49 protein-coding genes and 1 rRNA gene (1 of these 50 running past the window's edge) are annotated in these 57,671 nt (G+C 41.1%); 29 read left to right on the top strand and 21 right to left on the bottom strand.

Annotated features, from left to right (window positions below; translation table 11 throughout):
- Positions 1 to 179: 179 nt before the first annotated feature.
- A 5S ribosomal RNA gene (gene rrf, locus PMAN_RS15400) occupies positions 180 to 294 on the top strand.
- Between the two features lie 494 nt (positions 295 to 788).
- Here rrf and PMAN_RS15405 read toward each other — a convergent pair.
- Positions 789 to 1,316 carry a sugar O-acetyltransferase gene (locus PMAN_RS15405; protein WP_010557867.1) on the bottom strand — a complete coding sequence of 176 codons (528 nt, stop codon included), beginning with the start codon at positions 1,314 to 1,316 and terminating at the stop codon, positions 789 to 791.
- Between the two features lie 154 nt (positions 1,317 to 1,470).
- On the opposite strand from PMAN_RS15405, the gene PMAN_RS15410 reads away from it, so the two are divergent.
- The 5 genes from PMAN_RS15410 (at position 1,471) to PMAN_RS15430 (ending at position 7,826) form a co-directional block, all read left to right on the top strand.
- The gene (locus PMAN_RS15410) at positions 1,471 to 2,235 is read left to right on the top strand and encodes a DeoR/GlpR family DNA-binding transcription regulator (RefSeq protein ID WP_006792562.1); all 765 of its coding nucleotides are present in this window, start codon (positions 1,471 to 1,473) and stop codon (positions 2,233 to 2,235) included.
- Between the two features lie 46 nt (positions 2,236 to 2,281).
- Positions 2,282 to 4,102 (top strand): glutamine--fructose-6-phosphate transaminase (isomerizing), encoded by a 1,821-nt coding sequence (gene glmS, locus PMAN_RS15415; RefSeq protein ID WP_010557868.1) that lies wholly within the window; start codon positions 2,282 to 2,284, stop codon positions 4,100 to 4,102.
- Positions 4,103 to 4,212: 110 nt separating this feature from the next.
- Entirely contained in the window at positions 4,213 to 5,403 is a 1,191-nt protein-coding gene (locus PMAN_RS15420) for an alpha/beta hydrolase-fold protein (RefSeq protein ID WP_010557869.1), read from the top strand.
- Between the two features lie 159 nt (positions 5,404 to 5,562).
- Complete coding sequence (locus PMAN_RS15425; RefSeq protein ID WP_010557870.1) at positions 5,563 to 6,870, top strand: DEAD/DEAH box helicase; 1,308 nt, start codon at positions 5,563 to 5,565, stop codon at positions 6,868 to 6,870.
- 104 nt (positions 6,871 to 6,974) lie between these two features.
- Positions 6,975 to 7,826, top strand: coding sequence for an alpha/beta hydrolase (locus PMAN_RS15430; protein WP_010557871.1), 852 nt, complete (start codon positions 6,975 to 6,977; stop codon positions 7,824 to 7,826).
- 168 nt (positions 7,827 to 7,994) lie between these two features.
- Here the strand turns inward: PMAN_RS15430 and PMAN_RS15435 are convergent, their stop codons facing one another.
- The 8 genes from PMAN_RS15435 to PMAN_RS15470 all read right to left on the bottom strand — a co-directional run bounded on the left by PMAN_RS15435 (position 7,995) and on the right by PMAN_RS15470 (position 14,281).
- Positions 7,995 to 8,897 carry a homocysteine S-methyltransferase family protein gene (locus tag PMAN_RS15435; RefSeq protein WP_010557872.1) on the bottom strand — a complete coding sequence of 301 codons (903 nt, stop codon included), beginning with the start codon at positions 8,895 to 8,897 and terminating at the stop codon, positions 7,995 to 7,997.
- Between the two features lie 166 nt (positions 8,898 to 9,063).
- Positions 9,064 to 9,309, bottom strand: a complete 246-nt coding sequence (locus tag PMAN_RS15440; protein WP_006792550.1) for a DUF3297 family protein — start codon at positions 9,307 to 9,309, stop codon at positions 9,064 to 9,066.
- 161 nt (positions 9,310 to 9,470) lie between these two features.
- A complete protein-coding gene (locus tag PMAN_RS15445; protein ID WP_006792549.1) occupies positions 9,471 to 9,680 on the bottom strand; it encodes a cold-shock protein in 210 nt (69 codons plus the stop codon).
- Between the two features lie 187 nt (positions 9,681 to 9,867).
- The gene (locus PMAN_RS15450) at positions 9,868 to 10,077 is read right to left on the bottom strand and encodes a cold-shock protein (protein ID WP_006792548.1); all 210 of its coding nucleotides are present in this window, start codon (positions 10,075 to 10,077) and stop codon (positions 9,868 to 9,870) included.
- A 292-nt stretch (positions 10,078 to 10,369) separates the two neighbouring features.
- Positions 10,370 to 11,374, bottom strand: coding sequence for a YeiH family protein (locus PMAN_RS15455; protein ID WP_010557874.1), 1,005 nt, complete (start codon positions 11,372 to 11,374; stop codon positions 10,370 to 10,372).
- Positions 11,374 to 12,369, bottom strand: a complete 996-nt coding sequence (locus tag PMAN_RS15460) for a TauD/TfdA family dioxygenase (protein WP_010557875.1) — start codon at positions 12,367 to 12,369, stop codon at positions 11,374 to 11,376. Before PMAN_RS15460 ends, PMAN_RS15455 begins: the two co-directional genes overlap by 1 nt.
- A gap of 9 nt (positions 12,370 to 12,378) precedes the next feature.
- Entirely contained in the window at positions 12,379 to 13,341 is a 963-nt protein-coding gene (locus tag PMAN_RS15465) for an aldo/keto reductase (RefSeq protein ID WP_010557876.1), read from the bottom strand.
- Positions 13,342 to 13,531: 190 nt separating this feature from the next.
- Positions 13,532 to 14,281 carry a GntR family transcriptional regulator gene (locus PMAN_RS15470; protein WP_010557877.1) on the bottom strand — a complete coding sequence of 250 codons (750 nt, stop codon included), beginning with the start codon at positions 14,279 to 14,281 and terminating at the stop codon, positions 13,532 to 13,534.
- A gap of 170 nt (positions 14,282 to 14,451) precedes the next feature.
- Between PMAN_RS15470 and PMAN_RS15475 the strand changes: the two genes are divergently transcribed.
- From PMAN_RS15475 to PMAN_RS15530, 12 genes are all read left to right on the top strand, one after another.
- Positions 14,452 to 15,219 (top strand): sulfite exporter TauE/SafE family protein, encoded by a 768-nt coding sequence (locus PMAN_RS15475; RefSeq protein ID WP_010557878.1) that lies wholly within the window; start codon positions 14,452 to 14,454, stop codon positions 15,217 to 15,219.
- Positions 15,220 to 15,325: 106 nt separating this feature from the next.
- Positions 15,326 to 17,386, top strand: coding sequence for a glycoside hydrolase family 31 protein (locus PMAN_RS15480; RefSeq protein WP_010557879.1), 2,061 nt, complete (start codon positions 15,326 to 15,328; stop codon positions 17,384 to 17,386).
- A gap of 89 nt (positions 17,387 to 17,475) precedes the next feature.
- Positions 17,476 to 19,215 carry a solute:sodium symporter family transporter gene (locus tag PMAN_RS15485; protein ID WP_010557880.1) on the top strand — a complete coding sequence of 580 codons (1,740 nt, stop codon included), beginning with the start codon at positions 17,476 to 17,478 and terminating at the stop codon, positions 19,213 to 19,215.
- A 213-nt stretch (positions 19,216 to 19,428) separates the two neighbouring features.
- Positions 19,429 to 21,870, top strand: a complete 2,442-nt coding sequence (locus PMAN_RS15490) for a TonB-dependent receptor (RefSeq protein WP_010557881.1) — start codon at positions 19,429 to 19,431, stop codon at positions 21,868 to 21,870.
- A gap of 207 nt (positions 21,871 to 22,077) precedes the next feature.
- The gene (locus tag PMAN_RS15495; protein ID WP_010557882.1) at positions 22,078 to 23,661 is read left to right on the top strand and encodes an alkaline phosphatase; all 1,584 of its coding nucleotides are present in this window, start codon (positions 22,078 to 22,080) and stop codon (positions 23,659 to 23,661) included.
- Positions 23,662 to 23,672: 11 nt separating this feature from the next.
- On the top strand, positions 23,673 to 25,463 hold the full coding sequence (locus PMAN_RS15500; protein WP_010557883.1) for an alkaline phosphatase: 1,791 nt from the start codon (positions 23,673 to 23,675) through the stop codon (positions 25,461 to 25,463).
- A gap of 112 nt (positions 25,464 to 25,575) precedes the next feature.
- Positions 25,576 to 26,304 carry a hypothetical protein gene (locus tag PMAN_RS15505; RefSeq protein ID WP_010557884.1) on the top strand — a complete coding sequence of 243 codons (729 nt, stop codon included), beginning with the start codon at positions 25,576 to 25,578 and terminating at the stop codon, positions 26,302 to 26,304.
- 293 nt (positions 26,305 to 26,597) lie between these two features.
- Entirely contained in the window at positions 26,598 to 27,029 is a 432-nt protein-coding gene (locus PMAN_RS15510) for a hypothetical protein (RefSeq protein ID WP_010557885.1), read from the top strand.
- A gap of 112 nt (positions 27,030 to 27,141) precedes the next feature.
- Positions 27,142 to 27,492, top strand: a complete 351-nt coding sequence (locus tag PMAN_RS15515) for a hypothetical protein (protein WP_008131883.1) — start codon at positions 27,142 to 27,144, stop codon at positions 27,490 to 27,492.
- Positions 27,477 to 28,217, top strand: a complete 741-nt coding sequence (locus tag PMAN_RS15520; protein ID WP_010557886.1) for a hypothetical protein — start codon at positions 27,477 to 27,479, stop codon at positions 28,215 to 28,217. Before PMAN_RS15515 ends, PMAN_RS15520 begins: the two co-directional genes overlap by 16 nt.
- 58 nt (positions 28,218 to 28,275) lie before the next feature.
- On the top strand, positions 28,276 to 28,803 hold the full coding sequence (locus PMAN_RS15525) for a YcxB family protein (protein WP_010557887.1): 528 nt from the start codon (positions 28,276 to 28,278) through the stop codon (positions 28,801 to 28,803).
- A gap of 14 nt (positions 28,804 to 28,817) precedes the next feature.
- Complete coding sequence (locus tag PMAN_RS15530) at positions 28,818 to 29,189, top strand: hypothetical protein (protein ID WP_010557888.1); 372 nt, start codon at positions 28,818 to 28,820, stop codon at positions 29,187 to 29,189.
- A 97-nt stretch (positions 29,190 to 29,286) separates the two neighbouring features.
- On the opposite strand, the gene PMAN_RS15535 is transcribed toward PMAN_RS15530, so the two are convergent.
- Positions 29,287 to 31,176 (bottom strand): monovalent cation:proton antiporter-2 (CPA2) family protein, encoded by a 1,890-nt coding sequence (locus PMAN_RS15535; RefSeq protein ID WP_010557889.1) that lies wholly within the window; start codon positions 31,174 to 31,176, stop codon positions 29,287 to 29,289.
- Between the two features lie 200 nt (positions 31,177 to 31,376).
- Here PMAN_RS15535 and PMAN_RS15540 point away from each other — a divergent pair, with 200 nt between their 5' ends.
- Genes PMAN_RS15540 through PMAN_RS15550 form a run of 3 tightly spaced genes read left to right on the top strand, consistent with a single transcriptional unit; the run spans position 31,377 to position 35,572 of the window.
- Positions 31,377 to 32,033 (top strand): ABC transporter ATP-binding protein, encoded by a 657-nt coding sequence (locus PMAN_RS15540; protein WP_010557890.1) that lies wholly within the window; start codon positions 31,377 to 31,379, stop codon positions 32,031 to 32,033.
- A complete protein-coding gene (locus PMAN_RS15545) occupies positions 32,026 to 34,455 on the top strand; it encodes an FtsX-like permease family protein (RefSeq protein WP_010557891.1) in 2,430 nt (809 codons plus the stop codon). Before PMAN_RS15540 ends, PMAN_RS15545 begins: the two co-directional genes overlap by 8 nt.
- 7 nt (positions 34,456 to 34,462) lie before the next feature.
- Entirely contained in the window at positions 34,463 to 35,572 is a 1,110-nt protein-coding gene (locus PMAN_RS15550) for a lipocalin-like domain-containing protein (protein WP_010557892.1), read from the top strand.
- 86 nt (positions 35,573 to 35,658) lie between these two features.
- On the opposite strand, the gene PMAN_RS15555 is transcribed toward PMAN_RS15550, so the two are convergent.
- The 8 genes from PMAN_RS15555 to PMAN_RS15590 all read right to left on the bottom strand — a co-directional run bounded on the left by PMAN_RS15555 (position 35,659) and on the right by PMAN_RS15590 (position 44,181).
- On the bottom strand, positions 35,659 to 36,552 hold the full coding sequence (locus tag PMAN_RS15555) for a DUF4097 family beta strand repeat-containing protein (protein WP_010557893.1): 894 nt from the start codon (positions 36,550 to 36,552) through the stop codon (positions 35,659 to 35,661).
- Positions 36,553 to 36,757: 205 nt separating this feature from the next.
- Positions 36,758 to 39,289 (bottom strand): TonB-dependent receptor plug domain-containing protein, encoded by a 2,532-nt coding sequence (locus tag PMAN_RS15560; RefSeq protein WP_010557894.1) that lies wholly within the window; start codon positions 39,287 to 39,289, stop codon positions 36,758 to 36,760.
- A gap of 291 nt (positions 39,290 to 39,580) precedes the next feature.
- Positions 39,581 to 40,426, bottom strand: coding sequence for a DUF4198 domain-containing protein (locus PMAN_RS15565; protein ID WP_010557895.1), 846 nt, complete (start codon positions 40,424 to 40,426; stop codon positions 39,581 to 39,583).
- A 35-nt stretch (positions 40,427 to 40,461) separates the two neighbouring features.
- Positions 40,462 to 40,971, bottom strand: coding sequence for a DUF2271 domain-containing protein (locus PMAN_RS15570; protein ID WP_006792520.1), 510 nt, complete (start codon positions 40,969 to 40,971; stop codon positions 40,462 to 40,464).
- Entirely contained in the window at positions 40,971 to 41,603 is a 633-nt protein-coding gene (locus PMAN_RS15575; protein WP_010557896.1) for a PepSY-associated TM helix domain-containing protein, read from the bottom strand. The genes PMAN_RS15570 and PMAN_RS15575 overlap by 1 nt, the downstream gene beginning before the upstream one ends.
- A 147-nt stretch (positions 41,604 to 41,750) precedes the next feature.
- Positions 41,751 to 42,146 (bottom strand): YbaN family protein, encoded by a 396-nt coding sequence (locus PMAN_RS15580; RefSeq protein ID WP_010557897.1) that lies wholly within the window; start codon positions 42,144 to 42,146, stop codon positions 41,751 to 41,753.
- Positions 42,147 to 42,278: 132 nt separating this feature from the next.
- The gene (locus tag PMAN_RS15585; protein WP_010557898.1) at positions 42,279 to 43,592 is read right to left on the bottom strand and encodes a porin; all 1,314 of its coding nucleotides are present in this window, start codon (positions 43,590 to 43,592) and stop codon (positions 42,279 to 42,281) included.
- 106 nt (positions 43,593 to 43,698) lie between these two features.
- The gene (locus tag PMAN_RS15590; RefSeq protein ID WP_008131907.1) at positions 43,699 to 44,181 is read right to left on the bottom strand and encodes a MarR family winged helix-turn-helix transcriptional regulator; all 483 of its coding nucleotides are present in this window, start codon (positions 44,179 to 44,181) and stop codon (positions 43,699 to 43,701) included.
- Between the two features lie 427 nt (positions 44,182 to 44,608).
- On the opposite strand from PMAN_RS15590, the gene PMAN_RS15595 reads away from it, so the two are divergent.
- The 4 genes from PMAN_RS15595 to PMAN_RS15610 all read left to right on the top strand — a co-directional run bounded on the left by PMAN_RS15595 (position 44,609) and on the right by PMAN_RS15610 (position 50,560).
- Complete coding sequence (locus tag PMAN_RS15595) at positions 44,609 to 45,460, top strand: D-hexose-6-phosphate mutarotase (RefSeq protein WP_033035579.1); 852 nt, start codon at positions 44,609 to 44,611, stop codon at positions 45,458 to 45,460.
- Between the two features lie 62 nt (positions 45,461 to 45,522).
- A complete protein-coding gene (locus tag PMAN_RS15600) occupies positions 45,523 to 46,056 on the top strand; it encodes a PH domain-containing protein (protein WP_010557900.1) in 534 nt (177 codons plus the stop codon).
- Positions 46,049 to 47,608, top strand: a complete 1,560-nt coding sequence (locus tag PMAN_RS15605) for a PH domain-containing protein (protein ID WP_010557901.1) — start codon at positions 46,049 to 46,051, stop codon at positions 47,606 to 47,608. Before PMAN_RS15600 ends, PMAN_RS15605 begins: the two co-directional genes overlap by 8 nt.
- Positions 47,609 to 47,734: 126 nt before the next feature.
- Positions 47,735 to 50,560: a TolB family protein gene (locus PMAN_RS15610; protein WP_010557902.1), complete on the top strand. Its 2,826-nt coding sequence runs from the start codon at positions 47,735 to 47,737 to the stop codon at positions 50,558 to 50,560.
- Positions 50,561 to 50,623: 63 nt separating this feature from the next.
- Here the strand turns inward: PMAN_RS15610 and PMAN_RS15615 are convergent, their stop codons facing one another.
- Both PMAN_RS15615 and PMAN_RS15620 read right to left on the bottom strand, forming a co-directional pair.
- A complete protein-coding gene (locus PMAN_RS15615; RefSeq protein WP_010557903.1) occupies positions 50,624 to 51,778 on the bottom strand; it encodes a tetratricopeptide repeat protein in 1,155 nt (384 codons plus the stop codon).
- 48 nt (positions 51,779 to 51,826) lie between these two features.
- Positions 51,827 to 52,960 (bottom strand): PepSY-associated TM helix domain-containing protein, encoded by a 1,134-nt coding sequence (locus PMAN_RS15620; protein ID WP_010557904.1) that lies wholly within the window; start codon positions 52,958 to 52,960, stop codon positions 51,827 to 51,829.
- 284 nt (positions 52,961 to 53,244) lie between these two features.
- On the opposite strand from PMAN_RS15620, the gene PMAN_RS15625 reads away from it, so the two are divergent.
- The 4 genes from PMAN_RS15625 (at position 53,245) to PMAN_RS15640 (ending at position 56,020) form a co-directional block, all read left to right on the top strand.
- Positions 53,245 to 53,859: a SemiSWEET family transporter gene (locus PMAN_RS15625; RefSeq protein WP_006792508.1), complete on the top strand. Its 615-nt coding sequence runs from the start codon at positions 53,245 to 53,247 to the stop codon at positions 53,857 to 53,859.
- 64 nt (positions 53,860 to 53,923) lie between these two features.
- A complete protein-coding gene (locus PMAN_RS15630) occupies positions 53,924 to 54,745 on the top strand; it encodes a hypothetical protein (RefSeq protein ID WP_010557906.1) in 822 nt (273 codons plus the stop codon).
- The gene (locus tag PMAN_RS15635; RefSeq protein ID WP_006792506.1) at positions 54,742 to 55,215 is read left to right on the top strand and encodes a pilin; all 474 of its coding nucleotides are present in this window, start codon (positions 54,742 to 54,744) and stop codon (positions 55,213 to 55,215) included. The genes PMAN_RS15630 and PMAN_RS15635 overlap by 4 nt, the downstream gene beginning before the upstream one ends.
- Positions 55,216 to 55,231: 16 nt before the next feature.
- Entirely contained in the window at positions 55,232 to 56,020 is a 789-nt protein-coding gene (locus PMAN_RS15640) for a PhzF family phenazine biosynthesis protein (protein WP_010557907.1), read from the top strand.
- A 65-nt stretch (positions 56,021 to 56,085) separates the two neighbouring features.
- Here the strand turns inward: PMAN_RS15640 and PMAN_RS15645 are convergent, their stop codons facing one another.
- Positions 56,086 to 57,671, bottom strand: the 3' portion of a protein-coding gene (locus tag PMAN_RS15645) for a zinc-dependent metalloprotease (protein ID WP_010557908.1). Its footprint extends 922 nt past the window's final position; only the last 1,586 of its 2,508 coding nucleotides appear in the window; the start codon falls outside the window, past its right edge; its stop codon occupies positions 56,086 to 56,088.

Genomic DNA, 57,671 nt, shown 5'->3' on the forward strand with positions numbered 1-57,671 from the left:
ACTTGTACTAATTACCCGTGAGGCTTAACCATACAACGCCAAACGCGTTTTGTGTGACAGTTAAGCGACAGAAGTTAATGACTAAAGTAGACATTACTGAAAGAAAGACTTAAAAAATATTATCAGATATTTTCCAAATTAAGTTAGTGCGTAGAAATACGGATTAACGCCCAAATTTGCTTGGTGACAATAGCGTTTTGGACCCACCTGACTCCATGCCGAACTCAGTAGTGAAACGAAACAGCGCCGATGATAGTGTAGCATTTGCTATGTGAAAGTAGGACATTACCAGGCTTCAAATAAGAGAAACCCGTTACAGCAATGTGACGGGTTTTTTGCTTTCTGGAGTTTAGTAAAAGCCAAGACCCTATGCCGAGCTCAGTATTTGTATTCCTATACATCAAACAAGACAGCGCGAAGGCGAGCGCCGCACAAGGCAGACCGGCACAACGTAGTGTCCCATTTGCTATGTGACCCTCTACCGCTGTGGGCACCACGACATTAACAGGCTTCAAATTGTAGAAAGCCCGACTAGCAATAGTCGGGCTTTTTTACGTCTGCAGAAAAGTAATCTTCAGCATTCCCTTCTCTAAAGCGTAGCGTCTCCTAAGCGAAGCGCCTCTTTGTGAACAGTGTTTTGGTTATTAGTAGCACACCGACTTCAAATAAGAAAAACTCGTTAAATCAATGTGATGGTTTTTTGCTGTCTGGGGTTTAAAAAACCGAACCTTCAACATTCAGGTCGGGCGAGCAAAGCGACACCCGACGCTAAAAAACATCGATTATAATTATAGTGTTCTTATTTCACGAGCAGGGTTACCAGCAACAACAGTATCCGCCTCTACATTTTTAGTTACTACCGATCCCGCACCAATAACACTATTATCGCCAATAGACACGCCTGCTAAAATAATTGCACCTGCACCAATCCATACGTTGTTGCCTATTATAATCGGTGCTGCAAAGTTTTCTTTATTCAGTCGCTGTGTGGGGTTAACCGCATGGGATACAGCTAGTAATTGAACATTGGGGCCTATTAAGCAGTGATCACCAATTGTTATCGCCCCCTCACTAATTGGAGCATCTAATACCGTACAGTTAATGTTTATGAAGCTACGATCACCAATAGTAATTTGATTACCATAATCGCAATGAAAACCCGATTCTATAATTACCCCTTCACCGCATTGGGCGAACAGCTCTTTAATGCGTTTTAAATTACCTTTACTTGGGCTTTTATTAAAGAGTCGGCATATTTCGCCGGTTTGTTTACGTAGCGCTAATAGCGTTTTATCTAAGCTGTTAAATGACTGCATTAAGGCTTCTTTGATTGATTAACTGATCCTAGCGCTATTTTACCTTTATTATTCCTTGTTGAAAGCTGCTTTATTTTTGCTCGTTCACTTGCCATTTAACTAGTTTCGTTTAGAATTAAATATATTTCGAAACGAAACTTAATTTACGAGCTTTATGACTAAACGAAACACACAGCAACGCCGTCATTTAATACTTACTCAGGTAAATGAGCTAGGTGAAGTGGCTGTTGAAAAGCTCGCTGAGCAGTTTCAAACATCTGAAGTAACCATTCGTAAAGATTTAACTGCGCTTGAAAAAAGCGGCTTGTTACTGCGCCGTTATGGTGGAGCTATTGCACTGCCTAAAGAAATCGTTACCGACGAAATAGACTCTAAACGCAAAGTAGCAATAGCTAAGGCTGCAGCAGCACTTATAAAAGATCATAACCGCATTATTATTGATAGCGGGCGCACTACGGCCGCTATGATCCCAGAGCTTGCAAATAAGCGAGGGTTAGTTGTAATGACCAACGCGATTAAAGTGGCGAGCCGTTTACTATCACTTGAAAACGAGCCAACACTTTTAATGACCGGTGGTACATGGGATCCACATTCTGAGTCGTTTCAGGGGCAAGTTGCCGAAAACGTATTATGCTCTTATGACTTCGATCAATTATTTATTGGTGCAGATGGCATAGATGTAAAGCGCGGCACGACTACCTTTAATGAGTTAGTTGGCTTAAGCCAAGTAATGGCAAAAGCAGCTCGCGAAGTAATCGTTATGGTTGAATCAGATAAGATTGGCCGAAAAATACCAAATTTAGAATTACCGTGGAAAATAGTAACCACATTAATAACCGATACTGGCTTAGCAGATGATAAACGCAAAGCGATAGAGGCGTGTGGTGTAAAACTAATTTGTGCAGAGATTATTGATTAGTAACTACAAAGCGAGTTACTAGAATTAAAAAATTAATGGAGACACTATGTGTGGAATAGTTGGGGCAGTTGCAGAACGTCCAGTAAATAAAATTTTAGTTGAAGGCCTTAAACGTCTTGAATACCGTGGCTACGACTCTGCCGGTGTAGCACTTTTAGAAGGCTCTACACTAAATACTGTAAAAGCAGTCGGTAAAGTAGTTAACGTAGAGGCTGCACTTGAGAAAGCAGGCGTTAGCGGTCATACAGGTATTGCACACACACGCTGGGCAACACACGGCAGCGTTACTGAAGAAAACGCTCACCCGCATGTATCAAATAACCAGCTAGCACTCGTGCATAATGGTATTATTGAAAATCACGCAAGCCTACGCGCATCGCTTAAAGAAGAAGGCTACGAGTTCCTATCTGAAACCGATACCGAAGTAATGGTGCACTTAATTCATAAGCTTCGTAAGCAACACACTACGTTACTTGCATCTGTTCAAGCCGCAGTTAAGCAATTTGAAGGTGCGTTTGGTACCGTTGTATTTGATAAAGCAAACGACAACGAAATCATCGTAGCGCGCTCAGGTAGCCCACTTGTAATAGGTTTAGGCCTTGGCGAAAACTTTATTGCCTCTGATCAGTTAGCACTATTACCCGTTACACGTAGCTTCATCTTTTTAGAAGAAGGCGACGTAGCCCGCATTACACGTGACACTGTTGAAATTTTTGATGAAAATGGCGACGCTGTAGAGCGCGAAGTTATTGAATCAAATATCACGCAAGACGCTTCAGGCAAGGGCGACTACCGCCACTACATGCTAAAAGAAATTTACGAGCAACCACTTGCGGTACGCAATACCCTTGAAGGGCGTTTAAACGACGACCGCGTAGCAATTGACGCCTTTGGCGACAGCGCTCAGCAAATATTTAAAGATGTAAAACACGTACAAATTATTGCCTGTGGTACGTCATACCATTCAGGTATGGTTGCCCGTTACTGGCTTGAGCAATTTGCAGGCGTTAGCTGTAATGTTGAGATTGCCTCTGAGTTCCGTTACCGCCAATCGTATGTACACGAAAACAGCCTGCTTGTGACTATTTCTCAATCGGGTGAAACAGCCGATACGCTAGCGGCATTACGCTTAGCTAAAGAGCAAGGTTACATGGCATCAATGACCATTTGTAACGTACCGGGTTCATCGCTTGTACGCGAATCTGACCTTGCCTTTATGACCAAAGCCGGCGCTGAAATTGGTGTAGCTTCTACTAAAGCATTTACAACACAATTAGTTGGTTTGTTAATGCTTACTGCGTCTATAGCCCAAGAAAAACAGCTTGATCAAAGTGCCATTGTAAATGCTATAAAAGTACTTCCTGCTAAGCTTGAAGAAACATTACTGCTTGCTGATGGCATTGCAGATCTTGCAGAAGAATTTGCCGACAAGCATCACTCACTGTTTTTAGGTCGTGGCTCGCAATACCCAATTGCAATGGAAGGTGCGCTTAAACTTAAAGAAATTTCGTACATTCACGCAGAAGCCTACGCAGCGGGCGAGCTTAAACATGGGCCACTTGCACTTATTGATGCCGACATGCCAATTATTGTTGTAGCACCAAACAATGAGCTATTAGAAAAGCTTAAATCAAACGTAGAAGAAGTACGTGCACGTGGCGGCATTATTTACGTATTCGCAGATAAAGATTCACACTTTGAATCAGACGACACAATGCGTGTAATCAACGTAAACCACACTGACGACATTATTGCGCCAATTGTTTACACATTGCCATTACAGTTACTGTCGTACTACGTAGCGGTAATTAAAGGTACTGACGTTGACCAGCCACGTAACTTAGCTAAATCGGTTACTGTTGAGTAAAATCAAAAGGTTATAGGTTTTTATTTATGTTAAAAAAGCGCTTAAGGCGCTTTTTTTGTACCTAAAAGTCTGTTAGCTTAAGTAACTTATTATTCTCTAAGGGATTAGTCATGCGTTTATTTGCAGTCATTTGTTTTGTTAGCTTTTTTGCTTTTAGTTCACAAAGTGTCTTTGCCCAATCTGGCACTAAACAGCAAAGTACTGATTACTCTCAGTTCACGCACTCTATTAAATCGGCTGTTTTAAACGAAGAGCGTACTGTTGTAGTCCAGCTACCAAAGAGCTACCTAGCTGAGCCAAACAAAGTTTATCCGGTTATTTATCGTCTTGATGGCGCGGGTAACATACCGCTTATAAGTGCTGTGATGGAGCGCTTGCAAAATGATAATCGTGCGCCCGAGGTTATTATTGTCGCTATTGAAAACACCAATCGCTTAAGAGATTTATACCCCACAGTTAATAAAGAGCCACAAGGCCCGGTAGATGAAGGCGGTGGTGCAGCAAAGTTTTTAGCATTTATTGAGCAAGAACTTATGCCCTTAATTAATAAAAGTTATCGTACGCACAATTATAATGTGATTGCAGGGGCCTCTGCGGCAGGCGTGTTTGCACTTTATACAATGCAAGCTAACCCAGATCTTTTCCAAGCGCATATTGCCTATAGCCCAGCGGTTTGGTGGAACTATGGTGCATCGGTAAAAGCAACTAAGGCGTTTATTAATACATCAAAAGACCTAAATAACTATGTTTACATTAATATAGGCGAAGAAGCAGGCATAATGCGTGAGCGATACAATGAACTTCAGCAAGCTTTGCAATCTAATAGCTTGCCAAATTTACGCTTCTTTAGTGATGCGTTTGATGGTATCTCGCATAACCTGACTTCGGTTGCTGGTTCATTTAATGCCTATCACAACTTATTTTTGCCTAAACAAATGCCCATAAGTGCTTTAATTGACGATGTAACCTCTATTGATACTTATTATCAAAGCTTATCTCAACAATGGGGCGAGCAGATTGCGCCATCGGATCGCGCTGTTAGATCACTCGGTTATAACTTAACGGGCAGCAAGCAATTTACCCGTGCTATTGAAGTGTTTAAGTACAATATAAAAAACCACCCAAAATCAGTCGATGCGTTTTCAGCCTTATCTTATGGCTATGAAATGCAAGGCGATACTCGCCAAGCGCTTGAACAGATGGAATTTGCTTTAACGATAGTAGACGACTCATATCCTTATATACATTACTTAAAAGAAACAAAAGCTAGATTACAAACGCAGCTAAGTAAAACGCAATAATGTAAAAGGATAAAGCGCAGGGAGAGCCTGCGCTTACAGTTACCCTTACAACACGTAGCTGTTACCTATGAGAACATTTAAATCACTAATCCCTACTTAATAAGCGCTAAATACGCTAAAATTACAGGCTACATTTTTAGCAATGAGCCCGTAATATTCATGACCTCAGCAACAAGCCCTAGCACTTTTAACGAACTTGGCCTTATTCCAGAGCTACAAGCTCGTTTAACCGATTTGGAATATAGCCAACCTACGCCAATTCAAGCTAAGGCGATTCCAAGTGTACTGGCTGGTAGCGATTTAATTGCAGGTGCAAATACTGGCTCAGGTAAAACAGCAACGTTTGCTTTGCCTATGTTGCAAAAGTTATTTTTAGAGCAAGGCGCTAAAAAAACAGCGAGCAAAGGTAACTTTGTCACTGGGCTTATTTTGGTACCTACCCGTGAGCTTGCAACGCAGGTGGCTGATAGCGTTAAATCGTATTCTGCTAACTTTAATGGCGCCATTAAAACGGTGGCTGTATTTGGTGGTGTATCGGTTAATACACAAATGCAGGCTCTACGTGGCGGCGCCGATATTATCGTGGCAACACCTGGCCGTTTACTCGATTTAATCTCAAGCAATGCGATTAAGCTCGATAAAGTAACGACCTTAGTGCTTGATGAAGCCGACCGCATGCTAAGCCTTGGCTTTACCGAAGAACTTGCTGAGTTATTAGCGTTAATGCCTGCTAAAAAACAAACAATGTTGTTTTCAGCAACCTTCCCAGAGCAAGTCACTCTATTAACGCAAGAGCTGTTAACTAACCCTGTTGAAATACAAGTTCAAAGCAAAGACGAAAGCACCTTAGTACAGCGCGTATTTACGGTTAATAAAGGCGAAAAAACTACGGTTTTAGCGCATTTAATTAAAGAGCATCAATGGCGCCAAGCGCTTATTTTTGTAAACGCTAAAAAAGACTGTGAGCACTTAGTGGGTAAGCTTGAAAAGCGTGGTATTAACGCACAGGTATTTCATGGTGATAAAGGCCAAAGTGAGCGTACTCGCGTAATTGAAAAATTTAAAGCCGGTGAAATAGAAGTACTTATAGCCACTGATATAGCAGCCCGTGGTTTAGATATTGCCAAACTGCCTGTTGTTATTAACTTTAACTTACCGCGTAGCCCCGCCGATTACATGCACCGTATTGGCCGAAGCGGCCGTGCCGGTGAAGTGGGTTTAGCGTTATCGTTAATTGATTATGAAGACTTTCATCACTTTAAAATAATCGAAAAGAAAAACAAACTGCGCTTAGAGCGTGAAGAAGTAACCGGTTTTGCAGTTAACCAAGCAAACCTTGATGCAGCACAAGCACTTAAAAACGATAAGCCAATGGCAAAGCCTGCAGGCACAGGTAAGAAAAAGAAGAAAAACAAAGTTAACCCAGAAGATGATGCATGGAGTGGTTGGCGAAACCGTTCTAAGTAAGGTTTTATAGTCACTTTATATTAGGCAGTTACCTTTATGAGGCGCTGCCTTCTTTACTGTTTGGGCAAATATAAGTGTAGCTGTAGTTTATAAAGGGAAATTAAGTGAATTTACCAACCAAATGGCTATTGCTGCTTTGTGTATTAACTTGTTTTAAATTAAGTGCAAATACGCCATATGAAATTCCTAGAAGTAGCGTTATTCAGCTAACAGAACTTTCTAGTAAGCGTGTTTACCCTGTTTTTATTCAACTCCCTAAGTCATATAAAAATAAGCCAGATAAAACATATCCAGTTATTTATTTAACCGATGCGCCGTATACCTTTCCTATAGTGGCAGGGGCTACACGGTTTCCTATGAATAGCGGCAAAATGCAGCAAGCAATTATTGTTGCCATTGGTTATGAAAAAGAGTCTATTGGATCAGCTAGTCGAATTAGAGACTACACACCTACCTTTGCAAAGGATTGGAAAAAACAAACAGGTAATGCGCAAGGGCACATTAAGTTTATTAAAAACACCGTGTTCCCTTATATTGAGCAAAACTACCGAGCAAGTCACACACAAAAAACCTACATAGGTAACTCGCTAGGCGGCTTATTTGGTGCCACTGTTTTATTTACGATGCCCGACTTATTTAGCCATTATATTATTGGTAGCCCGTCTGTTTGGTTTAATAGCAACGCAATCTTATCGCTACAAGCAAATAAACCTAAAGTGCCTACAAAGGTTTATATATCGGTGGGAGCAAAGGAAACCCCTGCTTTTGGTGAAGGGCAAAATATGGTTGAGGGTACCAAGCTATTGGTACAAAAAATTAATGCACTTAGCAGTAACAACATACAATTAAAAAGCGTGATTATTGAAGGGGCGAGCCATGCAACCGCATTTCCTACTACTGCAATACAAGGGCTTGATTGGGTGTTGGGAATAACACCAATCGACTCAAATATTTAATCATTCTAGCGTGCTAAATAGATTGCTAACAGCGTTATAAATTTCTCATTTAGAACAACTACATGTCGATATTTATGCCTTGTTATCACGCTATTTATCTGTCGCTATAAATGCCTAATAACTTAACACGATTGGTGCAGCCAATAAGCCCTAAAGGGCAATAAAAGCTTAAGCGCTTTCAAGTTCCTGTTTCCAGTTTACCAGCACTTCAATAAACTCTGGGCCTATACCACAGCAACCCCCAATAACAGTTGCACCCAGAGCGTGCCACTTTTTTGCAAAGCCTAGGTATTCTGAAGGTGAAATATCACGATACGCTTGCGAGCCTTGATTAGCTTGATAGTCATGGGCAATAGGCGTAAAGCCGTTTGCAAAGGCGCCCAAAGCCACGGTTTTATTAAGCTTCGACAATACCTTATTAGTATCTATTAAGGCTTGTTCTATTACTTCAGGGATCGAGCAATTAAATAAAATACCTGCAATATTGTGATCAAGCAGTTCGGTTACGGCGTCAGTTACAAATTCGCCTGAGCGCAGGGTTGCTAGTTCGCTAACTTCATCATTTAAGGTAAATGCGTAATAGCACGGTTTGTTTGAATTTTTAAGTACGCTTGCCATTACTTGTGCTTCTTCAATGCTAGAAATAGTTTCGCCAATCCATAAATCTACATACTCGTTTTGTGCTTCGTAAAGTGTATTTAAAATAGTAAAACCACGCTTACGTTCAAATAGCTCCGGGCGGTAAGAGCCAAATACCGGAGGAAGCGAACCTGCTACCAGTATATTTTTATTTGCACTTTGAGCCGCTTTTTTTGCAATGATTGCAGCTTGGTTAGCAAGCTCGGCACCCTGTGCATCATAAAGCGCTTCGCCTAAATGAAACGGTACACAGGCGTAACTATTTACAGTAATTACTTCAGCGCCAGCATCTATAAACCCAGAGTGTGCTTGAGTAACAAAGTGTGGCGCTTCTATAAGTGCCTGCGCACTCCAAAGAGGTTGCGTAAACGGAGCGCCAATGCGTTTAAGTTCGCGGCCCATACCACCATCTAAAATAATTACTTTTTTCATAATAAGCTTCCACTGTTCTATACAATATGACGTCATTCAAGCATGTTTTGCTTAAAAATATAGTGAAACTTCATCAGGTTTAACATGAAAATAGCTCAATACTTTTTAATAGACACAAAAAAAGCGACTGCCTAAAGGCGTCGCTTACTTTTAAATAAGGATTAGCTTATTTGTAAAACGCTTCTACCTTGCCTTTTACTTTCATAAGCAATGGCTGACCGCGGCGATCTAACGCTTTAGGCGCTGCTACTTTAATCCAACCTTCGCTAATGCTGTATTCTTCAACGTCAAAACGTTCTTTGCCATTTAGAGTAATACCAATTTCATGTTCAAATACTTCTTCTACATAAAATTTGCTGCGTGGATTAATAGAAAGTTGATCTGGTAATTCAGGTTTGTTTGTATCAGTCATAATAGGGATCTGTATAGAGTATATTGTGCGCTATTGTAGGCAATACAGGAGTTATGCTCAAGCAAGACTGAAATAAATGTTTGAAGGGGTTTTACTAATACTTATAAGAGGTAATTAAGGGGGTAATAAATGCGTTAAAAAACGCATTTATTTAAAACATGTTAAATGCTAACAATGTTCTCAGCTTGTGGGCCTTTTTGACCTTGAGTAACAGTAAACTGTACACGTTGGCCTTCAGCAAGGGTTTTAAAACCGTCGCCAGAGATTGCGCTGAAGTGTGCAAACACATCAGGGCCAGACTCTTGCTCGATAAAACCAAAACCTTTTGCTTCGTTAAACCATTTTACTGAACCAGTAGTTGTAGTGGACATAATATGTATCCTAAAAAATTAATATAAGTGTGCCTGAAAAGAGGCGATTGAGCCGGAAAAAATAGTTAACTTGAGGATATCGCGCAGGATTATTACTAAAACAACGGGGTACTAACAAATAAAACAAAACTTCTTTCAAACTAGTATTCAAAATGGGTTATTGCTAACCCATTTAATTGTTTAGCAATTAGATGCTAACAATGTTCTCAGCCTGTGGGCCTTTTTGACCTTGAGTAACAGTAAACTGTACACGTTGGCCTTCAGCAAGGGTTTTAAAACCGTCGCCAGAGATTGCGCTGAAATGTGCAAACACATCAGGGCCAGACTCTTGCTCGATAAAACCAAAACCTTTTGCTTCATTAAAAAATTTAACTGTACCAGTTGTTGTATTAGACATAATAGATCCTAAAAATAAATAAAAGTGTGCCCTAAATAGGCAATTTAACAGGAAGAAAACGTGCATTTAACTGAGGATAACGCGAAGGATTATTACTAATATCAACGAGGTACTTACAAATAAACTGGGTTTTCATCAACCCGATGCCGAGCAGGATAACAGCATGTTTGATAATACACCAAGCTTTATTGTCATTTTATTTTTTAGCCTTAGAAAGAATTAAATTAAAAAGCCGTGTTTAACATGGTGTATATTGATCTTAAAATTCACGGCTTAAACCCTTTTTATTCAGTTAGTTAAAGAATATAAAGCCCAGTATTAATAACGCTATCCACACAGTTTCAGCCACAATTAAAATAATGGGTTTTATGCCCACTTCGGTAAGCTTTCCCAAGTTAGTTTTCATGCCAATGGCGGCAATAGCTGTAATTAAAAAGAACTTTGACAGTTCATTAGCGCTTTCGAGTAATACGCTTGGCAGCGAAAAACAGCTGTTAATTACCATTAAAATAACAAAACCAATTAAAAAGCTAGGTACCTTAGGTAAGTCGCTTTTATTGCTTTGATTGGAGCGATTAATTATAACCATCATTATAAGTACAACAGGCAGTAACATAGCTACACGTACAAGTTTAGTGAGTGTGGCAATGTCGCCGGTTTCTGGCGATACAGAATAGCCCGCGCCCACAACTTGGGCTACATCATGTATGGTACCACCTAAAAATACCCCTGCGTTATGGGCATCAAATTCTAGGTAATTAACAATGATTGGATAGAGAATCATTGCAATGGTCGACATAGCTGTTACGCCAATAACAGTAAGTAACGTATCGCGCTCTTTGTGTTCGCTGTTGGGCATAATCGACGAAATAGCCAATGCTGCCGATGCACCGCAAATAGCCACAGACCCGCCAGTTAAAGCTCCAAAGCGCTTTTGTAAGCCAAATACGCGCGCAAGTATTACCCCTAAAATAATGGTGGTGAATATAGCACCAGCAAGCATAAGTGCAGTTTGCCAGCCCAGTGTAATTAAGTCGCCTAAAGCAATGCGTGTACCCAAAAGTACAATGCCGACTCGCAAAATAGTGGAGCCGGTAAAGTCGATCCCTTTTGCGCAAGGGCTGTCACTTTGATACAAAAACGATACCGCCATACCGAGCAATAAAGCAAATAACATAGCGGGTGCGCCGTAATGTTCACTTAAAAATAAGGCTGCAAGCCCAGTCATTGCTGCAATACTTGCACCTTGCCAAAGTGGCGATACATACGCTTTTAATGCATTACTTACTCGCCTCATTAGGCGTTAGCTGCGGTTAATGCAACAAGTACTTGGCGTTTTCGCTCACCAGTAAATGGACGACGGCCGTGCATAGCCATTTCGTTATCAACCAGTGCTACATCGCCATCTTGCCAGGCTAAATCAAAGGTAAACTCTTTTGAAAGCTCAACAATTTTATCAAGTCCCGCTTTAGGAATAGCACTGCCATCGCCAAAAGTAATGGCAACCGATGGGTTTTCTCGTACGCCCTTCCAACCCATGTAAGCGGCAATAAGCTGGTTGTAAAAAACTTGTACACCGTTTTCAAGGGTAACTACCGCAGGCAAAACCGGGGTAATTGCTTTTAAAGAGCCATCGTCTAGCCACTCCCACTCATAACCTAGCTCGGTAAGTTTGCTGTGCGCTTCTTCTTTATTTTGTACGCTGAGCGTGCTTTTCCAACTGCGGCCTTGGCCCGATGTTGCATCGTCGGCTGCAGGCATGTAAGTGGTGTACTTTAAGCCTTTTTGTTCAAAGTCATCGGCTAATTGGCTATCAAATTGCTTTAAAGCGCTAAATAATTTATCTGAGCGGCAAAGCGGTGTTGCGCCGCCTTCCTCTGCTGCCGATTTACAAAAAAAGAATAATTTACTTGGCGAAATAGGCGTTTGAGCCATTTCGTGGTGTAAGTAAATTTCTACATCTTTTGGCGCTTCGTTAGCGGTAAATACACGCTCGGTAAAGTTAATACGTACCGCGTTAGATAGCGACTCTTGGTAAGTAAAGTTATCGTAATCAAACCCTGCTGAAAACGTATCAAAGGTTTCAGCGCTATTAATCGGAAAACCACGAAACAGTACAGCACCAGCGCTGCGCAGTTTGGTTTCTAGTTCGGGTTTATTTGCTCGAATGAAAGCCACCGCCTCTTCAACGGTGCTGGCGTTATTATTATTAACCACAATGCACGGAAAAACCGAGTCATCGAAGGTTAATTGAGTAGGCACTGCGGCGTAGTTAAGTTCGGTAGCTGACATTGTATTTTCCTAATCGTAAATAGGGTGAAAACGGTTAAACGCTGCTTCACAAAAGTGACCAGGGTCGTTAAAGCGGCGGTTAATATTAAGAGCAGAAATATCGGCCATTTCTTGCTCATTGAGTTCAAAATCAAACAGCGATAGATTTTCTGTCATGCGTTCAAGTTTTGATGTTTTAGGGATGATGGCTGTTCCGCGTTGCACGCCCCAGCGCAGCACAACTTGTGCTGGTGTTTTACCATGGTTTTGCGCCGCAGCTTTCACTACGCTTTGCTCAAGCACAGACTCTGTTTGATCGGCCATTTCAAGCTCTAGGTACGAAAGCGCGCCCAGTGGAGAAAATGCAGTAACCGGAATGTCGTATTGTTTTGCCAACCTTATAAGGCGCTCTTGCGTTAAATAAGGGTGCGATTCAATTTGCAGCATAGCGGGTTTAACGGTGGCGTAGGTCATTAAATCGTGGAGTAATGCGCTTGAGTAATTACACACACCAATGCGTTTTGCTTTGTTGTTATGTACTTGCTCTTCCATTGCTTGCCACGTTAAATGTAGTGGTACTTTTGCCAACTCCATGTGTGGGTTTTGGGCATTTGGGTCTACAAACCACTCTGGCGGATAGCGTGTTTCGATTGGTACAAAGGTTTGCGCAATCGGAAAGTGAATTAAGTATAGGTCGAGGTAGTCGAGCTTTAAATCGCTGAGTGTTTTATCAATCGCAAGCTCTACATGCTCGGGCGCATGAAAGGTATTCCAAAGTTTTGACGTTATCCATAGCTCTTCTCGGGTGCACAGGCCGTCATTAATTGCTTGGGCTATGCCATCGCCAACCTGTTCTTCATTACCGTAGTCTGCGGCACAATCAAGATGGCGGTAACCCGCTTTAATGGCTTGATACACCGTTTGCGCGCAATCTTCTTGTGCTACTTTCCATAAACCGAACCCGACTGGCGGGATGTTATTTAATGAACTCATTGGGAATTCCTGTTAAAATTGCATAATGACTTTGGTCTTGTATAAGACATAAGTTATTATACGAATCTAACAGTGTCAACACTGTGCGCACCGCTAGGTGTTAAAACAGCGAATTAAAAAAGCTGCAGATAGCAAAAAGCAGCGATTGCTGCCTTTAAAAAATTTTTATTTGTGAGTTGTTTTACATCTGTTAATCAAGCTCAATTTGGTAATGGTAATGATCGCTTCGGCACTTGCTTTGGCGGTATTCAATACGTTTACCTTCAATTGATTCGGTAATGCGTGACACTAATAACAGTGGATCGCCAGTTTTAATTGCGAGCATTTTTGCATCAGTTTCGTCGGCTAATACCGCTTTTATGCTGTCTTGGGTTTTGTGCACGGTTTGATTAAATTTGGTTTGGTAGTAGTGGTACAATGTATGCGGAATATCACTACTTTGATGTATATCAGGAAAGTAGCTTTGTGGAAGGTATATAGTTTCACTCATACAAAATTCGTTATCAAGAATACGCCTACGCACAAGCTTAGTTACTTTATCTTTTTTATTAAGTTGTAAGGCATCGATAACATCGTGTGGTGCGGGGCATAGCTCAACCGACAACAGCTCTGCCTTGGGTAAGTCTGCACCTTTACCATCGGCCTGAAGCGGGAAAAATCTAAACAGTGCGTCTTGCGCGGTATGCTCAGATACAAACGTACCTACACCTTGTCGGCGAGTGACTATTTTATCGTCGGTTAGTAAGTTAAGGGCTTTACGAACAGTGCCTTGGCTTACATTAAATTCTTCAGCAAGGCGAAACTCGCTAGGTAATGCTTCGCCAGGTACCCAGCGTCTTTCAACAATGAGCTGTTTAATATAATCAGCCACTTGTAAGTAAAGTGGTTGAAAAGCCAAGCTTGGGCCACTTAATTTGTGATCAAACATAGAGTTACTCATTGTTATTTACCGTTAAATTCAATCCACCTGTAGTTATAACATAGGTGGTACTTTTTGCGCATCTTTGCGTGCTATCAGTTAATTGTGAGCTATTGTATTACAGCTTGTTTTTACATTATGCCTAAAAACAAATCGTTACACTACAATAGCGCACCCCAAGGAAATTTAAAGTGTTCAGTATTTCATTCGAACTTATATTAGTTATGGCGCTTTGCTTAAGTGCAGCCACACTATTGCAAACACTCAGTGGGTTTGGTTTTGGGCTTTTAGTGGTAGCCAGTTTTACGCTATTAGATGTATTGCCATTAACGGCAACCACGTTTTTAGTAAGTTTGTTAGGGCTTGTTAACTCAACCACTGTGGTGGTTAAAAACCGCAATGCAGTAAAAATCCCCGAGCTAAAACTCATGCTGTATACAGGTATTCCGCTAATGTTGCTAGGGTTTGTTTTACTTGAATATATGTCGGCGCACTTAACTCAGTTTTTAAATTTTATATTGGGCATTAGCATTTTATTGTGCTGCGCTTTAATGCTAGTAAAACGAAAGCGAACCGACAGGCAAAGTCGTCCTAGCTCCTTTTTAATTGCAGGCGGGGTAAGTGGTTTACTGGGCGGGTTGTTTTCAACGTCGGGACCGCCGCTGGTGTTTCAGTGCTATAAACAAGCTTGGTCTATTGAAGCAATTCGTAGTACGTTACTTGCAGTGTTTACCATTGGTGGCATAGTGCGGGTGGGTATTGCTTTATTTGGTACCTTGCCCGATCTCGATATTATGTTTTTAATTGCGGCTGCAATTCCTTTAGTATTACTTGTGACTCATTTTTCAAGACGCTTAACCCCATACGTAGATGCAAAATGGATACGCATTATTGCCATCACGCTACTGGGTGTAAGTGGTGTATCGCTGGTGGTTACCTCGGCGCCTACCCTAGTTTAAAGTGAGTGGTGTTAATTAATTAAAGTTAAGTTTATTTACATTGACATAGGGATCACAATTATTTAACTTGTGTCTTATACAAGACTATAGTTGGTAAGGAACTCCCATGAATGCATTTGAATTACGTGAGCCAGACTGGAACGCAATAGAACCAGCGCGCTTAATTGCAGAGCCTAAATTGCAAGGCCATGTGCTAGTTTTACCGACTCAATTTGGTGAGGTCAGCGTTACCATAAGCGAGTTTGGTTTACGTTTAAATGCAGGCATAACGCAAGACCACGCGTTTAATATACTCAGCGCCACTCCTACTAATTTACCGCTATTACTTAATACATTAGGCCAAGGCTTTGAAGCAACAGCCGGTGAGTACCGTTTAGAGTTTTACAGCGACCCATTTCATTTTAAGCTTTATAAAAACGACAAATTAGTACAGCAATCAGCAACCGATGGCCACTTTGTACGCCAGCATCGTTTACCGCCACTGGCTAAAACTGATCACGGCTGGATTTTAAGTCTGGAGCTTAATTACGACGAAGCCGTATATGGCCTTGGTGAAAAATGGGGCAAGCTTGATAAACGCGGCCAACTTATTCGCTCATACAATCACGATGCACTGGGCGTAAATGCCGAAAAATCATATAAAAACACCCCATACGCTTGGAGCCCTGAGGGCTGGAACTTATTTGTACACACGCCAGCGCCTGTTACCCATGGCGTAGGTTACGCACTTTGGTCGCAACGTGCTTATGTGTGTTTAGTTGAAGATGACGCACTTGATGTATTTTTATACCAAGAGCAAACGCCTGCACAAAGTATTAATCGCTACTGCGAGCTAACTGGTTTTGCACCGGTACCACCGCAGTGGAGCTTTGGCGTTATTTTATCAAAAGCGTACTACAAAAATGCTGATGAGCTATTAAGTGTTGCCCGCGAAGTACGTGCTAAAAATATGCCGTGTGATGTAATTACCCTTGATGGCCGAGCATGGCAAGACACCGACACCCGCTTTGCTTTTGAATGGGACCCAACACGTTACGCCGACCCAAAACCTGTGCTTGATGAACTAAAAGCCATGGATTTTAAAATTTGTGTGTGGGAATACCCGATGATCTCGGTAAACAACCCATTATTTTCTAAAGCGGCCGAAAACGGTTGGTTAATAAAAGACAAACGCACAGGTAAAGCGTATCAATACGAGTGGGATTTAAGCCCCTTTGGCGAAGTGCTTACGCCATTGCCAGAGTCGGGTATTTTAGATTTTACTCACCCCGACGCTTACGAATACTGGCTCGAATCGCACAAGCCATTATTTGAGCTTGGCGTAGATATGATAAAAGCAGACTTTGGCGAACAGCTAGAAGACGAAAACATGGTATCGCACAGTGGCGACAGCGGCATTAGACTGCATAATGTTTATAGCATGCTGTACAACCGCTGCGTTTATGAAGCTGCCGAAAAGTACTGTAAAACAGGACCCTTTTTGTTTAGCCGCTCAGCGTGGACGGGTAGCCAACGATTCCCTGCACAATGGGGCGGCGATCCACAAGCCGATTGGCAAGGTTTAGCAGCAAGTATTCGCGGCAGCTTAGCGTGGGGCATGTCGGGCGGGCCATTTTTTGCAACCGATATTGGTGGTTTTTATAAAGATACGCGCGATGCCGAGCTTTATGTACGCTGGGCGCAAGCGTCGGTATTTAGTGCGCACATGCGTTTACATGGCATTGGCCCACGCGAACCGTGGTCTTACACCGAGCAAGCAAGTGACGCGGTATTTGCAGCGCTTAAATTGCGTTATCAGTTAATTCCATATTTACAAACATGTGCAGAGCAAGCGCAGCAAACAGGGTTGCCTATTCAGCGCGCTATGGCACTGGCATTTCCTGATGATGTATTAGCATATAGTTTTGATCAGCAATTTATGTGCGGCGAAAAACTCCTTGTTGTGCCATGCGTTGTACCAAACGGTAAAGTGAAGTTTTACTTACCGCAAGGGGAATGGTTGAGCTTTCCTGATAGGCAGGCATACCAAGGCGGCAAGTATTACGAAGAAACACTTGAGCTTACACAAATGGCCGTGTTCGTTCGTAAAGGCGATACGCTATTGCTAGGCCCAGATGTTCAACACACAGAGCAAGACATGAGCCAGTTAACTGCGTGGCCAAATTAAAAACTCGTTTTAAAACACACACAACACACATAATAATAAAGATATTAGCTTACTTTTTAACGAGTTAAGTAAGCTTAAAGGAACACAGTATGGAAGGTATGAACATTACCATGACACTGCTATCGTGCTTGGCGTTTATGGCGCTGGTGGGATATATCTCGTACCAAAAAACCAAAGGGGAAGTTAACACCCAAGACGGTTACTTTTTAGCGGGCCGTGGTTTAACAGGTACATTTATAGCAGGGTCGATGATCCTCACTAATTTATCGGCCGAGCAACTTATTGGCCTTAATGGCTCAGCGTATGGTTACAACCTTAGTTCAATGGCATGGGAAGTAACCGCAGGTATTTCTACCATTATTATGGCGCTGATCTTTTTACCGCGCTATTTAGCTGGGGCATTTTCTACCTTACCCGAGTTTTTACGAGATCGTTTTGACGATACCGTACGCCGCATGACCGTGATCTTATTCATGGTCGGATACTGCTTTATTACTATTCCTTCGGTTTTGTACTCAGGATCAATCGCCGTGCTTAGGCTATTTGATGTACCCGCCTTATTAGACATGAGTTATCAAGCAAGCCTTATTGTTACCATTATTATTGTCGGCTCCGTGGGCGCTATATACGCGGTATTTGGTGGTTTAAAGGCGGTTGCTGTATCCGATACTATTAACGGTGTTGGGTTACTTATTATTGGTATTTTAGTGCCAACGCTTGGGCTTATTGCGCTTGGCGATGGCAGCTTTGCTGATGGTTTAAGTACTTTAGTAAATACCGATACCGAAAAGCTTAATGCTATTGGTAGCGAGGATGATCCCGTGCCATTTGGCACTATTTTTACCGGTATGATCCTCGCTAATTTATTTTATTGGGGTACAAATCAGTACGTGATCCAGCGCACATTAGGTGCTAAAAACTTAGTTGAAGGGCAAAAAGGGGTGTTGTTTTCAGGGTACTTTAAAGTACTAGTCCCCTTTATGATGATGATCCCTGGGGTTATTGCGTACCATCTTTATAAGCACGAAAGCCTACAAACTATTGATTTAGCCTACCCACACTTAGTGAAAGATGTACTTCCTCAGTACTTATCAGGGTTCTTTTTAGCAGTATTGTTAGGTGCGGTATTTAGCTCGTTTAATTCACTACTAAATAGCGCCGCAACGCTGTTTTGTTTAGATGTTTATAAACCCATGAAAAAAGGCAAAGTAAGCGACGAAAAGCTCATTAAAGTGGCCAAAATAACCAGTATTGTTATTGCTGTTTTGTCGTTTATAACCGCGCCATTACTCATGTTTGCACCCGAAGGCTTATGGCACATTATTCGTGTATTTACCGGTTTTTATAACATTCCGGTCATCACAATTGTGTTAGTGGGTTTATTTACTCGTAAAGTGCCTGCATTGGGCGCTAAAGTGGCGATTATTTTTCATGTTATTGCCTACACGCTACTTAAATTTGTGTGGGATGTTGATATTAACTTTATCCATATTTACGCCATTTTATTCTTTATTGAATTGGCAATAATGCTAGGAATTGGTTACTACAAGCCACTTGCAAAACCGTGGCAATTTACCCGCAAAGCCGAAGTAAACTTAAGCCCTTGGAAGTACGCACTGCCGTGCGCCATTGTATTGGTTAGCTTAATAGTGAGCTTATATATTGTGTTTTCTCCTTTAGGCCTAGTTGGCGGTACCAGTGTTTATTTTGTGCCTAGCCTCATTACTGTTTGGACATTAGCTGCATTGTTTAGCTGGTGGAGTGTGCGTCGTTGGCATGTGCGATACGAAAACAGCCTTGCCCATATAGGTGTCACAAAGGCCGCATAAACACAGGTTATAACCACTATACGTGATTTTAAATCACATTTTATTCACATAATGTTTGCATTACGAAGTTTGATTGTTTAAATTTGTAGCTCTTATATAAGATATAAGAGCTAGTAAGGAAAATACTTAACACACACTGTCACCGTAATTTAGCAAACCACACAATTGCTAGCGCGGTACCACACAGCACACACGCACAATATGGAGAATGACATGAGAGCTAAAAAGTCTATCTTAAGCTTGGCTGTCTCGTTAGCAATGACAACTGGTTTAGCTGTTAGCGCGCAAGTTAATGCTGCGCAAGAACAAGTAAATCAAACGCAAGCGGAACAAGAACAGCAAAATAATAAAAACGATTCATTTGAAAAAATAGTGGTGACATCGCAAAAGCGTACACAAAGCTTAAACGAAGTGCCGGTTGCCGTATCGGTGCTAAATAGCGATCAAATTAATTCAGCGTTTGCTAATAATATGGAAGGTTTACAATCGCTTGTGCCGTCTGTGAGCTTTAGAAAAGGCACCACAACCCGTAACTCGGCGCTCACCGTGCGTGGTATTGGTACAATTTCATTTAGTATTGCTGCCGAGCCAAGTGTGGCAACGGTTGTTGATGGCGTAGTACTTGGTCGCTCTGGTCAAGCTTTTGCTGATTTATATGATGTAGACCGTATTGAAGTACTGCGCGGCCCACAAGGCACACTATTTGGTAAAAATGCCTCGGCTGGTGTGGTAAATATCACAACAAAAGATCCGTCTTACGACACTACCGGCAGTATAGAAACCTCGTTTTATCAAGACAACGAATATCGCTTTAAAGGCGTTGTAAGTGGCGGCCTAAGCGACGACTTAGCAGCAAGCTTAACCGTATTTAAAGGTAAGTTTGATGGTTACATAGATAACGTATATAACAACGAAAAAGTAAACGGCTACGACCGTGAAGGTGCGCGTGCTGTATTTAAATACGAACCAACCGACGACCTAAACGTTAAATTTATTACAGAATACTACAACGCCGATGACGACTGTTGTGCCGATTTAGAAGCCCTACCAAGTGGCCGTAATCCTGATTCAAAAGCGGCGCCAAACAGTAACGGTATTGTTGATGGCGTTGCTGACATAGACCTAGATCAACGTAAAGTTGACCACGACTATGAGTCGCGCACAATAGATAAACACAGCGCGTTTTCAGTACAAGTTGATAAAACCATTGGCGACCACACGTATACGTCAATTACTGCACAGCGCTCGTGGGATAACACCGAGTTTCGTGAAGGTGATTTTACCTCTATTGCCGGCGACAGCAATCAACCCGTATTTGGTGTGCCATTTCAGTTACATGATATTGGTGAGCAACAATGGGATCAGTTTTCACAAGAGTTTCGTGTAACGTCTAACCTAAGTGGGCCATTTAACTACGTGGCTGGTTTATTTTACTGGAACATGGACTCACAACGTAACTTTACTCGCGATGCCAGTTGCCAAAATAACGCAGGCCAGTTAGATAGCGCCATGGCGTTTTACGCGCAAAATAACTTGTCGGGTGCAGAGCTAGACGCAGCGCTTGCCGACTTAGATGGCTACGCACAGGGCTTAGGCGTTAGCTGTAATGCGAACGACATTGTGTCGGCTACTGCATACATGAGTACAGAGTTTAATAACTGGGCAGCTTTTGCAGACGGTACTTATGAGTTATCTGACGATTTAACCATGCTATTTGGCCTGCGTTATACCGATGACGAAGTATCGTACACGCACCGCCGTGTCAGCAACGATGTATATGGCCGTCGTGGTGTGGGTGTACGCCCTGCAACATTAAATACTGACGAACAGGGTAAAGCTGAAGAAACTAACGTATCGGGCCGTTTAGGTATGCAATACGATTTAGGCGATGGCCAAATGGTATACGGTACTTACTCGCAAGGTTACAAAGGGCCTGGCTTTAATATTTACTACAACTTTAACCCTGACAACGACGGCCGTGAAATAGCGCCGGAAGAGTCTGACGCGTTTGAACTTGGCTATAAGTATGCAAGCAGCGACTTTGTGTTTAACTTTGCAGTATTTAAAACCGAAATTGAAGGCTTCCAAGCAAACAACTTTGATTGTTCAGACGGCACCTGTATTACTCGCTTAACAAACGCAGGCGACGTAAGTACACAAGGTGCAGAAGTTGACTTTATGTGGGCCGCAACCGATGCACTTACGCTAACCGGTGGTATTGCTTATATTAAAGCCGAAATTGATGAATTTAATTGTCCGCCAGAAGTGGCCGCAGGCTCGTGTACTGACCGCTCAGGGCTAGATGTTCCATTTTCGCCAGACTTAAAGTACTCATTAAGTGCTGACTACTTTATTGAAACCGAACACGGCTTTAATGTGCACGTAAATGGCTCGTACATATACACTGACGAGCAATACTCTGACCTACCTAATAATGTAGGCGAGTTTAACCCAGCAGCCTTATTACCAGATTACGGTATTTTAAATGCAAGCGTAGGTTTATCGTTTAAAGACGATGCCTTTAGAGTATCGCTTATTGCTAAAAACCTAACAGACGAAAGCTATGCAACAACCTACAGTGGCGATAATTTCCGTTACCAAATACCGCGTGATGCAGAGCGCTACTTTGGTGTGTCGTTTAAGGCGCGCTTTTAATAGTTAAAAAATTTTCCCTTGTATAACAACAAGCGTAGCGTTAAACCGCTGCGCTTTTTTGTGTCTTATTTTTGTCAATCTTTGGTCACTTTTTCTTCATTAAAACGTCCTTTATTAGTCATATGTATTTTCTATAGTGCAGCGGTTACTTATTTGAGGTTTTAGCTTCAAGCAAAAATAACCACTACATAATGGGAATAATAAAGGATGAAAATTAAAAAAGTCGCTGCGGCGGTTGGGCTAACATTTATGTTAAGCGCTGCAAGTCATGCCAATGTATTACCACAAAGCCAAACAGACAATAACTGGTATACAAACGCACAAACTACGTTAGCTACTAAAAATACTCAGGCACAAAGTGCGCAAGTTACAAAAGCAAAAAACGTAATTTTATTTGTGGGTGATGGCATGGGTATTTCTACCCTAACGGCAGCACGTATTTTAAAAGGCCAACGAGCAGGCAACCCAGGTGAAGAAGGCTATTTGAGCTTTGAAGAGTTCCCGTATTCTGCGCAAGTTAAAACGTATAACGTAGATGCGCAAACGCCGGATTCTGCAGGCACAATGACCGCAATGATCTCAGGTGTTAAAACTGATGTAGGCGTAATTGGTGTAGACGAAGACATTGAGCGCGGTGTATGTTCAACTGTATCGGGTAACGAGCTTTTAACTGCAACAGAACTAGCTGAAATTAAAGGCCTTGCAACAGGGGTTATTTCTACAGCGCGTATTACACATGCAACGCCAGCGGCCACGTATGCTAAATCGGCAGACCGTAACTGGGAAGATATTTCAGATATGCCAGAAGGGTCAGAAGCCTGTGAAGATATTGCATCTCAACTGGTTAACTTTGAAAAAAACCTAGAAGCGCGCTTTTTAGGTACCGACGTAGACGGCCTTGATTTTGTAATGGGCGGCGGTCGTCGTCACTTTTTACCAAAAGATGCTGCGGCTAATTCAAGCGATGCGACAAGCGCCGTTGAAGGCGATCGTACCGATGAGCGTAACCTTGTCACTGAGTGGCAAACACAATATCCAAATGCAACGTACGTCATGGACCAAGCAGGGTTTGATGCTATTGCCGATGACGCTACGAAAGTATTTGGCTTATTTAACGAATCGCACATGCAATACGAAGCTGACCGAGTAAACGACGTAGCAGGCGAGCCATCACTGACCGAAATGACCACAAAAGCAATCGACGTGCTGGGTAAAAACGACAATGGCTTTTTCTTAACGGTTGAGTCGGGCCGTATTGACCATGCGCACCACGCAGGCAATGCTTACAACGCACTTAACGATACCATTGAATTTGCCAATGCAGTTCAAGCCGCAATCGATAATACCAACCCAGAAGAAACCCTTATTTTAGTGACTGCCGATCACAGCCACGTATTTACTATTGCTGGTTACCCTAAGCGCGGTAACCCAATTTTAGGCCAAGTAGTGGCTGTAGGCCAAACAGCGCCAAGCCTTGCTGCCGATGACATGCCATACACTACGGTAGGTTATGCAAATGGTTTAGGTTTTAGAGACCTAGGTGATGAAACAAACGCTGATGCAACCTACTTAAGCGGCCCAGTAGCTGGGCGCGTTGAGTTAAATGGTGTTGATACAACAACCCCAGGTTTTCACCAAGAAACAACCGTGCCACTCGGTTCTGAAACACATGCCGGTGAAGATATTTCACTGCATGCTAAAGGCCCAGGTGCACAACTTGCTCAAGGCGTTATTGAGCAAAACGTTGTATTTCATCTAATTAACCAAGCTCTTGAATTAACTCAGCAATAATGGCGGCGAACATGAAAAAATTAACAGTACTTTCTTTAGCAGTAATGGTCGCGCTAGCGGGTTGTTCAAGTGATGACGATAAAAGTGATAACAACATTATCGCAGTAGACAAGGCCATAGCCGTGGGCTCAGCGCAATGTATTAATGGCGGTGTAGAAACCCAAGTGGGCGTAGATACAAACGAAAATGGCGAACTCGATAGCGACGAAGTTAACTCAGCTAACCTAGTGTGTAATGCGCCGGCAACGTCGCTAACTACAGAGCAATTAGCTAACCTTACAGGTAATGCTTGGTATAGCGACGCGCAAACAAAGTTATCAGCAACGCAGCAAGCTAATACCGAAGCGGTTACAGAGTCGGGCAAGGCGAAAAATGTTATTTTATTTGTAGGCGACGGTATGGGTATTTCTACCGTTACGGCTGCACGTATTTTAGCGGGCCAGCTTGAAGGCGGCATGGGTGAAGACTACCAACTTAGTTTTGAAACCATGCCTTACTCAGGCTTTGTTAAAACGTACAACGTAGATGCACAAACACCTGATTCAGCAGGCACAATGACGGCGATGGTGTCAGGTGTTAAAACTGATGTTGGCGTAATCGGTGTAGATGAAGACATTGAGCGCGGTGTTTGTTCAACTGTTGCAGGTAATGAGCTGGTCACCTCGCTTGAGCTTGCTGAAATAGCAGGTAAAGCAACAGGCCTTATTTCAACGGCACGTATTACTCACGCAACACCCGCGGCAACGTATGCGAAGTCGGCTGATCGTAACTGGGAAGATAACTCTGATATGCCAGCAGGTTCAGACGCATGTGAAGACATTGCATCGCAACTTGTTAACTTTGAAGCTAACCTAGAAGCACGCTTTGCAGGCATTGATGTAGATGGTATTGACGTAGTAATGGGTGGCGGTCGTCGTCACTTTTTACCAAAAGATGCCGCAGCTAATTCAAGCGATGCAATCAGCGCAGTTGAAGGGGATCGTACCGATGGCCGTAACTTAGTAACCGAGTGGCAAGCTACTTACCCTAATGGCAACTACGTAATGGACCAAACAGGGTTTGATGCAATTAGCGACGATGCTACAAAGGTGTTTGGTTTATTTAACGAATCTCACATGCAATACGAAGCTGACCGTGCAAACGATGTAGCGGGCGAGCCTTCGCTTTCACAAATGACTGAAAAAGCAATCAACGTGCTTAACAATAACGAAAACGGCTTTTTCTTATCGGTAGAGGCCGGGCGAATAGATCACGCACACCACGCAGGCAATGCATACAACGCGCTTAACGACACCATTGAATTTGCTAAAGCCGTTAAAGCCGCTATGGACAGCACTAACCCAGAAGAAACGCTGATTGTGGTGACTGCCGATCACAGCCATGTATTTACTATTGCAGGCTACCCAAAACGTGGTAACCCAATATTAGGTAAAGTGGTTGCAGTTGGCCAAACCGAGCCAAGCCTTGCAGCCGACGACATGCCATATACTACAGTAGGTTACACCAATGGGTTAGGCTACAGAGACTTAGGCGATGAAACCAATGCCGACGCTTCTTACTTAGCTGCACCGGTTACAGGGCGTGTTGATTTAACAAATGTTGATACAACCACACCGGGCTTTCACCAAGAGTCGTTAGTACCACTTAGTTCAGAAACCCACGCGGGTGAAGATGTAGGTGTTTACGCAATGGGCCCAGGTGCACATTTAGTAACAGGCACAAACGAGCAAAGCTTTTTATTCCATGTAATGGACTTTGCCGCAGACCTAGTTAAAACAGCCGATGAAACAGTGGCTCAGTAAATAGAGCCTATTAAAAGCCCGCATTATTTTGCGGGCTTTTTTATGTCATAAAAATGCCATTGTTAGTGGTTATGTTATGGCAATAACAGTGACGTTAAATATAGAGAGCACCATGAAAACAGCATTATCATTACTCGCAACCATGTTGGTTGCCACACTAACAAGCGCCAGCGCAGTTGCCACTCAGTGCAACCTAAATAGCCAGTATTTAAAAGCCGACTACACAATTACCAACACCCACAAAAATAAGCAAAGTAGTCAGGTACTTACACTTTGGCGTAATAACCAGCAAGTCGCACATCAAAGCGATGTTACTACTGAGCTGTGGCAACATTTAGCTAATAAACAAATTCGTCCAATACGTTATTTTAATGCCCAACAACGCGGTATTGAGTATCAGCCATCGGAAGTGCGCGGCGTACAAAATTGGAGTGCTAAAAATCAGCTGGTGGATAATCTCTTAATTAAAAAAATGACCCTTACAAAAACGCAAGGCACAGGCTGTGATGAGGTAAAAAACTACACCTACCAAGAGGGAGAAAATACCTACACACTTGCTTTTTATAGCCAAACCCAGCTTGTTAAATCTTTTAGTGTAAACAACACAAAAAACCAAACAATCACGTTACTAAGCTTAAATAACGTAAGCTACAACAAGCAGCAAGTTACTTCGCAATTTGCACAGTGGGACCGCTTTCAAACGACAGATTACGCCGACATTGGCGATAACGAAAACGACCCGTTTTTAGCAAAAATGATAAACCTAGGTTTTATAGAGCACGGTGCAACAGGGTTTTACAACCAGCAAGGTGAAGCGATTCAAGGTGGGCACCACCACTAGGGTTTAGATGAGTTTTAATATGGTGTAAAACGAGCTTGCTGTGTTGGGGATAAATTTATACTTCAATCAGCAAGCTGTGGTGAGCTACCAATCACCCTGTAAAATAAAGTGCATTTAAAATACTCCAGCCCAAATAAGGCCTCGAATAATCGGCTCTTCTTATAAATAAGCAGCCACCTACAGCAAAATATTTTTAGTTGGCAATAACTTAAGCTATTTGATACTAATAGAAGTCCACTCAATAGGGACGTTTGCAAAAATGCCTCTTAACAAAGCTGTTATATTGGACTTAAATGCGAGCACTTTTAGTTATATGTTTTTTCTGGACTAACTCATTATTCGCCTGCGGTGATGATGAACTAGGTCAACTCGCATCTTTTGCAATAAATGAAGACTATAGCGTAGGTAACGTTACAGGCTATAATGTATATGTGCCTGAAATGTTTAATAATTATTATTTAACGTCATTCACTCTAGTGATAAAAGATACTTTTTTAGGAGACTTAAACTTTACTGAAGCTAATAGTTATAAAGGTTATTACAAAGTTTTTTTTCAAGTTAATCCTGAAGAATTAGATTTACTAAATATAGTACTCGGTTACTCAACAACACAGGACAAAAAAGGAATTGTGATGTGTGGTGAAAGAATACAGTTAAATTTAAAAGAGTTGTTCAGAGCAAATCGGCCAGAAGCGATCATAGCAATACCACCGCCGTTAAAATAAAAATTATGTTTTTTTTGACAATGTCGCTCAGAAAGTTTGAAGTAGCTTGGTTGAGTTTTTTACGGCGCTTTAATTGTTCGCAATGTTTAAACAAAGTTAGGAGTTACTTTTAATGAGAAAGTACGTATTTAGTCTTTTATTTATCTTATTACTAGCCGGGTGTGATTTTGAAGTACCTGGAGCTGATGAAAGGTTTGGTACGCAAAACTTTGTATCTGCTATTTCTCTCATTGAATTACATAAAACTCGCAATGGCGTATATCCAAACACTTTAGCCGAACTGGATTTTTTAGGTGATTGGGATGGTATTTGGTTGTCCGCTGTTAAATATGAAAAAAATGATGACGGCTACAATTTATACCTTGAGAGAGGATGGGCTGGTAAGCCCTCATTAGAGTTTCCTGAGAGATTCAAGCAAGGTTTAGGTATTAAAGAAACCAATATTAAATGGGTAAAAAACTAATTACCAAGGCTGTAACAGTTGTTTATAAGGAGTTTGCATCGAACATGCGCATTATGAATTTTATTGAAAAAGCTAATAAGGTATTACTATTTATTGCTGCGTTAGTTGTAATTTTTGCTATTGGTAAGAGCCTTATTAGTGATCTTTTTAAAAGTGGCTATTCTGCGCCTAAGGTTCAGGTGATTGAACATAGCGCGGCCCTTGATGAAGAACCAAAGTTACAAAAAAATTATATTGGTCAAATCAAAGATGTTCACATTTTAGAAATCACATCTGACAAAATAGTAAATCAAAAACCTTACAGCGCTAATGCTGAGATTATTGTTTCCTCAGCACTGAGTTTGAGTCGTAATGCAGTAAATTTAATGTTTACTAAAGCTGGCGAAAAAAACAAAGTGTTATTCAAAAATAACGTATTAATTGTAGGCTTTTCTCCGGTTCAATTAAAAGAAACCAGTTACCAAAGCGTTCTAAGTAAAAACATCTACTCCGTTGTACGAAACGACACGAATAAAAATGGCTTTTTAAATAGTGATGACCAAAAAGAGTTGTTAGTTTCTGAATACGACGGCTCTGGCTTGAAATCCATTATGGATAATATTGAGGGCTATCAGTTAATTAGTAATAATACGGCCTTAATTTATACCAAGCCGGAGAGTGAAACACTTTATTATATTTTTGATGTACTATCAGGTGAGTTAGTTAAGCTTGATACACGCTTGTAGTTAGTAATTAACTTAAACACAAAACCTAATTGTGCGCTGAAAGGCGTTTTATACGGACATGACAATGCTCAAATCTATTACTGTTACTAAAAAGAATTATACCGACTACGCTGATTTTATAATAAAAAAGTTGTGTGCGCCTAAAGATAATAAAGGTCTAGGGTTTATAAAAAATGTGATTGCATGGTTTGTGCTAACCGTTGTTTTTATGACTTTTTTTCAGGTTGAGTCTGTTCGCCTTTCTGACTTTCATTGGCCAAGTGGATTAATTGTAGCAGTGCCATTTTTAATATTGATTGTTGTATTTTTATACAATAATCATAAGATAAAAAAGCAATCAATCCCCAATGAAAATGGCGTAATGATTGGCAATAAAACAATTGAGTTTCAAGCTGATGGTATTTGCGAAACTAATCATCTAGGACGTTACTTTTATAAATGGCAAGCCGTTGAATCAATAGAAGAAAATAAAGGCGACTTATATATATTTGTAGACAAGCTATTGGCTTTAATAATTCCGGCTAGTGCTTTTACAAGCGAAGCCGAAAAAGAAGAACTAAAAGCTTTAATTAAAGCCTATATCTAGTAATGTATTACTTTATGAATATTTACAAAGCTTTAGCGCTTATTTTAATGCTTATACCTATTTCATCAATGGGAAGTGAAAAACAAGCTAACACTACCGATGAACAACACGATAAGTATCTTGAGCATAGAGCTGCTTGGGAGAAAATGCTAAAAGAGCGCTATGACAATGAGTTAAAGCACAACCCACCAAAACCGCCTTGGATTAAATTTCCAGATTACCACCCAAGCGAAATTTTTTGGAGAATGGGGGAAGGCGAAAGCTACATAAGTGACTACGTCTTTACTTATTTTAAGTACGCTTCTAAAGCTGAAATAAATGCTTATAAGATTAAATATCCAGAACCCGCAGATTGGGGAGGAACATATAAGCGTTTTGAACACTAGCTAAAGTTCGGCTATGTTTTTAGGTAACTTATGTGAGTGTGGTATTTATTAAAAGTGCTATTAACTCATGCTAATAGCACATATCAATTTTTAGACACTACTCTAAATGAGTATCATCAGGCTTTTTAGGTTTATCAGCGAGTTCTGTTAGGCCGTCTTCACAGTCGCCGCTATCGCAGGTATTTAAATCGCTTTGTGCTTGCCTGTCTTGTTGTAATACTTGCTTTAAATCTTCCATACGTTGGCGAACGGCTACGCCGTAGCTGGCATCGTCGCCCCATAGTTCGGCAAGTTGTACAACCGCAGCGCGATCGTGTTCTCTAAACAGCTTACCGGCGCGCTCGGCATCTTGTTTGTTGTTTCCAAGTAGCTCTAGTGCTTCTACGGCTAAATTAATAGCTGAGTCGACGGTTTCGCGGTTAAAGGCATCTACTTTTAAATTAAGCAATTTGTAAGCATGGCGACGGTCTATTGCGCGGGCAACAATTTTTAATTGTGGGTAGTTTTTGTGGGCAAGCTCAATTATTTCAATAGTTTTGTCAGGGTCATCAATGGCAACAACCAGCATTTGTGCGGTATGAGCGCCTGCGGCTTCAAGGAGTTCTTGGCGTGCGGCGTCACCATAAAATACGGTATTACCAAAGCGGCGTAGTAATTCTATTTGGCTGGGGCTGTGATCGAGTACTGTTATTTCGTAGCCTTGGGCGTGTAATAAACGGCCCATAATTTGTCCAAACCGTCCGTAGCCCGCAATAATAACGTGTTTAGCTGTGCTAATTTGCTCTGGCTTGTCGAACTCTGGCGCACTGGTATGGCTGCGCTTTTCGAGTTGTTCGTACATCATTAACAACAGCGGCGCTACTAACATAGATACGGCGACGACCAGGGTCACTAAGCTTGTTTGTTCTGGTGTTAAAATGGCCAGTGTTGTGGTTACGCTTAATAATACAAAGGCAAATTCGCCGCCTTGTGCAAGGGCTAATGCAAATAGTAAGCGCTGTTTTTTACTGATGTTAAAGGTAGTGGCAAGGGCATATAAAATACAGGCTTTTACCACAATAAGTAATGCAACAAGTGCGATAACAGTTGAAAACTCACTAGCCAATAACTCAAAGTTAATAGAGGCACCTACGGTTATAAAAAATAACCCTAAAAGTAGGCCTTTAAAGGGCTCTATATCGGCTTCGAGCTCGTGCCTAAATTCACTTTCGGCAAGGACTACCCCTGCTAAAAACGTTCCTAATGCTGGTGAAAGCCCAATACTTTGCATAACAAGAGCAATAGCCACCACTAAAAATAGCGCAAAAATAGTAAATATTTCACGCATGTGAGTTTTAGCTATGTATCTAAATAATGGGGCTGATACGTATTTACCACCGGCAATAATGGCTGCGATCACGCCTACCGATACAGCAACTTGTTGCCATACTGGCCAGTTGGCAATAATAGAATGGCTGATTTCTTTAGAGCTACTTGGTGGAGCAAAGGCAAGTAATGGCAGCAGTGCCAAAATAGGAATAATGGCTATGTCTTGAAATAATAAAACTGAGAATGCATTTTGGCCGGCTTCGCGCTTTAGCCAACCTTTTTCTTCAAGGCTTTGCAGTACAATAGCGGTTGACGATAACGCGAGCATTAAACCAATAGCGAGTGCGGTTTGCCAAGGCATAGTAAAAAACCAAAAACAAAACGCAAAAATAACGGCGGCGGTTAGCACTACTTGCAGGCCACCGAGTCCTAAAATTGAGTGGCGAAGCTTCCATAAGCGGGAAGGTTGCAGTTCAAGGCCAACTAAAAATAGCATCATCACTACGCCAAATTCGGCGAAATGCATTACATCTGTTTGATCGCCCACTACCCCTAATGCATAGGGGCCAATGAGTATGCCGGCAATTAAGTAACCCAGTACCGAGCCAAGGCCCACTCGCTTGGCGATAGGCACCGCCACAATAGCCGCAGCTAAGTATATTAACGCTATTTCTAACACATGCTTACCTTATTAAAGTTTAGATAATTAGCATGGCTTAGGTGCGTTTAAAATACAATGAGTTACTTAGTAAAATTGCTTTAACTGAATGATAAAATTTATTGCAATGGGCATAAATAAAGCACTTAAATGACCGAATTGCTGTTATTGTAACGTTTAAACAAAACTAAAAATTTTGCCCCTAGGACGAGCTACATTTTATGATTTCGCTAAATAATGTGTTTTTTACACGCCAAGATGGTGGCACAAAACGACAAATAATTAATGATTTATCGTTAACTATTTTACCCGCTGCACACATTGCTTTACTTGGTGATAGTGGCTCGGGCAAAACAACATTATTAAATTTATTAGCCGGTTTACTGTCTCCTGATGCAGGAACTATTACGGTTAATGAGCTAAAAGTTAGTGAATTGACTGCCAGTGAGCTTGCGCTTTATAGGCGTAAAATAGGGATTATTTTTCAGCATTATCAATTACTCAGCCCGTTAAATGTAAAAGACAACATGTGCTTTCAAGCAAGGCTTAATGGGTTATCGCCGAGCGACGATGAAGTAAATACAATCGCTAAAAAGCTAGGCTTAGAAAATAAGCTAACAGCGATGCCTGAACAGCTATCGGGTGGTGAGCAGCAACGAGTAGGAATAGGCCGTGCGCTATTAAATAAGCCCAAGCTACTATTGGCTGATGAACCGACCGGCAACCTTGATGCTGCCCGCTCACTCGATATCGTTACGCTATTAAAAAGCTTGTGTGAAGAAGAGCAAATAATACTAATTATGGTCACTCATAGTCAGCAATTGGCTAATCAATTTACTACGCAACTATTTTTAAAAGATGGCCAAATTAATGGCTGAGCTTAAACTTATATTAAAAACGTATATGCAGTTTTATCGCCGTCATGTAGGGCTGTTATTACTGTTTTTTATTGGTTTTAGTTTAGGTGCGGCGTTACTTACTGCAATACAAGGTTTAAACCTAGAGGCCGGTAAGCGCTATCAACAAACCACAGCACTAATTGCAAACCCCGTAACGCATTTTATACGCCCTGTATTAGGTGAAAACAGGTTGCCCAACAGTATGTGGTCGCGCATTAGGGCCGCTGGTTTTACGCAGGTTCAACCCGTTTTAGAAGGTGTAATGGAAACCGATAAGCAGCAAAAGCTCGCACTTAGAGGTGTCAATTTATTGCAGTGGCTTACACAAAATACCGACAGCTCAGCATCAACAGCAAACAATAGTTACTCCGGTTTTGAACAGCTACTAAATACTGTTTATATCGATCCTAAATTAATGCAGCGGCTAAATTTAAAAAACAGCCGTATTAATATAAAAATGGGCGATGCCACCCGCACTTTAACGGTAAGTGAACTGCAAGGTTTAGGCATGACCATGCTGGTGGACATTAGTCTTGCTGATAAATTACTGCGCGCAAATGGGGTGATAAGTTACTTTGAAGTAAGTGGCTTAAATAACAAACAAGCAGCTAAGTTAAACGCGTTGCTAGGCGAGCAAGCACGCCTTGAAGCTGCGCAAGAACAAGCTTTTGACGCGCTATCGGAGGCGTTTTTCTTTAATTTACAAGCGCTGGCATTGTTGGGTTATGTGGTAGGTGCGTTTTTAAGCTTTAACGCAATTAAACTGGCATACAATGCGCGTGCTCACTTGCAGCAGCAAATGTGGGTGCTGGGTTGTCAAAGGTCTGCGTTAATTAAGGCGTTGGTTATTGAATTAACATTGCTTAGTTTTTTTGCTGCGTTATTAGGTGCGTTATTAGGCGCGGCACTAGCAAACGCCTTGGTTATGGATGTATCGGCGACTCTTCGAGGGCTGTACCAACTAGATAGAAGCTTTGTAGTAAATCTTGATAGCAGCATGATTGCTAGCGGCTTTACACTTAATGTTGTTGTTTTGTTGGGGTTTTTGGCCAGCCAATCGGCTCGATTAAGTACTTTTCTTGCGCGTATTAAATGGCTAATGTTTGCGTTAGCTATTTTTGCAGCTAGCTACTTAGCATTAACTGCAAATACTAAAATAAGTGCCTTATTGCTGTGTGTTTGTGTGCTACTGCTCTTTTTTGTGGTTACGCCCCCGGTAGTTAAAGCCGTATTTAAGCTGCCATGGCCCACACAAAACCCGATTATTCAGTGGTTAAAAGCCGATAGCATAGTGCAATTACCTGCATTATTGAGCTCAGTACTCGCTATTTTAATGGCGATGGGGGCCGCTGTAGGTATGCAAATTATGGTTGGCAGTTTTAGCGACACCTTAGATACACACCTTGAAAAACGCCTAAGCGCCGATTTGTACGTAAGGCCCGATCAAAACATTCAAGCATTAGGAACCAAACTGACTGAACTCCCAGAAGTTGAAAAGGTGGGCGTATATTGGTCAGCTAACAGTGAGCTTAAAACACCTAAAACCACGGTTGCTGTTGATGTTATGGCATTTGGTGCAACGGCCAGTTACAACCAACATCTTACTTTGTTAAACAATAAAGCACCTACATCTACAGCATTTGAAAAAAACAAAAATGGAATTGTGGGTTGCTTAGTGAATGAACCCGCCTTGCTGCAGTACTCGCTTACAGTCGGTGACGTAATAACCCTAAGGCAGCATATTAATACACTAACGTGCCAAGTACGTGCTGCCTATTTTGATTACGGCGAGCAAGGGTTAAATGTGGTAGTCACTACAACAGCACTATTAAATAGCAGCTTAAGTTACACCGAGTATGGTTTATCGCTTTGGCTAAAGCCCAATAGTGACGTTGACGCCATAGCCGAATATATTCAAAAACAGCACCAATTAGATAGCCAACAAGTCATTGCTAATCAGCAGTTTAAGCACTTTGCTAAGCAGTTATTTGGTAAAACTTTTTATGTTACTCAGGCGCTTAATATATTTATTATGCTGATTGCATTATTTGGTATGTGGGTAAGCTTTTTAACCCTAGGGCGGGGGCAATTGCAGCCTATGGCAGTATTACAAACGTTGGGTGTGACTCAACTGCAATTATTGGGTGCAAAAATATTGCAAGCCGCACTTATTATTTTAGCCACCTTGTTATTGGCTATACCTTTGGGGCTTTGCCTTGGGTGGGTATTATTAACTTACGTAATGCCCATTGCCTTTGGTTGGACCATGGCCATGACCGTTAATTGGCTGCAATTAGGTGTTTTTACTGTGCTTATATTTATTTTAGCCTTATTTGTGAGTGCGTTACCGCTAATAAAATTAACGCGAAGCGCAGTTGCCGATAATGTCGCCAAGTTATAGGACTTACATGAATAGACTAAAAGCAGCCGTTATCTTTGTGTTTATTGGCACATTAAGCGCGTGCCAGCCAGAAGTAGAGCAAATAAGTAAAAATAAACCAATGCATAGCGGATTTGCACAGCAATTTGGTGAACCTGTAAATAAACACCAAGGGCTGAGCTTTCCACGCGACCATGGGGCGCATCATCAGCAAGGTATTGAATGGTGGTACGTTACTGCTAATTTAAAGGCAGATAATGGCGACACCTTTGGTGTGCAATGGACTTTATTTAGGCTCTCTGTTGATGATAAAAACACTGCAACTGAAACGTCGCCATGGTGGAACGGGCAGCTTTATTTTGCTCACTTTGCAATACAATCAGATACCCAGCACCATGCGTTTGAAAAGTACGGTCGATCGGGGCAAGTTAATATTACTGCGCAGCCATTTGAGGCTCGCTTAGATGATTGGCAGTTAGCAAGTAAAGAGGCAACATTTTTACCGCTTAACTTAAAGGCGCAGCAGGAAAATTACAGTGCTAATTTGGTGCTGGCTAATAGTCCGCTTGTAAAGCATGGCGAGCGAGGTTATAGCCAAAAAACTCACCAAGGGCATGCCTCTTATTATTACAGCTATCCGTTTTTACAAGCCAAAGGCAACATCACATTTGCAGGTGAAACGTATAAAGTAACCGGAGATGCTTGGTTAGACAGAGAGTGGTCTTCGGCGTTAATTGATCCGAGCCAAAATGGGTGGGACTGGTTTAGCATTCAGGCTGATGATAAAAAGCAGGGTGGCTTGATGGCATTTTGTATTCGTAATGGCCAGCAAAGTTATGATTACTGCAGTGCATCGCACATTACTTCCGATGGACAAGTGCGCGCTATTGCAAATAATGACGTTACCTTACAGGTATTAAAAACATCTGAGCTTACAACCCAAACGGCGCGAACAACGCCAAGTAATAAAACCTACCCTATTAAATGGCAGCTTAATGTTGAGGGATTTGAGCCTATAACCATTGAAGCGCGTAACCCCGATTCACGAAATCAATTGAGTATTCCCTACTGGGAGGGGCGAATTAAAACCCAAGGTGGTTTTAAAGGTAAAGGTTATGCAGAGTTAGTTGGCTATTAATGGGTTATAAAGTTTTAAAAAAGAAATGCACTTAAGCGCATGCTAAGTGCATTTTATTATTTAAAGCTGAGGTGATACACCTGATCTTATTGGTTGTATTTTACAGGGCCGTTCACATTATCAATGATTACATCGCCAGAACCTGCTTCAGTAATAGTCAATGATTTTGCATGATTAACACGAATACTGCCCGAACCATCTTCAATGGTAACGTTTGCATCAACATGCTCAATGGTTAAGTCGCCTGAGTTATCTTCAACGTCTACAGCGCCATTAATATGTTGTATTGCTATGCTGCCCGACCCGTCTTCAACGGTTAATGTACCGCGCACATTATTTACACTCATATCGCCTGATCCATCATCAATATTTGCATTGCCATTCACGTTATTAATAGTAATGCTACCTGAGCCATCGTTAAGCTCTAGGTTGCCGGCAATGCTTTGAAGCGAAATATCGCCCGAGCCATCGTCTATGTTTAGGTTTTTAGCGCCATTGATTGATAAGCTGCCAGAGCCATCTTTTACATCAATATTATTTTTCATGCCGTTAATAGTTATATCGCCCGAGCCATCATCAATATCTAGCTTAAGGTTGTTAGGGACGGTGACCACTAAATTAATGCTTGGCGATTGACCGCTGTAAAAGCTAATTCCATTATTACTTGTATTTTGGGCAACAAGCTTTGCTTTAGTTCCACTTTGATCGAGTGTGAGTTCGTATTCGTCGTCAATATCGGCTGTGTAAATAGTGGCGTCAACATTAATACTGGTTGCTGATGATGAGCCCATTATTTTAAGTGAACCTGCGCCGCTTAATACGTCTAGGTATTCAAGGTTATTGCTAGGTAATGTAAGTTGTTGTGTTTGTTTTACCGATGCAACGCTTGGCGAAATATGAAACACGCAGCCACTTAATAATAAAATACCGCTAATTAGCGAAAGTGGTTTAGCAATGGTAGATACAGTTGATGAGCTCATGGTTAGTCCTTTTAATGTGACGTTATTTGTTAATATAGCAAGACTAGAGCAATAATGGGGCCTAAATTTAAGTGTTTGTTTTATAATGAATTTAGTTTTTTACTAAAAATTAAAAGACTAATTAGTGGTTAAAATTACTAACTATTAATAAAAAGGATGCATAGCGCATCCTTTTTGTTTTAACGACTGGTTTTAATTATACAAATTAAAAGCTGTAAGTAATGTTACCGTATAAAAAGCGGCCATCTAAACTGTAGGGTGTATAGGGTGTGTACGGGAATATTTGGCTAAAGGTAGAGTAACCAATGTTATCGACCGTAGCTTGCGGGTATTGGTCAAATAAGTTATTGGCACCCAGTGCAAATTTCCATTCGTCATTAGGACGATATGCCACTTCTAAATCGGTTATCCATTTAGCGTCTAGGTATTCATCGCGATCGCTTGTTGTGGAAATATCAGCAACTTCACCGTAACGTGTTGCACGTAACGTTGTTTGCCATTCGTTAAAGTTCCACACGGCCGACAGATTCAGTTTGTTGTCTGGTGTGCCTTCTTCAAAACGACCTACTTCACGGCGTGCAAATACAACGTAGTCGTCTCCTAAAGAGTTTAGTTGTTCAGGATTATCGTCAACGTGTGTCACTTCGGTGTCGTTAAAGTTAGCCGCTGCGTTTAAGCGCACATCGCCAAAGTTATCTAACTGAAGTAGGTAAGTTGCAACAATGTCTACGCCTTGCGTGCGCGAGTCGATTGCGTTAGTAAAGTAGCGTACGCTTTCGGTATTTAACTCACCAGCATCCGCTAAAATTTGCTGTACTGCGGCACCGCTTAAATTTTCCGAGAGTACAATACGGTCATCAATATCAATACGGTAGGCATCAACCGTTAAGCTAAAGTTACCTTGGGTGTATACAAAGCCAGCAGTTAAATTAACTGAGTCTTCAGCGTCTAACTGTTTTGCGCCAAGGGCTTGCGCTGCGGGTGCATCTGTTGGGAATAGGCCTACTTCAAACGCTTGGTTGTTTTCAAGTACGGTTGAAATTTGGCGATACGAGCTTTGTGCAAGCGATGGTGCACGGAAACCTGTGCTAATAGCCCCACGTAGCGATAAATTTTCGTTTACGCTGTAACGTGTTGCAAGTTTTGAGGTAAAAGTGTTACCAAAGTCGCTGTAATCTTCGTAGCGGCTTGCTAAAACCATGTTCCAGTTTTCGGTTAGGTAGGTGTCAAACTCAACAAATAGTGCAACGTTATGGCGGCTTTCATCGGTTACGCTTTCTGGACCAAAACCCGAAAGTACCTGTGCGCCACCGGCAGCAATTGGGTTGCCATTGCTATCAAGTGCAGTAATGTAAGAGGCTTCTTCACCCTGTTCTATTTTATAGCTTTCGTGGCGGTATTCAGCACCTAGGGTAAAAAATACGTCGTCAGGTAATCCTAAATCAAGGGTTGTGCTTGCATCACCATTGACTATAAATTGGTCATAAACTAGTGCGCCGTTATCAAATTCGGTGGGGCTGGTGGCACCCAAAGACGTATTTAAGCTATTTACAACGCCCAATGCAAAGTCGTTGCGGCCATAGTTGGTACTTACATCCCATGTCCAGTCGCCCGTTTCACCTTCTAGACCTAGGGCAAATGAGTAGTCTTCAACATCGGTTTCAATTTGCGGTAAAAAGCCATCTGGGTAGAGTGCTAATACGTTACGGCTGTCTTGCGCACGGCGGTAAAAGCCACCTGAGTTACCTTCTCGTTTTGAGTAGCTACCAAATGAATACAGGTTTAGGCTGTTATCTAGCTCGTAACCCATATTGTAAAATAAAGCGTAATCTTCAAGGTCAGCTTTACCAAAACGATGGTTGTAACGGTCAATAGTAAATTCGCGCGGGTCTAGGCTGCCATCGTCAAGGCGGCTATATTGCTCGCGAGGGTCAAAACCAGAGCGTTGTGTTGGGCTGTTATCGCGGTATTCAATCGATACGTTTACAAAGCCGCTGTCTGATAATGCAAATCCAGAGTTAGCGCTAATTGTGCGTGTGGCGCCATCGCTAATTTCGCGGTCATCACCTAGGTTAAATGCAAGGTCGCCGTTTGCATCTGCGTAGGTGCTTTCTAAGTTCGGTGCGCCCGCCATTTGTGTATCGTATTCACCATAGGTTACGCTTACACTGCCGCCTTCAGAGGCATCCTTTAAAACAATATTAATCACCCCAGCAATGGCATCAGAGCCGTATTGCGCTGCAGCGCCATCGCGAAGTACTTCTACGCGCTTAATGGCTGATGTAGGGATCATGTTTAAATCTACCGCAGTAGATCCTCTGCCTACAACACCCGCTAAGTTTAAAAGCGCGCCAGAGTGACGGCGTTTACCATTGATAAGCACTAAAGTGTGATCGGGCGCTAGGCCTCGCAGTACAGCAGGTTTTGCGTGGTCTGTTCCATCACCTAAAGTGGCACTTGGAAAGTTAAAGCTAGGCACTTGGTTGGCAAGAACTTGGCTAATCTCAAGTTGGCCTGTGCTTGCCATGTCGCTGCTAGTAATAATATCTACTGGCACTGAGCTTTCAGCAATACTTCGCAAACTACGGCGAGTACCTGTTACTGAGATTACTTCGATATTCTCTTGTGCCTGAGTATCTTGCTCTGCTGCATTAGCTGTAACAAAAGAGCCGCCAAGAGCAGAGGTTACGGCCAGGCTAAGTGCTAATTTATTGGCTGATAAACGCTTAAAAGTCATTTATGTTCCTTAAGAACGTCGTTGTTTTGGTGAGTTTGAAAAAGGAGCGAATCATATAGAAGCGCTCAACTACGTGCAAAGATAAAAACCATCTATGTTATTCACGTTTTTAATAAGTAAGGCCACTGTTTACGTACGTTACAGACGGTTAGATCGTTACTGTTGTAATCTTGTGGCGAATGGTTGAGAAATCAATAAAAGTAAAAGAGAGATTGAAAAAAAGTGATAGGCATAAAAAAGCCAAGTTAAAAACTTGGCTTAAAAAATACGTTTAAATAAATGCCAAAATAATTACTCAGGCGCTACTTCAAGCGTTGTAAATAAAGCATAACGACCAGAATCTACGCCTTCTTCCTTTACATCAACTTCGGTGGCGGTTTCAATTAAATAGATACCCGGTGCGTTCCATGTTGTTGTAAAGAAGCCGTTTTTATCGGTGGTTACTTTTACTTCGCCACGTTCGTTACGGTAGCGAGTGTCGCCTCTTAAAATATTTACTTCAATACCTTCGCCTGCAGGCTTCCCGTCTTGTAGTAATTGAAAACGCGCTTGCTCGCCTACAAATAAATCGTTTGGATGGGTTGGGCCACTTAGTTCAAGGCCTAAACCTAATAATGCAGGCTTAGATGTACCGTTACGGCTTACAAACGTGTCTACCGTTGAAATCACTTTAGTGGTGCGTACGCCTTGAGCGTTGCTAGGTAATTTAGCGTCTGTTTTTTTGCCAAATACACGTTTGCGTTTACCTTCTTCATCTTTATAAAAGGTCATGTACATTGGCTTTTGTGTCATTGCAATGTGGTAGGTGCCCTGTTCAGTTAAACTAACTGCGGCTGAGCTTTTGCGTTTTAAGTAATAAGCACGAATAGTGTCGCTAACCGGCTCGCCGTTTGGCATAAGCGCCATGAGTAATGTGTCGTCCCATTGAGCGTCTTTCTCTTTTGGCTTAAAGGCTTTATCGGGGGCAAACATTTCGTTAGAAATACTCGCATCAATCATTACATAATGCGCTTTATCGCCAGAAAGTGAGGTGTGTGATGGTAATAACCAACGGCCATGTGCGCTGGCTGATGTAGATACCATCGCCGATAAGCTAAGTGCGCCAATGAATGCTGTTTTTAATAAATTAATTTTCATTTTTCTGTCCTTTAAATTCGAATTATAAATAGCTACTACTTAGCGTTTACGGTAACAAAACTGGTTGAAAACTCTTTTTTACCATCGATGGTAATTTTACCTGGCTTTGTTAAATCGAGTTCGAGGCGTTTGTAATCACGGCCTCCTTCTTCACGAACAACTTCAATATTTAAAAGGTATTTACCAGGTGCTACGGCGTTGCCGTCTAAATCTTTACCTTGCCAATCAATTGTATAAGTACCAGCGCGCTTAGTGGCGCCACTTATACCGTCAAAGTTAATATTGGTTTTACCTGCTTTACGCCACCATTGGCGTAAGTCTTTAAACCACTCGGCTTTTTGAACCCAAAGTGCAAGCGTTGTTACGTGTTTGCGCTCTGGTGTTTCTAGCCACACAGCAACGTACGGTCGATGATAAGGTTGTACGTCAAGGTCGGGTAGGGTGAGTTCAATCTCTAGCTGTGGCGTTTGTGCCTGAACCGTTGTTTGAAATAGTGCGGCAACCATTAATAATGCTGCGCTAAATACAGTACTAACTTTTAACATTAAGACACTCCTTTAATTTGTGGTACCCAGCATAAATAAATAACCAATGGCGTTGCGATGCCTAAAACGGTTATCCATATACCTGCTAAGCGTTTTTTTCTGTTTTGAAACAAAATAATCATGCCGGTGATGGCAAAAATAATCATCAATACCGCTGAGATATCAATTACCCAGCTCCACACTTCACCGGTGTAGCGACCTTTATGTAAATCGCCAATAAGGCTTAAAAAGCCGCCTGTTTGGTAATCGAGGTTTAGCTCGCCAGTTGTAAAGTCAAGCTCAGCGTAAGCAAAACCGGCCGGAAGGGGATAGTCGAGCATGACAAGTGCGTCTTCTTTTTCCCATTCAATACTTTTTACCTTGGTGAGTGAGTATTGTGTAGCTAGATAGGCTTCTATTTCTGGGTAAAGCGAAGGCAGTGTACTTAGCTGTGCGTTGGCTTTAGCTACAAGCTCAGCTGGAATAGTTGCAGTGACGTGCCCGTTACTTTTATCGTTTTTAAGCCAGTCAACATGGTTAAGTACAATACCGCTAACGCAAAATAGAATGAGTAAAAAAAACAAAGCGGTAGAAATATAAATATGTAGGGCACGGCTTGTACTGTACAAAGCTCGCTTATTAATAAACGACATAAATAATTTAATGTAATAAAATTTATTACATGATAATGATTTGCATTACTTATTACAAATTTACTTACGTAACTTTACATTAATATTTTAAATAACCTGAATTCAGGCTAAATAATTTTTAAGCTAGTTAGTGCGTTTAAACGAGGTTTAATGCTTAGGGGGGTGTGAGGGTCTTAAAATAAGGTAAATCATAACCGCAATTTCTATTGCTGCTACAAGGTATACAACCCAATTAGGTGCTGTTGAGTTAAGTAAAAGTATAAAGCCAATAAGCATACCAATAGCGGCAAAGTACTTAGCTTTAGTTGGTACCACTTTATGAGCTTGCCATTGCTGCAAGGTAACACCATAGCGAGGGTGATTAAGTAACCAATTTGCAAGTGCAGGTGATGAGCGAGTAAAACAAGTGAGCGCCAAAATAAAAAATATAGTCGTGGGCATGACCGGAAGCATAATGCCTACAATGCCTAGCGCCACTAAGGTTAAGCCTAGCATTTTTAACCCTACATTTTTATAACAGATAAGTGACGATTTTATATTCATTGACGGCGCTATAGTGAGTGGCGACTAATTTAAAGTGTAGGCCAATTTTACATTTATTATAAAGCTAAAACGCTATTCCAATAAAAAAGGACATACCCAGTATGCCCTTTTTTGTAGACTAAACAGTAGTTATTAAAAATAATAACCAATGTTTATATTAAAGCGTTTTTCTGTTTCGCTGCTGTCACCTGCAATCGATCCACCAACGAAAGGTTGGTTATTAGCATGTACAAAATCAAAGTAGGTAAACAAGCCGCCAGCGGCTACAGAAACACCCGTCACGTTCATCCACGTATCTGCGCTGTTGTCAGATTTATCGTAGATAATCCCGTAATCGTTATAAAATTGTAGGCCTGTCACTGGGCCCCACTCAACTGGCATGCTGTAAGCGATGTTTGCATTGGTCATGGTTGCTTCTGCGGCAATACTGTCGTAAAACGAGTAAGCACCTACGGCCATACGATCAATATTATCTATGTCGTAGTTGTATTCACCATGTTGAAGCTGAAAGTTCCATGCATCAATATTGCTATTTAGGTGCATAGCCCATGCATAATAGTCGCCCGCGCGGTCATTACCGTCATGTAACCCGCCAGATAACGCAGAAAAACCTAACTCGGTTGTGCCGCCGTCATGTTCAAAATGGTAACCGTAACGGCCCGAAAACGTATTGTATTCGCCTATTTGGGTTACAGGTTCTGCGTAAATGCCGTCTTCTGGGGCTCTTACGCCAACTACATCGTATGAATAGCGATCGCTGCGGTTGTCAACGTAGCCATCTACGCCACCAAGCTCATCGTTTTTGAAAAAGCCAAGATCTAATTGCCAGTTATCTGCAATTTTACGTTTAAACATGATGCCTAAATCGTGATCATCTTCTAAACCGATGTAATAGGTGGTGTTAAAAAACCAGTTGTGCGAATTATAAGGCCAGTTACCAAAGGGTACTTTGGTGATACCTGCTTGTACTTGCCAATCGTCTGCAAAATCGTACGCTGCATAAGCATATTTTACTGCGGTCATGTAATCAAAAAAGCGAATTTCTGCGTTAAGAATAACGTCGCCTACATCACCAGAAAAATTAAGTCTAAAAACGTCAAAATCGAAGTCGCCGCCGCGGTCTTCGTTATCGTCATCATACGATGCATAACTAAAGTTAGTTCGAATAGCACCGCCGACCTTTATGCCGCTGCTTTTTTCTTTCGGAGCTTCTGCCACCACAACGTTTTGGTCAGCTTTTTTCTCGATAAGTGCAACTTGCTCTTGGTGTTTTTCGTTAATTTTTTGCTGTTTAGATTTTTCTTCAACTAGTTTTTGTTCAAGCAGCTTCATTTGCTGCTGTAGTTGTTTTAATTGACTTTGAAGCGTATCGATATCGGTGGCGTAAGAAGTACTCGAAACACTACCTAAAATAAATGCGAGCGATAATTTTGAGAGTTTGGTCATATTAGCTGCTTCTTTTCGTTTGGTTAAAAATAAAAACCCAAGATATTAATAACACCTTGGGTTAAGAGCTTAGTACAAAACCATTATATTTTTTATTGTTCGTTTTTTATTCTTTAGGCGCTTGTGTAAGTGCGCCCACTTCAAGCAAAGGAGATGCATCTAATTTATCTGCATCCATCATGGCTGCAATACGCTGCATAGATGAAAGTAATAAAGACTGCTCCCATTCAGCCAGACCAGAAAACTTTTCTATGAAGTGTTCTTGTAATGGTTGAGGGGCTTTAAGTAGTAATTCTTTCCCTTTTTCGGTGAGGTGTAAGCTCACTCGACGTTTATCCATTTGGCTTCGAACGCGTGTGACCAGATCTCTGCTTTCAATTCTGTCGAGAATATTAGTTACGGTCGCTGGGCTTAAATTTACATTTTGTGCAATGCGGCTAGCAGTGATGCCATCAGTTTGAGACACTTCGTGCATTATAAGCAGTTGTGGGCCAGTTAAGCCGGCTGTTTTATTAAGTTGCTTTGAGTGTAAATCAATCGCTCGGATCACTTTACGTAAAGATACCAATAACTCGTCATATTTTTGCATGTGTTTATCTCGTCGAAAAGCGATGCTTTGCCATAATCGCGAAATGTTACACATCAAATAAATTGAATTCAAATTAAAAATTTAATTTTTTACTGCTGTTACTCGTTTTTATTAATTAGAGTAGAAACTAATTTACCTTAAAGCAACACCCCTTTAGTTAAGGTTTTTTATAGGTGGGAGTGCTTCGTTAAGCATTTTAGCTACGTTTGAACTATTAAATACACGGCTCAAATTGCTTTTTTACGATTCATTTTATGCGTTTAGTGTGTAATTAATTAAAGTGTAGATTAAGTAAGTGCATGATATACAACTATCAATATGCTCACAATGATTGTCTGAATAAGCAAAAACTTATTTGCTTGGTTTATACTTTACGTTATATGTAAGAGTATTGAACGTTGTGATTATTAATATTAAAGGGAAAGGCATGAAATTATCGCCATCAGTGAGCATTGAACACACCGAAACCGGTCTTGAATTTATTAATATTGAAAGTGATTTGTGCGATGCAAAAATATTTTTGCAAGGTGGCCAAATTACGCAATTTACACCTAAGGGCAAGCAACCTCTTATTTGGGTGTCGGGCAATGAAACTTTCTCAGAAGGCATGAGTATTCGCGGTGGTATTCCTATTTGTTGGCCTTGGTTTGGGACACATGCTAACGGTGGTTGGCCCGCACACGGTTTTGCCCGAACCAGCTTGTGGCAAGCTGATGAGGTTAATGAAACTGAGGAATGTATTACGGTGAGTTTAAAGTTACCCATGAAGTTGGTGAACACTGAATATTGGCCGCATCAGTCGGCATTGAAGGTGGAATTTGTTTTAAGTGATTCGCTTGAGGTGAGATTAACCACAACAAACTTAGGCGATACGGCGTTTAGCTATACACAAGCGTTGCATACATATTTTCCAACGTCAGATATTACTAATACACACGTTGACGGCTTACAAGGCGCGCAATATATTGAATTTGCTGAAGGACCTTTTACGCAACAAGCGGTTGTTGGATTTGAACGTGAAACCGATATGGTTTACACCCAAGCCACACCTATTCAATACATAAATACGCCCGAAGGCGTTATTAAAGTTGGGCGAGCAAACTCTAGTTCGTGTGTGCTTTGGAATCCGTGGATTGAAAAATCAAAGCGCTTGTCTAATTTTGCTGACGATGAATACAAAACCATGTTATGCCTAGAAGCCGCCAATGTATTAGATGATGCTGTTACTCTTGCACCACAGCAAAGCCACACGTTGGTAACATCTATAGAATGGGCATAATAAGATATGCCTAATTAGGCTTTGTGTGTGAATAAAATAATAAAAACAGTATAGGAAATAGTGTGTTTAACAATCAGCAAATAACGGATTTACCACAGCATAAAAACATTGAATTTAAAGCGCTTGCCGATAAAGCATTGCTGCATGCACAGCTTAACTGGTTAGTGTTTTACATTCCTTTTAGCGCAATATTAGCCGCAATTTGTTACTTCAACGAAAATTTTGCGAATAACGCGCAAACGTATTTATTAATTGGTATGCCTATTTTAATTCTCGCTTCTATGCTTTACAGCGTTGCGAGTATTAAATTGCAAGGTGTGGCTATGCGTCAGCACGACATTGCGTTTAAAAAAGGAATTATTTGGCAGCGGGTGACTATTTTACCGCTAGCGCGCGTGCAGCACATTGAAATACACCGTGGCCCCATTGAGCGAAAGCTGGGTTTAGCCAGTTTAAAGCTGTATAGCGCCGGTGGCATGAGTGCCGATTTGCAAGTAAGCGGGCTTACACACACGGATTGTAAAAATATGCGCCAGTTTGTTCAAGATTACCGCCAAGAACAAACGTCTATTCAGGCTGTACCAGCCGATGAGTGATTTTACACCTCATACCACACAAACGGATGCTGGCCAGGTGCAATTGTGGCAAAAAGTATCGCCTTGGGCACTTTTGTATTTTGTTGTCCATTTTGGTGTGCGTTTTGTGCGCGACGGTATATTTAACCTATTACCGCTTGGTTTTGTATTTGTTACACAAGTAGAAAACAAACTCTTCTGGGGGCAAATTGCAGCAGCAGTAGCTGTAAGTGCTTTGCTTTTATACTCGGTTTTATATTACAGAAACTTTAGATTTTGCATTTCAAGCGATAACGAAATACTACTCAATAAAGGCGTTTTTAAAAAAGAACGTTTAACGCTTAAATTTGAGCGAGTACAAAATGTAAATATTGCTGAGCCTTTTTACTTTAAACCAGTAACGCTGGTTAATTGTATTTTTGATGCGGCAGGTAGCGCGGCTCAAGAAGCTGTATTGCCGGGCGTAACCCAAGGTTACGCAGAGCAAATGCGAAAGCAAATATTTGCTTACAAGGCCCAACAGCAACTTGAGCCAGACAGTGAAGTAGAAACAGACGAGGCTACTGAGCAAAGTAGTTTGTTTATTTCTAACAAAGAAATAGCCAAGTTTGGTTTAATGTCAAACATGGCTATTTTAGCGCTAGCCGCCATTGCACCGCTCATAAATGTGGTAGCCGATGTGCTTGAAAAGCAATTAATCACAAAAGTAGAAGGGTTTTATGAGCAAGAACTTGGTCTTGTAGCCAGTGCAGCGTTATTTGCTATATTCACAATGTTTGTACTTGTGGTGCTTATTGCTGTTTTGCTTTCGGTGGGAATGTCGCTGATTCGGTTTTATAATTATCAGCTTTATTTTAAAGGTAAAAAGTTTAAACGCATTGCCGGTTTATTAGAGCGCCACCAGTTATCGATGAGCTTAGACAAAGTGCAGTCGATTGTCATTAAGCAAAATATTATTGCCCGGTTACTTAAGCGCTTTACCGTTGAATTTTTGCAAGCGAGTAGCGGTGGTGCAATGGCGGGTATGGCCGCTAAAAAAAATAAACAAACCTTAGTTTTACCTGTATTAAATAACGAGCAAGTAAACAGCGTATGCCAGTGGATTTACCCGTGGTTTAACAACAGCGCACTGGCATTTAAGCAGGCAGAGCGAGCACTTTGGTATAAAAACTTAGTTTTGTATGCATTGTTACCTAGTCTACTTGTTGCTGTGTTTTGTTATTTTAATGAGTTTAATTACTTTATCAGCTTGGGTGTTCTTGGTGTATTTGCAGGCTTAGTTACCTTGTCGTATCAACGTTATGGTTACTATTTACATGAAGATGATGGCCGATTTTACATGGTTGTACGTAAAGGCATGATTGGCGTACATTACCGCGTGTTTGAACTTTATAAAGTACAAAGTGCTAGCAGCGAAAGTACCTATTTAATGCGAAGATCAGGATTGAAAAGCCTGTATATACAACTTGCTCATGGCTTTGCGTTTATGCCATACATAAAAGAGCAAGACGCTGATTTTGTGATTGATTTTACGCTTAAACAGGCTGAGTCAGACACTCGTAGTTGGATGTAATTTCTGCAAACAATAAAGTATGTGCGAAAACACATTTGCACATGCTTTATTACACTTTTTTACTGCAAACTCAGTGAGTTTAATAATACTCTAAGCATTATTGAAAATGCTACTTAAGGGATTATTGTGAAAAAGTCACTCATTGCCTCAGCTTTGTTGCTCGCTGCCCCCGCGTTCGCTGCGGATTGGCAAACCATTCATACCGAGCATTTTAATGTGCACTACAGCATTGAGCATATTGATTTTGCTAAATCGACCGCGGTTGAACTTGAAATTGTTCGCACGAAAGTGCTTGAACAACAAAATCGTGCACTCGATGAAATAGTCGATGTTGTCGTGTTTGACCCCTTAAATGCGGCGAACGGGTTTGCCTTGCCGACATCAAGCAACCCAGTAATGGCACTTTTTACTACCCCACCGCAGTCTGATACGGTGATTTCAAACAGTTCTGGTTGGCAGCAGTTACTGGTGTTGCACGAATACATTCATTTAGTGCATTTAGCCCAGCCTACACGCAACCACTGGCAGCAAAAAGTGCGCGGTTTGTGGGATATTTACGATTTAACCTACAGTGATACGCCGCGCTGGGTTGCTGAAGGGTATGCAACGTTAATTGAATCTAAAATGACCGGACGAGGGCGGTTATTTGATAATTACTCTGAGTCGATATTACGAGAATTTGCTCAACAAGGTGCGCTACCAACCTATGGGCAATTGAATAGTGATAATGGTTTTATGGGTGGCTCTATGGCCTATTTGATGGGCAGTCGGTTTTTATATTGGCTAGAGCAAACATTTTCTGAGCAAATACTTGATAGTGTATGGACCCGAATGCAGGCAGTTAAGTCGCGTGATTTTGATGAAGCATTTGAAGGTGTGTTTGGCCAAAGCGCAGCGAAGCTATATCGCCGTTTTATTGCTGAATATACGTATAATGCCATGCAGCAAGAGCAAGGAGAGCAACCACTTGATAGTGAGCTATGGCTAGAGCTTGATTTATACGCAAGCAATCCAGCACTTTCACATGATGGCAGCAAGCTTGCAATAGTTGAGCGTGATGCAAAGCGTAATACTAAGCTCGTTATTTATAGCACTGAAGATAACACCAAAGCGATGGAGAGCTTTGAAAAGGCACAAAATGAGTTAATTAAGCAAGACCCACTCGATATACCCGATACGCCACCGAGCGTGTTTAAGCGTGAACAAAAGCAAGTGCTTAATCAAATAAACCGGGCAGGTATAGCCAACCCGCAATGGGTAAATAGCACGACACTGTATTTTAATGCTTATAGTACTGAAGAGTCGGGTATTTATAATAGGGTGTCTGATATATTTAGCTATAACATTGAAACCGGCAACGTAGAAAAGCTAACCGAGTTTGCAGGGCTAAGACGCTTTAGTGCAACAAGCGACGGTGACACTTTGTATGCAGAGCAAATACGTGATGGCTATTCTGAATTAGTAAAAGTAGATATTAATACCGGCACCATAACGCCGTTGTTCAAAAAAAGCTTAAATACTGCATACGATTACCCCACGCTTAGCCCCGATAATAAAAAATTAGTTTATTTATCAGCTTCTTTAAACGAAAACTGGCAGATGTATATACAAGATGTTGATAGAGGTATTAGCCAGCCTGTACCTATGCCAAACGGATATCAATATTTAACCCAACCTAGCTTTAGTGACAATGGCGAATCAATCTATTTTGTTGCGGGATTAAATAAAACGACTGATATTTATAATTACCATATAGCCAGTAATACCCTAAAGCGTTTAACACATGGGCAAGAAGCGGTTGCTCACCCCATTGAAATGCAAGATGAAACGCTGCTTTATTTATCGATTAATGCCGACGGCCCTGATGTAAAAAGCCTAGCGAATACCAGTATTAAAACGACGGTGACCGATTTAGCTGTTAATAGCAAAGCCCCGCTATTAATGGTTAATGAGCACACGTTGCCAAAGGCTAAAGTATACACGCAAGAGGTTGGCGAACAGCGCGATTATGCAATATTTGATCAGCACGCAACCTTTGCGTTGGGCTCTCAGTATTATTCTGCATCGACCAGCTTATTAACTATGGGTATTAAAAGCAGTGATTTATTAAAGCAGCTAGACCTGCAAGCTGGTTATAGCATTGACTTAAACGATGATGCATTACATGGCGGGTTTGTAAACGCTAAATACAATGCGCTTGATGTTAAGTTTAAACTCGCTTTGTATGACTACAACTTAGATACCTCACGCCAATATCAAGCTTTAAGCCCAAGCAATTTAAATAACGAAATAGATGCTCTTGGTGGGTTTGTAGCAATGAGCTATCCACTTAAGTTTGGCCAATTAAGCTTAACCCCTGAGCTTGCTTATAACTATACCGATTACAAACAAAGCCATACTCGTTGGACGCGTGTTGGTTTTGCTCAACGTTGGCAATATGACCGCCAAACGTTTGCTATAGGACAACGTATTAATGCTCGTTGGTACGAAGGTAAAGGTGAAAACAATTGGCAAGGTTATGATCTCGATGCGAGCATATTTGGTAAGGTGTATAACGCTCCTTTGTACATTAATTTCACACAAAAGCAGCGAGACGATGCACGCCTTGCGCTAGGCGGGTTTAACTCAAACCTTATAAACCAACACTACAATAGCGAATTTGTGCTTGCTGCTGATCTGCCTTTTTATAGTGAAACTGCCGAGCGTTACCAAGGGTATGGCGGCGGAGTTACTTATAAAGAAGGTATGCCATGGCTTTATTACACTCAACATCAATTAGATGGTAGCGTTTACGCACAAAGTTACGGTTTAAAATACCAAGGTGATTTTAGCTTTGGCATGGGACCTGCGGGTGTCAACGATTTAACATTTAATGTGGGTGTGTCGCGTGTTGAGGGCAGTAGCTTTGACGATGAAATGCGTGCATGGCTGAGCTTTTACTATTCGCTTTAAATAAATTTAATGAGCTTAGTTGAACTGTGGGTAGTAAATCGATTAACCACAGTTCAATTCACCCTAATCTTTATATTGCAGCGACAACAATTTGGCTTGATATACGTTTAACTTTTTATCGTCTCGCTCATACTCAATTGCTTTTTTAATTAGCCGCTTTGTGTGCTGTTTTTTACCTTGCTGGTAGCGAATTTTAGCAAGCTCTAGGTATAGCTCAGAAATATAGGGAGCTTTAACGATGGCGAGTTCTAAGTGGTCTTTTGCTCGATTAATAAAACCGGTTTGTAAATCGTTTTTTGCTAGAACAAGCAGTTCATAAGGGCCTTTCTCTTTATTAACTAATTGACTAGTTAGTTGCTCAGCAAGTTCACTTTTACCAAGTTGTTTAGCTAATAATTGATAGTTATTAATTAAATTTATATTCGATAGATTATTGTTTATAGCGGTTTCGTAAATTACTTCTGCTGTTTTTAAATCGCCCGCACGGCGATGTAAAATACCTGCCATATTAAAAAGCTCAGCATCATTCGGAGTAAAGTTGTTAGCTTGTAAAATAAAAGAATAAGCGGTGTTTAGCTTTTCTTTAGCTAGTGCTTTAGCCGCTAAATTACTATAAAACTTCGCAACCAAATCGTTGTAGCTGGCACTGCCGGAATAAAAGCTACCGCGAGTAGGAAAATAATCGATAATGGTACCTGGGCGAAAAATCTGGATAATGTTATCTTCTTTCTCAACTTTTGGTGCATATACCTTGGTTCTGAAATGATTAGCTACATAGACCATTCCACTTTCTTTTGCATACACAGGTTCGCTAGTAACTTCTTGAAAGCTGGTTTCTAGACCCAGCGCATTTGCATAACTTTGAGTAAGAACCGCTAAACTAATACAGTTACCTTGTTCGCGAGTAAGAGTTTGTGCAGACGTTAATGTATCGCCATGGTACTTAAAATCGCTAAGTTGGTTTTCTAAATAGTTGTAAATAATACGATCGGTTCTAACACCGTTTAGTTGCTGCTGGTCGGCATAAGCTAAAAAGCGTTTTTTTTCGGCGTTTGGCAATTCAAAAATATTCAACTCAGTGGGAGTGTCTATTTGTTTAAAGCGGGTGTGATTAATAAGCGCAGTAAGCTGGGGTTGCTCAACTGTAGGCGTTGTTGGAGTGCTTTTACATGCACTTAAAAATACCAAAAATAATGTAACTAATACTATAGATTTCATAAGCCACCTCAATGTGATTTTTCACATTACATTGAGGTGACTTTTTAATCAAGCGGTTATTGTTCGTTGTTTATTATGACGATTTATTTGCGATTGTTTTTTACGTTTGCGGCGTGTGAACCATAAATAAAAGCCAGTAGCGCTTAGCCATAGTGGACTTAGCCCTATAAAACTCCACAGTATTTTACTTATTAGGCCAGCAAAATAACCAAAATGAAGCTTACGAAAGCTGTCTAGCACTTTCCAGCCAAGACCTACTTGGCGTATATCCCAATTGGCAATATGCTCACCAGTGATTTTGTTATACGAAACGGTATTAGCGTATTCACTTGCCAGTGGGTTATTAGAATTTACTTCACCAAATACAGTAATGTTGTCGTCAGGTTCTAATGGCATAACCAAGTAAGTGCTGTTGAACGTGGCTATTTGTTGCTTGCTGTCATCTAAAATATCTTGGAAGGAAACATTTTTGCTATACAGGTTTTTGGTTAGGGCATGATGTTCTTCTTCAGCATGTTCAAGTACTTCGTGATACCAAACGGCACCATTAAAATAACCACCGGTTATAGCTAAAACAATTAAAATAGGTGAGCCAATAACACCAGTCATTTTATGAATATCACTTAATACGATTTGTAATGTTGCGCGCCAACGCACGGTAAATAGGCGTTGCCAAAACTTTCGGTAAATAATGAGGCCGGTTATTCCAAGCACCAATAAAAATAAAGCAAAAAAGAACCCCAAAACGGTGCCTGTTTGGCCTGGTAAGCTTTTTAAATCATTGAGTAAAAAGGTGTAATGGAGTTCTAAAAACCAATCTGTAAAATAATGGCTCGTTCCCACGGGAGTTGACAAAATATCACCAGTATATTGATTTAAATGAAATTTATACCAAACTTGCGACTCGCGCTCGATTAAGTAAACCCGATCAGCAGTATCGTCGTTAAAAATTTCCCAGCTACCGATAACATACTCAGGGTAAGCGTTCTGAGTGATGGAAATTAACTCATCCATATTCAAGCGTTCAGGTTGAGTGCTAATCACAAAATGACTTTCGGGCATAAGTAAGCCATCTATCTCGCTTTTAAATACAAGCACACTGCCAGTAATACTTATTACAATTAATGGAATAATTGCAATGAGAGCAATCCAGCTATGAATTTTGAAAAGTGTTTTTCTCATGGGTTATTGTTTTCTAAATTACTTATATGCAAATGATATCAATTGTTATTTGTATTTAATAGTGGTTGAGTAAGTATTCGGGAAATTAATAAACTGTGCACATTACATAACATATTTTGTAAATATAAGTTTCCAGTTACAAAAAAGGGTTTTTGTTGTTTAGTTGAGTTAAATTAACTTCACTCTACAATGCCGCGCTCACAGTAAAAGCCTTTTAAAACATATGTTTAATAAATGTTTTTATTAAGTAATTAAAGTAACCGTTATGTAACAGCGAGGTTGTTTTGGCGCACTATTTGCCTATTTTGTCTTCATTTATTTTACTTTTTAGCTTTTTACCATTGCTAAATAAAATTAGAAAAAACAGAAGTGTTTCTGGTTTATCTTTGCTGATGATGACATTTGGAGTCGCACAGAGTCTCTATTTCATAACGTATAACATTTATTTTGAGCGATACTTTATTGCTTTACCTTTTTTTGTAACAGGCGTATTAAGCGGCTTGATCTTGTACTTTTTTGCCCGTTACAACGCCGCAAAGCAAGAACGGCTTCAGTTAGTGCTTATGCTTGGCTTTTCGCTTATGCCGTTTTCGCTGTTATTAAGTCCAAACTTTGATACCGCATGGGTGCTCAACGCACTTACCTATGTAGGATTGGTGATGAGCTCAGTGCGCGTAATGCCACAAACCTACAAAACGCTGCGCACAGGTGATGTAAGTAATTTAAGTGCTCGTTATTTTAGTTTGCAGTTCATAGCGGGCATTTGTGGCTTAGTTGTTGAGTTAACAAATACCACACCAAGTACTTCACACTTACTTATGTTTATCATGTTGTTGCTGACTAATGCCGTGCAATTTGGTTGTATGCAATATTATAAAATGCGACCGATAATGGCTTAATGTTTTCATTTATATTTAGGTAAATATATGGCATGTTACTTTATCGTTATTCAAAGGATAGAGTATGAATTGGGAGCAATTTGGCTATTTATGCCGAATAAATAGTTCAGCACAGTTAAGCAAAAGCGATAAGCTAAGGTTAAGTGAAAAGGCGAGACTAAGCATATACCAAGGCGATAACGACGATAGTGAACTTGCAAAAGCGCTAGTTGCAGGTGTTGTGTCGCAAGACGAAATAGCCGCACAAAAAAGTGCAACTTATTACCAGTGCTTACCCAAATTAATCAACGATTTTAAATTTGAGCATAAAGGCTGGCTTGTTTATTTGACGTTTGTTTTTGCGTTTTTTTGTTTATCTTCTCTTCTTTACCAACTTTTTGTTGTCCCTGCATTTGTAGACATGTACAGCATGAATCAACAACATGATCACAATGTCTTTGATAGCTATTTTCGCTATTGGTATGTTCCGATCATATTATTATTTTTGCTGCTTAGTTTTATACTCAGCGTAATTTTAAAGCTCAAAAACGCCAGTATATTGAGTGAGTTAAAGCCGTTTTCAGGCTTGTTTAAAGTGTTTTTCCCACGAAAACTAGTCAAAAACTACGAAACACTAACTGCTATTTTATTCTTTCCATTAAGCTCAGTAAATTCAGGTGTTACAACCACAGAAACAAAGCATTTATATGAGTGTGAAGCACTGGGGTTAAATGCTCAAAATGAGTTTGAAGTACTGTTACAGCAGCAGTTAAAACAGTTTAATCAGCGCGCAAAATACTTTATTAATAAACTTATAATCGTTTATGGTGCAGTGATTGTTGTCTCTATTTATTTGTTTGTATCAGCGGCCTATAAACCACTATTTATGTATGGAGAAGTATTATGAAAGCAAAAGGATTTACGCTCATAGAGTTAATGGTGGTTGTATCAATTATTGGTATTTTGGCTGCTGTAGCATTGCCTCAATACAGTAAATACATGCAAAAGGCAGAGCTTGTTGATCCACTTGCTATGGCGGCTGCAATACGAGAAGACGTAACTGTGTTTTACCTCGAGAATAAACGTTTTCCTAATAATAATGAAGAAGCGGGTGTCCCTGCTAGTCAATACTTAATAGGGAATAGGGTAACGGGAATTACTATTAAAAACGGTGCCATACATATTGCTTTAGGCAACAAAGCATCTCGGCCTTTACAAAATACCACGTTAACGTTTAGACCAGCAGTTGTTGAGGGCAGCCCCTCTAGCCCAATTTCTTGGTTGTGCGGCTTTGATCAGCCAGTCACAGGAATGAAAGCGATTGGTGAAAATAAAACCTCAGTGCCAAAAGATTTATTACCCTCGGCGTGTATTTAAAATACTAGGGAAGCTAATGCAATTAACTATTCACCAAATTGATGCGTTTACACACGCTTTATTTAAAGGCAATTATGCAGCTGTTATCCCACTTGAGTCGTGGTTGGATGATGACCTAATGCTAAACATAGGCGCTGAAAACAACGTATCTGAAACTGCGTTTACCTGTAGGCAAACTGATGGGCGTTTTGCTATTCGTTGGTTTTCACCTTTAATGGAAATAGACTTTTGTGGCCATGCCACTTTGGCTGCTGCGTATGTATTATGTGAAGAACATAATGTATCGCAAATTCGCTTTATCGCTGATGCAGTGGGTGAGCTTATTGTTAATAAAAACAATGATGGTAGCTTCGCCATGACATTCCCTAAACAAGCACCTGTAGAGGTTAAAAACCCGCCACAGGCACTGTTAAATGGCTTGTCTATACAACCTATTAAGGTACTTAAAAATCGCCAAGCTTACTTTGCTGTTTATGAATCGGCTAAGCAAGTAGAGAGCTTAAATACCGAGTCGCTACTCTTAAAAACATTAGCGCCATACGATGTAGTTGCCACTGCGCCTAGTGATGAATACGATTTTGTTTCTCGTTATTTTTGGCCTGCCAGCGGTGGCGATGAAGATTATGTCACGGGCTCTATTCATACAGGGCTTGCTCCATATTGGGCACCGTTGTTAGGTAAAACACAGTTAACTGCCTATCAGGCATCTAGCCGAGGTGGTCATATACAGTGCGATGTTGGGGAGTCAACAGTAACTTTAACAGGCCATGCTGTTAGGTATTTAAAAGGCACAATTTACCTTTAATGGTGATAGGAATTAAGTTTATAAAAAAGGCCACAATCAATGTGGCCTTTTTTTGTTACAACTATTTACGCTTCGAGTGCTTTTGCAATTAAGCGATCAATATACTTTTTATGGGCTTTGGCTGCAGTATCTGCGCCCCATGACAGGCTTGTATCCGCTATTTCGGTTAACTGATAAAGCGCGGCTGTTTTAGCGAGGTTATCGAATTTGCTTGGTTTGCCTAAACCTGCAATTGCAATCAGTTGGTTTACATATTCAATTTGTAAATTGTGACTGATTGAGCTGGCCTCTGCGTCTTTAACAAAAATACTTGCAGTTAAATCCCCCATAAATTGATTTAAGCTATATTCGTTTCCGTATAAAGCGGTATCTGAAATACGCAGTAAAACGGCTGGGTGCAATAGCTGTGCAAGCACAGACTTTTGCATGCCCAAAATCATTTTGTGAGGTTTAGGGTCTTCATTTTTACCATAGTGATTAAACCCGCGGCGCTGTTGCTGCATGAAGTTATAAAGCGGTTGCATGCTTTGTAACACATCAGGTGCAAACACGTACTCGGCTAGAATTTCCATGGCTTGAGTTTGTTTTTCAAGCGGCACCGGGGTGAAAGGTTTGTCGGCGTTTGTATCACCTACAACGGCGCGCTCTACATAAACCCCACCAATTTGGCGAGATACAATACCTGCCTGCGATCTGTACTGGCCAAATAAGCTATTAGCTGAGGTAACAAGTTGCTGGTAAGAATCACCTTCAACAGTGGCTTTATCTTTAAGCTCAGTAAACAGTTTATTGATAAGTGCCATACGGTCTGCACCATAGGCTGCTGGGTTTGATGACAAATCGCCAATCATTACGCGGGGATCGATATGACGGCCCGGCGCGCGCATATCATCTGCATCGTTACCAAATGCTAAAGCATGCTCACTAGAACGCGCAAGAATTTTACTAAGGCGAGCTTGCTCGGCAGATGCGTCAGCCAGCGCTACGCTGTATCCGTAGTTAATAGCCCAGTCGTCGTATGGGCCTGGTTTAGTTTGAAAAATATCCCCTTGCTGCATGCCAATTGGTGCAATGTTAGCCGGTGCGTAGTCCATTACTGAGCCTGTTACGATACCTTGGGTTTTACTCTTGTCGTGCACTTCTTTCTCATCCCACAAAATAGATGATTTCATGTTGTGGTTAAGGCCCAATGTATGACCTACTTCATGCAGAATAAGCTGTGTTAACCCTTGGCGTATCATTTCGTTTTCTTCAATGCTATCGCCAGCAGCTAAGCCCTTTGCAAGCATAAGGTTTTGTTGAATTTCATGGCCTAATGAGCAGTTTAATTCACCAGTATGTGTACTATTGCTGTGGCTCATAGCGCCTTGTGTATAAAGGGTGTCGTAAATCCAGCGGTTTTTCATAAATACAAACTCAAGCATAATGTCTGAGCCCAGTATTTCGCCTGTTAGCGGGTTGGCAAGTGCAGGCCCGTAGCCACCAAATGGTGGTTTTGGCGATGAGGTCCAACGCAGTACATTGTAATTAATGTCGCCTGCATCCCAGTCGGCATCATCAGGTTGTATTTTTACTTCTAAGGCATTTTTAAAGCCTGCTTTTTCAAAAGAGCTGTTCCATGCAAGTACAGCGTCTTTAATTGTGTCGCGCC

It is taken from the genome of Pseudoalteromonas marina, assembly GCF_000238335.3.
GTDB lineage: Bacteria > Pseudomonadota > Gammaproteobacteria > Enterobacterales > Alteromonadaceae > Pseudoalteromonas > Pseudoalteromonas marina.

Coding starts and splice junctions, on each gene's coding strand:
- PMAN_RS15405 (WP_010557867.1), bottom strand. CDS start 1,316: ATGCAGTCATTTAACAGCTTAGATAAAACGCTATTAGCGCTACGTAAA.
- PMAN_RS15410 (WP_006792562.1), top strand. CDS start 1,471: ATGACTAAACGAAACACACAGCAACGCCGTCATTTAATACTTACTCAG.
- glmS (WP_010557868.1), top strand. CDS start 2,282: ATGTGTGGAATAGTTGGGGCAGTTGCAGAACGTCCAGTAAATAAAATT.
- PMAN_RS15420 (WP_010557869.1), top strand. CDS start 4,213: ATGCGTTTATTTGCAGTCATTTGTTTTGTTAGCTTTTTTGCTTTTAGT.
- PMAN_RS15425 (WP_010557870.1), top strand. CDS start 5,563: ATGACCTCAGCAACAAGCCCTAGCACTTTTAACGAACTTGGCCTTATT.
- PMAN_RS15435 (WP_010557872.1), bottom strand. CDS start 8,897: ATGAAAAAAGTAATTATTTTAGATGGTGGTATGGGCCGCGAACTTAAA.
- PMAN_RS15440 (WP_006792550.1), bottom strand. CDS start 9,309: ATGACTGATACAAACAAACCTGAATTACCAGATCAACTTTCTATTAAT.
- PMAN_RS15445 (WP_006792549.1), bottom strand. CDS start 9,680: ATGTCCACTACAACTACTGGTTCAGTAAAATGGTTTAACGAAGCAAAA.
- PMAN_RS15450 (WP_006792548.1), bottom strand. CDS start 10,077: ATGTCTAATACAACAACTGGTACAGTTAAATTTTTTAATGAAGCAAAA.
- PMAN_RS15455 (WP_010557874.1), bottom strand. CDS start 11,374: ATGAGGCGAGTAAGTAATGCATTAAAAGCGTATGTATCGCCACTTTGG.
- PMAN_RS15460 (WP_010557875.1), bottom strand. CDS start 12,369: ATGTCAGCTACCGAACTTAACTACGCCGCAGTGCCTACTCAATTAACC.
- PMAN_RS15465 (WP_010557876.1), bottom strand. CDS start 13,341: ATGAGTTCATTAAATAACATCCCGCCAGTCGGGTTCGGTTTATGGAAA.
- PMAN_RS15470 (WP_010557877.1), bottom strand. CDS start 14,281: ATGAGTAACTCTATGTTTGATCACAAATTAAGTGGCCCAAGCTTGGCT.
- PMAN_RS15480 (WP_010557879.1), top strand. CDS start 15,326: ATGAATGCATTTGAATTACGTGAGCCAGACTGGAACGCAATAGAACCA.
- PMAN_RS15485 (WP_010557880.1), top strand. CDS start 17,476: ATGGAAGGTATGAACATTACCATGACACTGCTATCGTGCTTGGCGTTT.
- PMAN_RS15490 (WP_010557881.1), top strand. CDS start 19,429: ATGAGAGCTAAAAAGTCTATCTTAAGCTTGGCTGTCTCGTTAGCAATG.
- PMAN_RS15495 (WP_010557882.1), top strand. CDS start 22,078: ATGAAAATTAAAAAAGTCGCTGCGGCGGTTGGGCTAACATTTATGTTA.
- PMAN_RS15500 (WP_010557883.1), top strand. CDS start 23,673: ATGAAAAAATTAACAGTACTTTCTTTAGCAGTAATGGTCGCGCTAGCG.
- PMAN_RS15505 (WP_010557884.1), top strand. CDS start 25,576: ATGAAAACAGCATTATCATTACTCGCAACCATGTTGGTTGCCACACTA.
- PMAN_RS15510 (WP_010557885.1), top strand. CDS start 26,598: ATGCGAGCACTTTTAGTTATATGTTTTTTCTGGACTAACTCATTATTC.
- PMAN_RS15515 (WP_008131883.1), top strand. CDS start 27,142: ATGAGAAAGTACGTATTTAGTCTTTTATTTATCTTATTACTAGCCGGG.
- PMAN_RS15520 (WP_010557886.1), top strand. CDS start 27,477: ATGGGTAAAAAACTAATTACCAAGGCTGTAACAGTTGTTTATAAGGAG.
- PMAN_RS15525 (WP_010557887.1), top strand. CDS start 28,276: ATGACAATGCTCAAATCTATTACTGTTACTAAAAAGAATTATACCGAC.
- PMAN_RS15530 (WP_010557888.1), top strand. CDS start 28,818: ATGAATATTTACAAAGCTTTAGCGCTTATTTTAATGCTTATACCTATT.
- PMAN_RS15540 (WP_010557890.1), top strand. CDS start 31,377: ATGATTTCGCTAAATAATGTGTTTTTTACACGCCAAGATGGTGGCACA.
- PMAN_RS15545 (WP_010557891.1), top strand. CDS start 32,026: ATGGCTGAGCTTAAACTTATATTAAAAACGTATATGCAGTTTTATCGC.
- PMAN_RS15550 (WP_010557892.1), top strand. CDS start 34,463: ATGAATAGACTAAAAGCAGCCGTTATCTTTGTGTTTATTGGCACATTA.
- PMAN_RS15555 (WP_010557893.1), bottom strand. CDS start 36,552: ATGAGCTCATCAACTGTATCTACCATTGCTAAACCACTTTCGCTAATT.
- PMAN_RS15560 (WP_010557894.1), bottom strand. CDS start 39,289: ATGACTTTTAAGCGTTTATCAGCCAATAAATTAGCACTTAGCCTGGCC.
- PMAN_RS15565 (WP_010557895.1), bottom strand. CDS start 40,426: ATGAAAATTAATTTATTAAAAACAGCATTCATTGGCGCACTTAGCTTA.
- PMAN_RS15570 (WP_006792520.1), bottom strand. CDS start 40,971: ATGTTAAAAGTTAGTACTGTATTTAGCGCAGCATTATTAATGGTTGCC.
- PMAN_RS15575 (WP_010557896.1), bottom strand. CDS start 41,603: ATGTCGTTTATTAATAAGCGAGCTTTGTACAGTACAAGCCGTGCCCTA.
- PMAN_RS15580 (WP_010557897.1), bottom strand. CDS start 42,146: ATGAATATAAAATCGTCACTTATCTGTTATAAAAATGTAGGGTTAAAA.
- PMAN_RS15585 (WP_010557898.1), bottom strand. CDS start 43,592: ATGACCAAACTCTCAAAATTATCGCTCGCATTTATTTTAGGTAGTGTT.
- PMAN_RS15590 (WP_008131907.1), bottom strand. CDS start 44,181: ATGCAAAAATATGACGAGTTATTGGTATCTTTACGTAAAGTGATCCGA.
- PMAN_RS15595 (WP_033035579.1), top strand. CDS start 44,609: ATGAAATTATCGCCATCAGTGAGCATTGAACACACCGAAACCGGTCTT.
- PMAN_RS15605 (WP_010557901.1), top strand. CDS start 46,049: ATGAGTGATTTTACACCTCATACCACACAAACGGATGCTGGCCAGGTG.
- PMAN_RS15615 (WP_010557903.1), bottom strand. CDS start 51,778: ATGAAATCTATAGTATTAGTTACATTATTTTTGGTATTTTTAAGTGCA.
- PMAN_RS15620 (WP_010557904.1), bottom strand. CDS start 52,960: ATGAGAAAAACACTTTTCAAAATTCATAGCTGGATTGCTCTCATTGCA.
- PMAN_RS15630 (WP_010557906.1), top strand. CDS start 53,924: ATGAATTGGGAGCAATTTGGCTATTTATGCCGAATAAATAGTTCAGCA.
- PMAN_RS15635 (WP_006792506.1), top strand. CDS start 54,742: ATGAAAGCAAAAGGATTTACGCTCATAGAGTTAATGGTGGTTGTATCA.
- PMAN_RS15640 (WP_010557907.1), top strand. CDS start 55,232: ATGCAATTAACTATTCACCAAATTGATGCGTTTACACACGCTTTATTT.